This is a genomic window from Oceanobacillus sp. MO10714A, assembly GCF_037072045.1.
GTDB lineage: Bacteria > Bacillota > Bacilli > Bacillales > Amphibacillaceae > Oceanobacillus > Oceanobacillus indicireducens.
The window spans coordinates 1-48,681 of record NZ_JAXHDC010000026.1; the positions used below are offsets into that span (position 1 = coordinate 1).

The 48,681-nt window shown below is 39.2% G+C and carries 45 protein-coding genes and 1 pseudogene; 12 read left to right on the forward strand and 34 right to left on the reverse strand.

Going from position 1 to position 48,681, the window contains the following annotated elements:
• On the reverse strand, nt 1-345 hold a 345-nt coding region (locus SPD53_RS12790), incomplete at its 3' end, for an MsnO8 family LLM class oxidoreductase (protein ID WP_336252795.1).
• 28 nt (nt 346-373) lie between these two features.
• Nucleotides 374-1,168, reverse strand: coding sequence for an amino acid ABC transporter ATP-binding protein (locus SPD53_RS12795; RefSeq protein WP_336252796.1), 795 nt, complete (start codon nt 1,166-1,168; stop codon nt 374-376).
• Between the two features lie 171 nt (nt 1,169-1,339).
• Here SPD53_RS12795 and SPD53_RS12800 point away from each other — a divergent pair, with 171 nt between their 5' ends.
• Nucleotides 1,340-1,729, forward strand: coding sequence for a hypothetical protein (locus tag SPD53_RS12800; RefSeq protein ID WP_336252797.1), 390 nt, complete (start codon nt 1,340-1,342; stop codon nt 1,727-1,729).
• A gap of 146 nt (nt 1,730-1,875) precedes the next feature.
• Here SPD53_RS12800 and SPD53_RS12805 read toward each other — a convergent pair whose 3' ends face one another.
• The 5 genes from SPD53_RS12805 to mmgD all read right to left on the reverse strand — a co-directional run bounded on the left by SPD53_RS12805 (nt 1,876) and on the right by mmgD (nt 8,257).
• Complete coding sequence (locus SPD53_RS12805) at nt 1,876-2,535, reverse strand: 4Fe-4S cluster-binding domain-containing protein (protein ID WP_156856420.1); 660 nt, start codon at nt 2,533-2,535, stop codon at nt 1,876-1,878.
• 20 nt (nt 2,536-2,555) lie between these two features.
• The gene (gene nrdD / locus SPD53_RS12810) at nt 2,556-4,499 is read right to left on the reverse strand and encodes an anaerobic ribonucleoside-triphosphate reductase (protein ID WP_156856419.1); all 1,944 of its coding nucleotides are present in this window, start codon (nt 4,497-4,499) and stop codon (nt 2,556-2,558) included.
• Between the two features lie 233 nt (nt 4,500-4,732).
• Nucleotides 4,733-5,635 carry a methylisocitrate lyase gene (gene prpB, locus SPD53_RS12815; RefSeq protein WP_336252798.1) on the reverse strand — a complete coding sequence of 301 codons (903 nt, stop codon included), beginning with the start codon at nt 5,633-5,635 and terminating at the stop codon, nt 4,733-4,735.
• Between the two features lie 33 nt (nt 5,636-5,668).
• Nucleotides 5,669-7,108: a bifunctional 2-methylcitrate dehydratase/aconitate hydratase gene (locus SPD53_RS12820; RefSeq protein WP_156856433.1), complete on the reverse strand. Its 1,440-nt coding sequence runs from the start codon at nt 7,106-7,108 to the stop codon at nt 5,669-5,671.
• A gap of 39 nt (nt 7,109-7,147) precedes the next feature.
• Entirely contained in the window at nt 7,148-8,257 is a 1,110-nt protein-coding gene (gene mmgD / locus SPD53_RS12825) for a citrate synthase (protein WP_336252799.1), read from the reverse strand.
• 166 nt (nt 8,258-8,423) lie between these two features.
• On the opposite strand from mmgD, the gene SPD53_RS12830 reads away from it, so the two are divergent.
• From SPD53_RS12830 to SPD53_RS12845, 4 genes are all read left to right on the forward strand, one after another.
• A complete protein-coding gene (locus SPD53_RS12830; protein WP_336252800.1) occupies nt 8,424-9,302 on the forward strand; it encodes a LysR family transcriptional regulator in 879 nt (292 codons plus the stop codon).
• A gap of 601 nt (nt 9,303-9,903) precedes the next feature.
• Nucleotides 9,904-10,209 (forward strand): MGMT family protein, encoded by a 306-nt coding sequence (locus tag SPD53_RS12835; protein ID WP_156856415.1) that lies wholly within the window; start codon nt 9,904-9,906, stop codon nt 10,207-10,209.
• A 93-nt stretch (nt 10,210-10,302) separates the two neighbouring features.
• Complete coding sequence (locus SPD53_RS12840; protein ID WP_336252801.1) at nt 10,303-11,256, forward strand: bile acid:sodium symporter family protein; 954 nt, start codon at nt 10,303-10,305, stop codon at nt 11,254-11,256.
• 201 nt (nt 11,257-11,457) lie between these two features.
• The gene (locus SPD53_RS12845; RefSeq protein ID WP_156856413.1) at nt 11,458-11,808 is read left to right on the forward strand and encodes a hypothetical protein; all 351 of its coding nucleotides are present in this window, start codon (nt 11,458-11,460) and stop codon (nt 11,806-11,808) included.
• Nucleotides 11,809-12,161: 353 nt separating this feature from the next.
• Here the strand turns inward: SPD53_RS12845 and SPD53_RS12850 are convergent, their stop codons facing one another.
• The 23 genes and pseudogenes from SPD53_RS12850 to SPD53_RS12960 all read right to left on the reverse strand — a co-directional run bounded on the left by SPD53_RS12850 (nt 12,162) and on the right by SPD53_RS12960 (nt 34,601).
• The gene (locus SPD53_RS12850) at nt 12,162-12,968 is read right to left on the reverse strand and encodes an enoyl-CoA hydratase/isomerase family protein (protein ID WP_188856207.1); all 807 of its coding nucleotides are present in this window, start codon (nt 12,966-12,968) and stop codon (nt 12,162-12,164) included.
• 55 nt (nt 12,969-13,023) lie between these two features.
• Complete coding sequence (locus SPD53_RS12855; protein WP_188856097.1) at nt 13,024-13,446, reverse strand: acyl-CoA thioesterase; 423 nt, start codon at nt 13,444-13,446, stop codon at nt 13,024-13,026.
• A 54-nt stretch (nt 13,447-13,500) separates the two neighbouring features.
• Nucleotides 13,501-14,670 carry a thiolase family protein gene (locus SPD53_RS12860; RefSeq protein WP_188856098.1) on the reverse strand — a complete coding sequence of 390 codons (1,170 nt, stop codon included), beginning with the start codon at nt 14,668-14,670 and terminating at the stop codon, nt 13,501-13,503.
• Nucleotides 14,671-14,758: 88 nt separating this feature from the next.
• Complete coding sequence (locus SPD53_RS12865) at nt 14,759-15,163, reverse strand: MaoC/PaaZ C-terminal domain-containing protein (protein ID WP_188856099.1); 405 nt, start codon at nt 15,161-15,163, stop codon at nt 14,759-14,761.
• Entirely contained in the window at nt 15,160-15,609 is a 450-nt protein-coding gene (locus tag SPD53_RS12870; RefSeq protein WP_336252802.1) for a MaoC family dehydratase N-terminal domain-containing protein, read from the reverse strand. The genes SPD53_RS12865 and SPD53_RS12870 overlap by 4 nt, the downstream gene beginning before the upstream one ends.
• A gap of 32 nt (nt 15,610-15,641) precedes the next feature.
• The gene (gene fabG, locus SPD53_RS12875) at nt 15,642-16,406 is read right to left on the reverse strand and encodes a 3-oxoacyl-ACP reductase FabG (protein ID WP_188856101.1); all 765 of its coding nucleotides are present in this window, start codon (nt 16,404-16,406) and stop codon (nt 15,642-15,644) included.
• Nucleotides 16,407-16,426: 20 nt separating this feature from the next.
• A complete protein-coding gene (locus SPD53_RS12880; RefSeq protein WP_188856102.1) occupies nt 16,427-17,602 on the reverse strand; it encodes an acyl-CoA dehydrogenase family protein in 1,176 nt (391 codons plus the stop codon).
• Between the two features lie 149 nt (nt 17,603-17,751).
• Nucleotides 17,752-18,708, reverse strand: coding sequence for an ABC transporter substrate-binding protein (locus SPD53_RS12885; protein WP_229782549.1), 957 nt, complete (start codon nt 18,706-18,708; stop codon nt 17,752-17,754).
• Nucleotides 18,636-18,986 (reverse strand): hypothetical protein, encoded by a 351-nt coding sequence (locus tag SPD53_RS12890; RefSeq protein WP_336252803.1) that lies wholly within the window; start codon nt 18,984-18,986, stop codon nt 18,636-18,638. The genes SPD53_RS12885 and SPD53_RS12890 overlap by 73 nt, the downstream gene beginning before the upstream one ends.
• A 33-nt stretch (nt 18,987-19,019) precedes the next feature.
• Nucleotides 19,020-19,142, reverse strand: a pseudogene (locus SPD53_RS12895) (ABC transporter permease subunit); the annotation flags it as partial.
• A 113-nt stretch (nt 19,143-19,255) separates the two neighbouring features.
• Nucleotides 19,256-19,999: an SDR family NAD(P)-dependent oxidoreductase gene (locus SPD53_RS12900; protein WP_336252804.1), complete on the reverse strand. Its 744-nt coding sequence runs from the start codon at nt 19,997-19,999 to the stop codon at nt 19,256-19,258.
• Between the two features lie 54 nt (nt 20,000-20,053).
• On the reverse strand, nt 20,054-21,034 hold the full coding sequence (locus SPD53_RS12905) for an NADPH:quinone oxidoreductase family protein (protein ID WP_188856104.1): 981 nt from the start codon (nt 21,032-21,034) through the stop codon (nt 20,054-20,056).
• Between the two features lie 151 nt (nt 21,035-21,185).
• The gene (locus SPD53_RS12910; RefSeq protein WP_336252805.1) at nt 21,186-22,724 is read right to left on the reverse strand and encodes an acyl-CoA carboxylase subunit beta; all 1,539 of its coding nucleotides are present in this window, start codon (nt 22,722-22,724) and stop codon (nt 21,186-21,188) included.
• 33 nt (nt 22,725-22,757) lie between these two features.
• Complete coding sequence (locus tag SPD53_RS12915; RefSeq protein ID WP_188856106.1) at nt 22,758-24,416, reverse strand: AMP-binding protein; 1,659 nt, start codon at nt 24,414-24,416, stop codon at nt 22,758-22,760.
• A 196-nt stretch (nt 24,417-24,612) separates the two neighbouring features.
• Nucleotides 24,613-26,214: a long-chain-fatty-acid--CoA ligase gene (locus SPD53_RS12920; RefSeq protein WP_336252806.1), complete on the reverse strand. Its 1,602-nt coding sequence runs from the start codon at nt 26,212-26,214 to the stop codon at nt 24,613-24,615.
• Nucleotides 26,215-26,292: 78 nt separating this feature from the next.
• Nucleotides 26,293-27,255, reverse strand: coding sequence for a phosphotriesterase family protein (locus tag SPD53_RS12925; RefSeq protein WP_188856108.1), 963 nt, complete (start codon nt 27,253-27,255; stop codon nt 26,293-26,295).
• Between the two features lie 40 nt (nt 27,256-27,295).
• Nucleotides 27,296-28,945, reverse strand: coding sequence for a long-chain-fatty-acid--CoA ligase (locus tag SPD53_RS12930; RefSeq protein WP_188856109.1), 1,650 nt, complete (start codon nt 28,943-28,945; stop codon nt 27,296-27,298).
• A 43-nt stretch (nt 28,946-28,988) separates the two neighbouring features.
• Nucleotides 28,989-29,963, reverse strand: a complete 975-nt coding sequence (locus tag SPD53_RS12935) for a quinone oxidoreductase family protein (protein WP_188856208.1) — start codon at nt 29,961-29,963, stop codon at nt 28,989-28,991.
• Nucleotides 29,964-29,992: 29 nt separating this feature from the next.
• Complete coding sequence (locus tag SPD53_RS12940; protein WP_336252807.1) at nt 29,993-30,748, reverse strand: 2-phosphosulfolactate phosphatase; 756 nt, start codon at nt 30,746-30,748, stop codon at nt 29,993-29,995.
• A gap of 4 nt (nt 30,749-30,752) precedes the next feature.
• On the reverse strand, nt 30,753-31,796 hold the full coding sequence (locus SPD53_RS12945; RefSeq protein WP_188856209.1) for a phosphotransferase family protein: 1,044 nt from the start codon (nt 31,794-31,796) through the stop codon (nt 30,753-30,755).
• 171 nt (nt 31,797-31,967) lie between these two features.
• Nucleotides 31,968-32,531, reverse strand: a complete 564-nt coding sequence (locus SPD53_RS12950; RefSeq protein ID WP_188856111.1) for a TetR/AcrR family transcriptional regulator — start codon at nt 32,529-32,531, stop codon at nt 31,968-31,970.
• A 65-nt stretch (nt 32,532-32,596) separates the two neighbouring features.
• Nucleotides 32,597-33,373 (reverse strand): SDR family oxidoreductase, encoded by a 777-nt coding sequence (locus SPD53_RS12955; protein ID WP_188856112.1) that lies wholly within the window; start codon nt 33,371-33,373, stop codon nt 32,597-32,599.
• A 1-nt stretch (nt 33,374) separates the two neighbouring features.
• A complete protein-coding gene (locus tag SPD53_RS12960; RefSeq protein ID WP_336252808.1) occupies nt 33,375-34,601 on the reverse strand; it encodes an acyl-CoA dehydrogenase in 1,227 nt (408 codons plus the stop codon).
• 355 nt (nt 34,602-34,956) lie between these two features.
• Between SPD53_RS12960 and SPD53_RS12965 the strand changes: the two genes are divergently transcribed.
• The 7 genes from SPD53_RS12965 (at nt 34,957) to SPD53_RS12995 (ending at nt 45,539) form a co-directional block, all read left to right on the forward strand.
• Nucleotides 34,957-36,309 (forward strand): aminotransferase family protein, encoded by a 1,353-nt coding sequence (locus tag SPD53_RS12965; protein WP_336252809.1) that lies wholly within the window; start codon nt 34,957-34,959, stop codon nt 36,307-36,309.
• 40 nt (nt 36,310-36,349) lie between these two features.
• A complete protein-coding gene (locus SPD53_RS12970) occupies nt 36,350-38,392 on the forward strand; it encodes a hydantoinase/oxoprolinase family protein (RefSeq protein ID WP_336252810.1) in 2,043 nt (680 codons plus the stop codon).
• On the forward strand, nt 38,393-40,354 hold the full coding sequence (locus SPD53_RS12975) for a hydantoinase B/oxoprolinase family protein (RefSeq protein ID WP_336252811.1): 1,962 nt from the start codon (nt 38,393-38,395) through the stop codon (nt 40,352-40,354).
• Nucleotides 40,355-40,438: 84 nt separating this feature from the next.
• Entirely contained in the window at nt 40,439-41,845 is a 1,407-nt protein-coding gene (locus SPD53_RS12980; RefSeq protein ID WP_336252812.1) for an APC family permease, read from the forward strand.
• Nucleotides 41,846-42,079: 234 nt separating this feature from the next.
• Complete coding sequence (locus SPD53_RS12985) at nt 42,080-43,228, forward strand: CaiB/BaiF CoA transferase family protein (protein WP_336252813.1); 1,149 nt, start codon at nt 42,080-42,082, stop codon at nt 43,226-43,228.
• Nucleotides 43,229-43,245: 17 nt separating this feature from the next.
• The gene (locus SPD53_RS12990) at nt 43,246-44,457 is read left to right on the forward strand and encodes an acyl-CoA dehydrogenase family protein (protein ID WP_156856407.1); all 1,212 of its coding nucleotides are present in this window, start codon (nt 43,246-43,248) and stop codon (nt 44,455-44,457) included.
• Nucleotides 44,458-44,567: 110 nt separating this feature from the next.
• Nucleotides 44,568-45,539: an NAD-dependent succinate-semialdehyde dehydrogenase gene (locus tag SPD53_RS12995; RefSeq protein WP_336252814.1), complete on the forward strand. Its 972-nt coding sequence runs from the start codon at nt 44,568-44,570 to the stop codon at nt 45,537-45,539.
• Nucleotides 45,540-45,597: 58 nt separating this feature from the next.
• Here SPD53_RS12995 and SPD53_RS13000 read toward each other — a convergent pair whose 3' ends face one another.
• From SPD53_RS13000 to SPD53_RS13015, 4 genes are all read right to left on the reverse strand, one after another.
• Nucleotides 45,598-45,915 (reverse strand): DUF3870 domain-containing protein, encoded by a 318-nt coding sequence (locus tag SPD53_RS13000; RefSeq protein ID WP_156856405.1) that lies wholly within the window; start codon nt 45,913-45,915, stop codon nt 45,598-45,600.
• A 261-nt stretch (nt 45,916-46,176) separates the two neighbouring features.
• The gene (gene nagB / locus SPD53_RS13005) at nt 46,177-46,908 is read right to left on the reverse strand and encodes a glucosamine-6-phosphate deaminase (protein ID WP_336252815.1); all 732 of its coding nucleotides are present in this window, start codon (nt 46,906-46,908) and stop codon (nt 46,177-46,179) included.
• An 87-nt stretch (nt 46,909-46,995) separates the two neighbouring features.
• The gene (gene nagA / locus SPD53_RS13010) at nt 46,996-48,177 is read right to left on the reverse strand and encodes an N-acetylglucosamine-6-phosphate deacetylase (protein ID WP_336252816.1); all 1,182 of its coding nucleotides are present in this window, start codon (nt 48,175-48,177) and stop codon (nt 46,996-46,998) included.
• A 33-nt stretch (nt 48,178-48,210) separates the two neighbouring features.
• A partial coding sequence (locus SPD53_RS13015) for a PTS sugar transporter subunit IIA (RefSeq protein ID WP_336252817.1) occupies nt 48,211-48,681 on the reverse strand: 471 nt, incomplete at its 5' end.

A 48,681-nucleotide genomic window follows, 5' to 3' on the forward strand; every position in this document is an offset into this window, starting at 1 on the left:
TGAAAAACCGCCTGGCGCCTTCCCTATCCCGAGCTCAACTCTCCCAGGGGAGAGCAAGGATAATAGCTGGAAATCTTCTACTACCTTGAACGGACTATAATGCTGGAGCATCACTCCGCCTGAACCAACTTTAATCGAAGTTGTTTTTGCTAATAAATGAGAGACGAGCACTTCTGGGGAAGTCCCTGCAAGGTCAAGCGTCTGATGGTGTTCTGAAACCCAAAAGCGTTCGTAACCCCATTCTTCTGCTTTTTGCACCAATTCGACCGTCCGCCTCAACGCATCTCCCGCTGTTTTCCCCGGTGAAATCGGGCTTTGATCAAGTATTCCTAATTTATATGTCAAAGTATTCTCCCCCTCCTATACTTTACGATTACAAGGCTAGCTCCTTTACATGTTCAGTTGGATTAGCCGAGTCGTCAGCAGAGCCATGATTTCGATGGAAGTCCTTTAAAAACTTTTTCGTCCGCTCCTTCTTGGGATGATCGAATATCTCCTCTGGTGTCCCTTGCTCAACAATTGCTCCATCAGCCATGAAAATTACTTTATCCGCGATATCACGGGCAAAGTTCATTTCATGCGTGACGATAATCATCGTTTTATTATGATTCGCGATTTTAGAAATGACACGAAGCACTTCTCCTACCCACTCGGGATCAAGTGAAGAAGTCGGTTCATCGAAGAGAATCGCATATGGATTTACTGCAAGCGCCCGGGCTATTCCAACTCGCTGTTGTTGCCCGCCAGACAGTGCAATCGGATATTGATTCGCTTTATCCAAGATTCCTACTTGACTCAGTAAATCTCTTCCCATTTCTTTCGCAGCTTCTTTTTTCATTTTCTTCGCTACGACTAAAGCATGGGTGATATTTTCTAATGCTGTTTTATTTTTAAATAAATTGTAATGCTGAAACACCATAGAGGTTTGCATTCTTAATTTATTTATCGTTGTCCGTTTCGTTTGATTCACGTCTATCGCGACACCACCAATTTCAATTTGACCTGAATCCGGTCTTTCTAAAAAATTCATGCAACGCAGGAGTGTTGATTTCCCGGAACCAGACGGTCCAATAATTACGACAACTTCTCCCTCATCGACATCAAAACTAATGTCTTTCAAGACAACATGGTCTTTAAAGCTCTTCCGTATGTTCGATACTTTTATCATCAATATCCACCTTTCAAGTGCGCAAATTAATAAACTAGTATTCACACCATTTTACTAAGGATTGGAAATTGAATTGATTATAGCACCTAATTAGTCAACTGACAATAGGCAAAAGTCTAATATATTATTTTCCAAGATGAAAAAGGGGAATTAATGCTGAAAATAATCTTAATGTATAATAGTACATATACGATTCAATATTTAATTGTGATTTTTTTCACTAAAAAGGCACTTCAGTCCATTCTAAAAGAAATTTCAATCGAACTCGTATACCTCAGCATAGATAAAGACGCGTTGGATAAAAGAGAAGCAATTACTGCTTGGGACCACGGAAATATGCGATTACGGCAACTTCTTATTATCGTTAAAGAAATTATGAAATACCGGAAGATAAGCGGAATTGATATTTGCGGAGAATATCCGGTAAGTCCGATGACGGAATTTGAACGGGAGATCGTAACAGCAATAAAGAAAAACAGTTACGCAAACGAATTTTTAGTAAAACATATACTGCATTGGTTAAGAAAGACGGATCACGACCCAGAAGTTTTACACGCTTAATACAATGGGGTATAGACAATAACCTCTAACCCAATAGAATGAAGCAAATTTAAGTAAATAATGAACCCCTCTTGAGCCTAATCCAACTCAGGAGGGGTTCTGTCTTATTCCTTATCCAAATAGCTAAAGAAGCTAGACCTGTTCCACTAATTTTCCGGATAAATAAATTCATTCAGGTAATAAGGTACAATACTATCATAATAAGCTTTTCTCTCTTCAACAAAATGTCTTATCTCTGTAAAAAATGCATCATCCAGCAAAGGATAACGAACGGTCCGAACTTGATCCAACACCGAATTATGTTCAATAACCGCGTCAACACTAGCGATTAATTGGTCCACAAGTTTTTCACTCGGCGTGATTCCCATAATGTCATTATAAATTTGTGCATCTTTTTCAGTGTCCAATGCGTGATACGGCAACTTCATATCGATATGGATACCATCAACAAGCTGCTTGTCATATAAAGTCCGTAACTTATTATAATAAATACCGCTTGTCGTTACGATGATTTTCCCATCAAAAAGATTTCTTACTTGCCTCAATAAATCGCAAACCTTGTCCAATGGGTTAATGAGGAATTCCCCACCGCTGAACATAATTGCATCAAACAGAAAACCACTTTTCTTTAAATAGTCATAAAGATCATCTAGCGTTTTATATTCTTTCGGTGTGTTTGCAACGATTTCATCATAATTATGACACCCGAAACAATGGAGTGGACAACCAGATAAAGAATGAATCAATAAAGCCGTATGATCAGGCAAATCGGTAAATGTGCGAATAAAGGTATTATATAGTTTCATTATCATATGTTCACCGTGTATTAACGACGAACAACCTCCTTTAACGCATCTTCTTTCAATCTTTTTCTAATGGTCCAATCATGCCTTCTTGCTTTAGACCAGAAATTATATTTTCCTTCATAATAGCCCTTCTCATCGACGTGGATCCTGTTTCTTGAGATCATTTTCAAATACCCGATCACTCTGCTGAAGGTCGCAATATCTTCTGAATCGCAGACCGGACACTGATCTATATTTTTTGCATCTTCCGCAACGATTCTTTGGCCACACTCCATGCAAGAAGTAATCGTCGGTGTTAATGTAATATAATTGATCGGCTTCTCAAAGATTTTATCCAAATATTTCGCCAAACTTTCCGGTTTTACCTTCGCTTCCAAGAAGTGGTGTAAAACACTTCCAGAGGTTGCATATCCTTGAAATTCAGCGCTATTCTCCAACTGTTCCAGAAAATCCTCTTCCGAAAATGGCGTCATACAACCGCTCGTCAAATATGGATTCTCTCCTTCACCTTGTACAAACACTTCCCGCTCGTTTGCTTTTCCCCATTTCAGGTCATGGCGGGCTAATTTAATCGCTGCATTTTCAGCTGGTGCATATTCAATCCCGCAGGCAACTTTATCGCGTACAATGAATTCATTTACAATCTCGGTCATATATTGCATAATAGCATGAGCAACCATTTTGCCAGCTTTATCTTTCATCCCGTCTTGATATCCTAAGTTAATTAATCCTTCATTCATACCTGTAAGGGCAAACACGTTAAAATAGTTTTTTAAATCTTTATTATAAGCAAAGAAAGTAGGATATAATTCTTTGTTCGCTTCTATCCATTTTCTTTTTGCCATATGCGCTTCTTGCATGACTTCCATATATTCACGGATCTTCACTTTCACAAGTTCCATATCATGTCCGAATTCCAGAAGAACTCGGTTCATATTTAAATTCAGTACTTGGACAGCGCCTGTTGAACCGGTTGATGATCCGAACACGCCTCCTCCAGCTTTCGAGAGCGTTTCTAAATTAATTTGCAGTCTGCAGCAAAGACTTCTGCTCACTTCAGGATCTTTCGCCTGGATTAGCGGATTCAGAGTTTTATAATACGGATCTTCAAATGGCTTTGTTTTAAAGTTTTCGAAATAGACACCACCCCATTGATACATTTTATCCAATAGTTCGATAAACACGGGATTTTCATAATTGAAGTAATCATCAATTTGCACCGTTAATAATGGGAAGGTAAATGGAATGCCATTGCTTCCTGTTCCGTTCCTCATTACCTCAATAATTGCCCGGTTCATTCGGTCAAAGTAAACCTCTGGAATATCTTTATATTGTATATTCCTTCCTTCTCCGCCGATTACAACGTATTCATCCTTGATTTCCTCAGACGGCTTCCCAAACTCTAACGTAATATTTGAAAAACTACTCTGAGCTCCGGACCGAAGCGGCATATTAAGCTCCCAAATCAGACTTTGAAACAGTTCTGCTAATTCCTCATCAGTATACGTAGTGCCCCTGCTTTCTTCATCGAATAAATAAGAAGCTGTAATGGTAGAAAGCTGTGCCAACATCACCGCACCGGAAACCTGTTGGGATACTAATGTAACAACATTACTGAAATGCCTGAGTAAAGTAGGTATCCGCTTCGCTGGTTTAGAAGTAATCATGTTTTTAGCAAGCGTTGGAATTCCTTTTGTCGCGATATCCATACAACTGATGGATACACAATACGGGGCAAGCTGTTTGTCATGGACATAAACGACACCGTCATCATAAAGCTCTTTCATTCTTGGTGGTAGAATTTGTGTAAATAAAAATTCTTCCTCTGCATGATTCGTTAGATTGTGCCTTAAAAGTGGTAAGGAATAGACATAATTACTATTTTCATGTCTTAAATAATCTGTTTGCTTATTCTCTTGCTGTGATGTGAATTTCTGAACAATATCCATTGTACTTTGGAACATATTAATCCCTCTCCTTTAGACATTTTAATCCATAACTTGATGAACCACCTTCACCTTAACACAATATATTGTACCACTAAGTGACTTCCATCACTATATATAGATTGCGTCGAAAAGAGTACGACTATTTGACAGTTTTGTGAGGTTACTCACGGTCCCCTGCATTTTTAACTAATTTGAAAAAGATAGGTGCGGAGGCAAATTCCTCTTTGGCACCTATCTTTTTCAATAGACTAGTCTTCTAATACTGTCTTCGCAATCGTCTGATCTAATTCTTCAAAGTCATCATAAGAAATCGTTTCGTATAGTTCTTTTCTCGTCTGCATATTAAATACACCATCTGCTTGCGAGCCTTGCTCTTTGATTAGGGTAAAGATCCGTTCATATGCCTTTGCTGCTACTCTCAAAGAAGTTACCGGATAAATGACCATACGGAAGCCCATATTCTGAAATTCTTCTGCAGTAATAAATGGTGTCTTCCCAAACTCCGTCATATTCGCCAGCAACGGGGCATCCACTTTTTCAGCAAACAGACGGAATTCTTCATCCGTTTGTAAAGCTTCAGGGAAGATTGCATCGGCACCAGCTTCAACATAACTTGCTGCGCGCCGGATTGCTGCATCTAGTCCTTCCACCGCCCGTGCATCCGTTCTGGCGACGACAACTAAGGAAGGAGCAACTTCTTTAATTGCTTTAATCTTTTGTACCATTTCCTCTGTCGTAACGAGCTGTTTTCCATTTAAATGTCCACATTTCTTGGGAAGCTGCTGGTCTTCAATCTGAACGGCAGCTACATTTGCTTCCACCATTTCCCGCGCTGTGCGTGCCACGTTTAATACACCGCCAAACCCTGTATCAATATCAACGAGTACTGGTAAATTCGTTGCTCTGACAAGATCCCTTGCCCGTTCTGCTATCTCTGTTGCTGTAACGATACCAAGATCCGGCAGTCCTCTGCTCGCCGTATAAGCTCCGCCAGATAAATATAAAACGGAGAAACCTGCGTCCCTTGCAACTAAGGCAGCCATCGCATCATGTGCCCCCGGTATTTGTAAAATATCCTCCGCTTCCATTTCTTCTTTTAATTTTTCAGCTAATTCCTTCTGTGTTGACAGTTGATCCACAATCCACGCCATACCTGCGTCCTCCTTCTCCATCATTGACACGTATTAATTTATAAGAAATAACTCAACAAATTCATTCACATTCATGTTTGCTAACTTTTCATAATCATAGCTTATCGCTTCAATCTTCTTGCGTTGTTTATCTGTATAATGGGTTGCTAAGTTTTCCGTATACTTCTCCATTATTTTCGGAATGGCTTCCTCACGTCTGAAGCGGTGCCCTAATGGATACTCGCGTTCTACTTCTTCTGTCGATGACCCGTCTTTAAAATGAACTTGAACAGCATTCGCGATTGAACGTTTAGCAGGATCTAGATAGTCCTTTGTATATTCTTTATTTTCTACGACGATCATCTTATCACGCAGAATATCAATGATTGGATTTGCTGCAAAATCATCCTCATAATGTTCTGCCCGTATATCTCCTTCAAGCAGGGCGATAGCCGTTATATATTGTAAACAGTGATCCCGGTCTGCCGGATTATTCAAAGGTCCTTTTTTATCAATAATGCGAATAGCAGATTCATGAGTTGTAATCGTAATTTTATCTATTTCCTCTAAGCGACTAGCGACTTCTGGATGTAACTGTACGCCTGCTTCTGCTGCTGTTTGTGCATGAAATTCAGCTGGGAAGGAAACTTTGAACAACACATTTTCCATTACATAACTATCCAGCGGCTGACTAAGCAATAGTTCTTTCTTATTAAATAAAACATCTTGGAATCCCCAACCCGGAGCACTAAGTGCAGTTGGATAACCCATTTCACCTTGCATGGCCATCAACGCTAGGCGTACTGCTCTACTCGTTGCGTCACCAGCGGCCCAGGATTTTCGTGATCCAGTATTCGGGGCATGACGATACGTTCGTAAGCTTCCATTATCAATCCAAGCATTCGTAAGTGCATTCGTTATTTCTTCCCGTCCACCACCAAGCATTTTCGTGACAACAGCTGTTGATGCTATCTTAACAAAAAGGACATGATCAAGTCCTACCCGATTCAAACTATTCTCGAGCGCAAGCACCCCTTGGATTTCATGTGCTTTGATCATCATTTCCAGTACTTCTTCAACTTTAAGCGGTTCTTTCCCCTTCTGAATTCTTACTTGGCTAAGGTAATCAGCAACCGCGAGAATTCCGCCTAAGTTATCGGATGGATGGCCCCATTCCGCAGCAAGCCATGTATCATTATAGTCGAGCCAGCGAATCATCGCTCCAATATTGAACGCTGCTTGAATAGGGTCAAGTACATGAGAAGTTCCGGGAACTCGCGCCCCATTCGGAACAATTGTCCCTGGCACGACTGGTCCAAGCAATTTCGTACATTCAGGATAATCAAGCGCTAAAATACCACAGCCCAACGTATCGAGTAATACATATTGCGCTGTTTGAAAAGCTTCTTCACTCGTAATATCCTTATTTAATACATAATCCGTGATTTCTTCTATTAACATGTCTGTTTTTTGATAATCATCTGTTTGTAGCATCATTTGTCCTCTCCATTTCCATTTTTTATCCATGATTGACTAAGCGTAACGTGCACCGATATAGTTCACACGAGGTCTATAAAGCCGGTTATTACTGTGCTGCTCAATGACATGAGCAGCTAATCCAGCTGTCCGTGCACTGAAGAAAATAGGTGTATAAAGCGGAATCGGTATTCCCAGTTTCCAGTACACGGGCGCTGCGTAATAGTCTAAATTCGGATAAAGCCCTTTTTCCCTTTCCATTATTCTCTCGCCAGCTTCACACATCTCTAGCAGGGAATAATCGCCATCTCGCATGCAGAGCTGCCGGAGAGCTTCTTTCGTAATAAGGGCTCTCGGATCAATTTTCTTCATATAAACCCTGTGACCAAATCCCATCACTTTTTCCTTTTGTTGCAGCTTATTTAGAAGTAATTCCTCAAATTCTTCTACGGTTTGCACTTCATTTAGCATATACATCACCGCTTCATTCGCTCCGCCATGCAAATTCCCTTTTAACGAGGCAATTGCTCCGGTTAATGCGCCGTAGATATCCGAGTTCGTAGAGGCAATTACTCTTGCAGTAAAGGTGGAATTCGGCATTTCATGCTCGCTATATAAAAGGAGCAAACGATCAAAAATCGCTGCTTCTAAATCACTTGGTTTCTTTCCGGTAATCATGTTTAAAAAGTTTGCACTGTAGGATAAATCGGCTTGCGGATAAATTGGCTCCTCCCCGTGGAAAATTCGATAACTATTAACCGTAATCGTCGGTAGTTGCCCTAATAATTGATAGGCCCGTTTTTTATTTGCCGTAAGCGTTCGGTCTTCTATATCCTCATCGAAACCAGCAAGAATGGATAACCCAGTACGCATTCCATCCATTGGATGTGTCTGCTTTGGTAATAAACGAAGCACTTCGATTACAACTTCCGGAACATCATAATGCTGTTTCAGTGTTCCTTCTATGGAGACTTTTTCCGTCGCTGTGGGTAAGGTACCCTCCAATAATAAATGTACAATTTCCGCATACTCCTTGCTCTTAGATAGCTCAATCAGATCATGGCCTTGAATGATGATTTTCTCTTCATCTACATCTAGAAATGAGATTGATGTCTCTGCCGCAATGACTCCTTCTAACCCCGGAACAAACTTTTCCTTTGTTTCCATGAATACCATCCCTCGCTTTTTATTTTCTTACCCACCTGAGAGCGTTGACAAAGAAGTGATCTAGTGACTTTTTCTCATCTGCCATCATTATAATATTGATTGTAAGATTGGAAAAATATATAATATTGATAATTAGCCATAGATTTTTCCTATATCATAGAGGAGGATGTACTTCGTGAATTATCAGGATTGGGAAATGTTAGCCGCTCTCTATACCACCGAGAATATTACGAAAGCCGCAGAACAGTTATTTGTCTCACAGCCTACCCTAACCTCGCGTATTCAGAAATTGGAAGAACATTATGATGTACAACTCATTATCCGGAAACGAAGAGGAGTTACCTTCACACCAGAAGGAGAACAATTAGCGCAGCATGCACAGAATATGATTCGCGAACAACGCATGATTGAAGAAAAAATTAACAATATGAAAAATCAAGTCACCGGTACACTACGAGTCGGCGTATCCAATTTCTTTGCACTTAATAAAATGCCGAAGTTATTGCGATTATTTAAACAGGAATATCCTCATGTAGAATTCCAAATGGTTACCGGATGGAGCAGTGCCATGCACCGCCTCGTTTTAAACAACGAAGTGCATCTAAGTTTTATTAAAGGGGACTATCCATGGAAAGGAAAAAGGGAGCTTTTATATGAGGAAGAAATCTGTGTTGCCTCACCGTGGGATTTCACATGGGACGATCTCCCCAATATGCCCCGGATTGATTATCATACCGACGAAAATATGAAGAGTTTGGTGGATGAATGGTGGTACCATCAATATTCCAAGCGTCCAAATACGACAATCCAAGTCAATCAAGTGGAAACATGCAAAGAGATGATTGTAAATGGTCTTGGTTTTTCCATTCTTGCAAATTTAGTTGTCCGTCCCTATCCAGAGCTATTTGTAAAACCACTCTATAAACCATCAGGAGAGCCAATGATAAGGAAAACGTGGATGTATTATCATGAAGACTCATTACAATTAAACATTGTCCATGCCTTTATTCGTTTTATTAGAGGGGTGGATGTTAAAGCAATATAGTCATTTACTGTATCCTTTCATTCAGCGTAAGTGCAACCTTCTCCTGGAGGTCCGCAGTCCAGACACCTCTCGCTTTCCGCAGGCGGCTGGTGAGCCTCCTCGGGCTAAGCACTAAGGGGTCTCACCTATGCCTTTCGACGAACAGGAAGTTCTAATGCCGGCGTTGGTCACAGGACGTGACCGTTCTTAGACGGCCTCCTGCAGGAGTCTCGAGGTGTCTGGACTGCTCCGAGGGAAAGCCCAACTTGGTACACTATTTTTCATTTAGAAATAAATAGCTTATTACAATGCGATAGTTTCCATTAATAATAACGTTCTCTACCAGTTCAGTTGCCCGGCGGACGGTGACTCCTGCGGGAAAAGCACGTGTCCAGACCTGAGCAGGAAGCGATTTTCTTCCGAGAGCAGACTAAGAACGCTCTTATGTGGCAACGTCTGACATTAACGTCCTGTGAGTCGACGCTGAGGCCGTGCCTTAGGATGCGCATCCGTCCGCCGGGCAACTGAACGGTAATTAGAACGCCAATAGAATGAATGCACAAAATACTTACGCTGAATGAAAGTAATTGTCAGTTGATTTTGAGTGAGAGAGGAGATTTTGATGCTACCATTTACGGAAAAGGTCATTCAAATTATCAAAGATATCCCCGAGGGAAAAGTTATGACTTATGGACAAGTAGCAAAGCTCGCGGGGAATCCACGCGCAGCTCGGCAAGTTGCTCGGATTCTTCATACGATGAGCAGAAAACATCACCTGCCATGGCATCGGGTCATTAATGCTAAAGGACAGATCGCGATGAAAGACGAAGGAAAGTTCAATGAACAGCGCTTGTCTTTGGAAGCAGAGGGTATTGAAGTCAACAATGCTGGAAAAGTTGATTTAATGAAATATAGAGAAGAACCCTAGATTAATTGAGTTATTTATGCTATTATTTTCAATTATACACACAATTAGTATTCGCAATATTTATAGTTTTTATTTAGGGGGAGGTAATTCATTTTGGAAACATTAGGTAAAATAAGTAGATTTGCCACAAGTACATTTGCTTTATGGGTTATTATATTTGCAGCACTTAGTTTCTTTATCCCGCAAGGTTTTGCGCGGATTGCGCCTCACGTATCGCTATTATTAGGTATTATTATGTTCGGGATGGGACTTACCCTTACCGTTGATGATTTTAAAGGTGTGTTTCTTGCTCCAAAAAGTGTATTAATTGGTGTCGTTGCCCAATATACAATCATGCCTCTCACGGCTTTTGCACTGGCGTATGCTTTTAACTTACCTCCTGAAATTGCAGCGGGAGTAATCTTAGTAGGTTGTTGTCCTGGAGGCACATCCTCTAACGTCATGACGTTTATGGCAAAGGGAAATACCGCATTATCTGTAACAATCACTGCGGTTTCCACATTACTTGCACCAATCATGACACCAACACTCACTTATTTACTCGCAAGCCAATGGCTATCGGTTTCCTTCATGGACATGTTCTTATCGATCGTCCAAGTTGTGTTACTGCCAATTATTCTAGGTGTCGTTATTCGAATGCTGTTTAGTAAGCAAGTCAACAAAAGCATGGATGTCTTACCTCTCATTTCCGTCGTCGGGATAGTTGCGGTTGCTTCAGCTGTTGTAGCGGTCAATAAAGAATCGATCATGACGTCTGGACTATTAATTTTTGCAGTCGTCGTCCTCCATAATTGTATTGGATATTTACTCGGATACATCGCTGCAAAAGCACTTAAGCTGGATTTCAAAGATCAAAAAGCAATTTCCATTGAAGTTGGAATGCAGAACTCAGGGCTCGCAGCCTCTCTTGGTCTCGCTCACTTTACACCAATTGCTGCCGTACCTGGTGCTATCTTTAGTGTCTGGCATAATATTTCAGGTCCGCTCCTTGCAAACTGGTGGGCAAAAAGAAGCCAGGATGATTCAGACGATAAGAAAGCAGCATAATATCTTTTACCATTCCAAGACCTGTATGATAGGATTAACCTCCCTATTATGCAGGTTTTTTCCATGAATGAATCGATTCCTATGTATGATTTCACATCTTTTTGCGAATGGATAATAACATACACTCAAAGATGAGGAGGATGTTCTCTGAAATTTTCTATTCGTGGAGACGCTCATAAACTCTATCTTCGTTTAAAAGAAATGCCAACTGAAGAGATAAAAAAGAGTCGTTATTTACAAGAAACGAAAGCAATAAAAGAATTTTACCAAACGCTCGACAAGGAAACATTACAATTAATTTATTACCAAATAGCAAAAGAAAAGAACGGTACCGGGATCATCCCAATCTTTGCAACAGCGATTCCCTGGCTCCTCTTTCTCTTTGCTAATCCGTTGGAAAGTTTTCTTTTTCAAGATGGAAGTTCCTACTGGATAATTTTCGCATTCCTTTATTTAGTTCTTCTCAGCATCAGTTTAATCTTACATTTTAAAGAAAAAGCATGGGCTGTCGTGCATGTGAAAATTATTCAAGACATTTTGGCGGAGCGGTGATAGGTATATCTCAACTTTATCAAATAAAGCCGAAATGATTTACTTTGAAATTCCCCTTTACAAGCGGCTAAATTCATTAATCTAATAAAATACCCTGAGTTCTTCAGTTAATAAAATAAGAAACAGCCTTGAACCCATATGAATAATGAATTCTCGGCTGTTTCATTTGTTCACTAAAGTTTTTGTGTTTCTTATCCTTTTTTACTCTATTTTTAATTTCTCCCAAAGTTATTTACTGATCTGCACGAAACAGCCGAGAAGATAAATTAATGCATGATTAACATTTTCGCTCATTATGGCGTTACTAGCATAATCCTCTCTAAAAGGGGGGCAAAGACTTTTTTCTTAACGATTCAAGTTTGTGCTTTCTCTATTGTTTTACCAAAGTTAGGTTGGCGTTTTTCCTTGAATGCTTGAACACCTTCTTCATGATCTTCCGTAGTAATAAGAGATGCTTGGGCAATACGTTCTAGTTCAAGTATTTCATCTAGTGTAGAATTATAAGATTGATTAGTAATCTTTTTTATAAAGCCATATGCAATAGTAGGACCTAAAGCTAACTTGCCAGCAAATTCATTCACCTTATTTTGAAAGTCATCTAGTGGATAAATGTGATTAACAATACCCAATGCATGTGCTTTCTCAGCAGTAATCGGTTCTGCACTGAATAATAGTTCTTTAGCAAGATAGGGACCTAATAATCTTGGCAAGAAATATAATCCACCACCATCAGATATTAAGCCAACTCTTGAAAAACTTAAGGCAAATTTACTGTTATCTGCAGCTAGTATAAGATCACTTGCCAATGCTAAATTAAACCCAGCTCCAGCTGCAAAGCCATGTACTGCCGCAATAATTGGCTTTTCTAAGTCCCTCATCAATAGAATTAATTCATTCAATGTTCCAATATGATCATAGGCTTCTAACGGCGCTTTCTTTCCCATAGTCTTTACATCTCCACCAGAGCTAAATGATCGTCCTGAACCTGATAGGACAACAACTCGTATTGTTTTGTCGTTTTTAGCAAGCTTAAAAGCATTTATTAAGGCCTCCATCATTTCTGGGCTAAAGGCATTTAAACTTTCCGGTCGATTTAGTGTAAGATGCATTATCCCTGCGTTAATTGTTATAATTAAATCTTCACTTTGAGTGTTTTTCATTATTTTCATTCTCCTTTTAGTTCATTTATTAAAAGCAGACTTTTTAATGAGTGAATCACTTACTTACCCCACTAAAAACTTCTTCAAGTTTATTCCTAATTGAATCTGGAATGGGTTCAGTTTTTTGCTCTGCATAATTAAAACAAACTAATGTAGCTGTGGCACGAGCAACCACTTCTTCTTTACTATTTGTAATTTCATGATGTACCGTAAAGCTCTTTGTTCCAATATCTGTAACAATAGTAGAAACCTTTAATATTTTGCCTCCAAAAGCTTGTGATATATAATCACATTTAGTGGAAGCTAAAATAAAATTAATCATCAATGGATTTTTATTAGTCTTTCCAATTCCAATTTCATAGAAAAACTTTGTCCGTGCTTCTTCAAAATATAAAAAATAACTTGTGTTATTTATATGACCAGCTGCATCTGTTTCCGCAAATCGAACAAATACCTCTATATCAAATGATTTTGTCATGGTAACCTCCCTAAAATTAAATTAATGTTGAAAACCCAAAATCTATCAACCTAGCTATTCCGCCTCAATAATTGTTGCAATACCCTGGCCTCCACCGATACAGGCGGTGATAAGTGCGTATCTCCCATTTGCACGTCTTAATTCATAGACAGCTTTTGTTGCAAGAATTGCTCCTGTGGCTCCTAGTGGATGCCCATGAGAAATAGCACCGCCATTAACATTTAATTTTTCCGGATCTAAATGAAGTTCCCTATCACAGGCAATTACTTGTGCTGCGAAAGCTTCATTTAATTCAATAATATCCATCTCATTTAAATGAAGGCCCGACTTCTCCATAACCTTTCTAGTAGCTGGAACGGGACCTATCCCCATAATATTCGGATCGACGCCAGCAACTGCTGAAGCGCGGATCGTTGCCAATGGCTGAACACCTAATTCTTCTGCCTTTTCTCTTGACATAATCACAAGAGCCGATGCAGCATCGTTTAATCCTGAACTGCTCCCTGCTGTCACTGTTCCTCCTTTTAGAAAAGCCGGTTGTAATTTAGATAACCCTTCGATTGTCGTCTCCGGCCGAGGATGTTCATCCGTTTTAAAAACAATGGGTTCCCCTTTTCGAACTGGAACGCTAATTGGTACAATTTGTTCCTCAAAGCGTCCTTCTTCCATTGCTTTAGCCATTCTTTGTTGACTCCGTAATGAAAATTCATCCTGCTCTTCTCTACTAATTTCATATTTTCTCACCAAATTTTCTGCCGTTATGCCCATTGGTGGATCGCCTATTTCCTTTGGTGAAAGTTGAGAGCCGCGAAACTGTGGTGGTGCTGAACTATATGCCCCTTCAGCTCTGTCCATCAAATATGGTGCACGACTCATACTCTCTGTACCACCAGCAACATAAATATCACCATCTCCTGCTCGAATTGCTTGTGCAGCTAAATGAATAGCATTAATTCCTGAACCGCACTGGCGATCAATTGTAAGACCCGGTAATTCCATTGACAATTCCGTTTGCAAGGCTGTTAACCTAGCAATATTTCCTCCACCACTTAATACATTTCCAAGAATCACATCATCGATAGATTGCGGATCAATACCTGTACGCTTAATTGCTTCTTTAATAACTTCTGCTCCAAAGACATGCGCCGGAACAGTTGCCAAAGCACCACCCTGTCTTGCTATTGCTGTTCGAACAGCTGATACGATAACTGCATCTCTCTCCATTGGATACTCTCCTTATGATTTTACTTTTAATCCATATTTTATTGATATATCCAGACATTTAATAGAAGGAATTCGGTAGTATACGGGTTTAGACATATTTCTTGAATGTGATTGCTCCATTAATTACCTCTTTTCCATCTTGATTCACAGCCGCTACAGTAAAATCAAGTAATCCTTCACGTTCTTTTTGTAGTTTCCCTTTAAGTGTTATAACATCCTCTAGAAAAACCATCCCTGCAAAGCGAATTTTATAATCTTGAATAAATCCTTCTTCTAAATAAGGTGTAAATAATTTTGCTAGGTTCCCCATTGTCCACATGCCATGAGCAATGATGCCAGGTAATCCTGCCTTTGAAGCTTCGGCATCGATTGTATGAATTGGATTAAAATCACCAGATGCACCTGCATATTTTATTAAATCAATTCTTGAAACTGGATGAAGTGTAATCTCTTCCAATGAATCACCAATTTGTAAATCAAAGATGCTAGTCATCTTACCAACTCCTTTCTTACTGTTTTTGTTATAATTACAGATTGCCTTTCCGTATATATAATTTTTCCGTCTTTATCCTCACCACTGCCTTGTAATATTACAAAACTAAGAAGACCCATCTTTCCTGTTTTTTCATAGTAATCAAGAACTTCGGTATAACAATAAACCTCTTCCCCTACCAATAATGGCCTTTTATAATGATATATCTGCTCTCCATGAATAAGACCGACATTTGGTAAGTTAAAATCCTCTATTTCTCCATAGTCGAAAACTCGAGGAAAAGTTGGGGGTGCTATATTTTGCTCGTATCTTGATTGTTTGCCATATTCTTCATCCACATAAATCGGATGTACATCGCCAATAGCTTCTGCAAACTTCTTAACCGCTCCCCTTTCAACAGTGTTTTTTACCTTTTCAGATCTTTTTCCAATTATATCTTTAAACATTTACACAACTCCCCTTTCTCATGTTTATTGATTTAATCTTTTGGTCCACCAGCAACATAAATGACTTGACCATTAACAAATGAAGACTGTTCGTCTGCAAAAAATGCTACTGTATTCGCAATATCAGCAGGCTTTCCACTTCTAGCAACAGGAATAGAAGCTACACTGAATTTCACCATTTCTTCAAATGAAATACCGATTCGTTCAGCTGTTTCTCTTGTCATTTCCGTTTCAATGAATCCTGGAGCTACTGCATTTACTGTAATTCCATATTTTCCAAGTTCAATTGCAAGCGTTTTTGTGAATCCTTGTAATCCTGCTTTTGCTGTTGCATAATTTGCCTGTCCACGATTCCCTAATGCCGAGGTAGATGAAACGTTTATGATTCGGCCATATTTTTTATCCACCATATATTTTTGAGCTGCACGTGAAGCATAAAATGTTCCTTTTAGATGGACATCCATTACTTGTTCCCAGTCACTATCAGTCATCTTAAATAATAAATTATCACGAATAATTCCAGCATTATTTACCAGAATATCAAGTGAGCCGAATGATGTAACAAACTCCTTCATTGCAGCTTCTACTTCATCAGCATTAACGACATCCACGACTTTTGAAAAAACTTCATAACCTTGTTCTTCTAATTCTCTCATTGTTTCACTTAGAGCTGCTTCATTTATATCTATGATTCCTACCTTAGCTCCTTCCTCAGCAAACCTTTGTGCGATACCTTTACCTATCCCTCTACTTCCACCTGTTATAAAAGCAGTTCTTCCATCAAATCTACCCGTCATAAAAAATTCCTCCCTTATTTTTATATAAATTGGCCTACTTTAACATGGCCTTTTAAAAGATTTCTAGAAATAATTAATCGTTGTATTTCATCCGTGCCATCATAAATTCTCCATAATCTAGCTTCACGATACCAGCGTTCAATTGGCAGCTCGCGTGTATACCCCATGCCACCATGAATTTGCAGAACACGATCCACCACATTATTACCTATATTCGCTCCATAAAGCTTTGCTATTGAGGCTAAATGGCGGTTATCTTCTCCCTGATCAAGCGTAAAAGCAGCATTTAATACGAGCCATTTTGCGGCTTCAATTTCTACTGCCGAATCAGCGATTTGCCACTGGATTGCTTGCCTGTCAGCAATCGGCTTTCCAAATGTCTTCCTTTCTTTAGAATAATCAATCGCCATTTGAAGTAGCCTTTCGCTAGCTCCTACAGCAGTCGCACCAACAATCCATCTAGCAAAACCAATCCATTCTAAGCCGAGCTGATAACCACCATCGACTTCTCCTAGAATGTTCTCTTCTGGAACACGTACATTATCAAACACTAATCCTGCCGGTCCCCATTCTCCCATTGTATGAATATATTCTGATTTCCAACCCATTTCCCGATCAACAATAAAGCATGTAACCCCATCTGTGCCTGTACGTTGATGCTTTTCTTTATCTGTCACAGCCATAACCATTACAAAATCTGCTTCATTTCCTCCCGTAATAAATGTCTTTTCTCCATTTATTACCCATTCATTTCCATCCTTTACGGCGGTTGTTTTTAATCCTCTTGTATCCGATCCCGCTCCAGGCTCCGTCATAGCAAAGCATGACTTCTTCTCACCATTTATTGTTGGTATCAAATACTGTTCTTTTTGATCCTCATTTCCATAATAGAGAATGTTATCTGCAGTACCACCGAATTGAAACGGGACAAAAGACTTTGAAACTTCCATTTGTACAATTGCTAGCATCATTTGACCAATATCTGCTCCCCCATATTCAGCGGGTGTATTGATCCCCCAAAATCCAGCTTCCTTTGCTTTCAATTGCAATTCATTTTGTTTTTCTTTAGATAAACTGGGCTTACCTTCCATTTCATTACGAAGGACCTCATTTTCTAAAGGTATCAATTCCTTTTCGACAAACTTTCGGATTGTTTCTTGCACCATTTTTTGTTCATCTGTCAGGCGTAAATACATTTCATGCACTCCTCTTATTTATTAATCACTTCATACCAACTAGTTGGTATGTTTAGTGTAAAATATAAGGAAAAATTCCCCCTACCTTTATTATATATATTCAAGACTGGTTTAATTTTTCCTTTAATGATTAAAAATATTTTCATCCGTTATTCAAATGGAAATATTTCTACCTCTCCATCTTCAACAATGCCTGCATCAAATTTCCATTGAAGACTTCCTACTTCGTCAATTTCATGAAGTGGAAGAACCAAATTATCCTCTGGTATATTTTTTATCCCTTCATTTACAGCTTCCATAATTGCCTTTCTGTCTTCAACTGTACCAGCAACTTTCATTGCTTCTACCAAAACATACACACTCTGATAATTTAGTGCAGATTCAGAAGTTGCGTATGGTTCACCAAAATCCTTTTTATATGTCTCTACAAATCTGTCACTTTGATAAGTATCACTACTCTCAATAGGAAGAGGACCAATTGAACCGTTAAGCAGATCATAGCTTCCTAAGAAACCAGACATTTCCTCTAATTTTGCTTGGTCCATAATCATAAATCCACCCTCGAATCCCAATTCCTTGGCTTGTTTTATAACAAGCGCAGTAGGTTCTGAAGGTCCCCCAACAAAAAGCACATCCGGATCTTCATTTAATGCGTTGGTCATTATGGTAAAATAGTCGGTTTCCTTTGCAAAATCAATCTCAGTTTCATAGACGATTTCTCCCCCCATTTCTTCCCATACAGGAACAATTGATTCAGTCCAGTCCTTACCATATTGGGAGTTTGTAGGAAGGAGTGCCATTTTACTTCCAAATTTTTCGATTTGATATCGACTAAATGGTTCTGTCCAAACATTATATTGGGGTGGGATTCCTATCATTAACTCATTCCCTTGTTCATATTGTCTTGGTTCACTTGTATATGCCATAAGAATGAAATTATCCTCTTCATTAAATTTTTGAGTGGCAAAAACTCCTCCACTGTGAGGTACCCAAACTGCTACAGGATCATTTTCCGAAACCATTCGCTTCACATTTACGCCTGTCTCATTTGGTAAATATTGATCATCAAATGCAACGATTTCAAGTTTATACGTCGTTCCATCCACTTCAAAGCCATTTCATTAATTTCCTCAGCAGCCATCTCTAGTCCATTCATAACGTTAATTCCATATTGAGCAGCCGGGCCACTTAATGGTCCGCTGTAACCTATCTCAACAATCTCCTCTCCTTCACTTAATGTTGGATTTTCTAGAGTTTCTGGCGCTTCTTCCGTTTCACTACTATTTTTATCCCCAGAGTCACTTGATGACATATCTAGACAGGCTGCTAATCCGAATACAAATAGCAATAGGATTCCAAAACAAGAAATGCTTTTAAACCTCATTAATCTGCTTAATAATTTCAAACATCTTTTTTACGCACCATGAGCAAAGTTAGGAACGTGAAGAATTCCGAATACCATTGTCAAACCTAGCGCCACCAAACTGTAAACACTGCCATTAGAAAGCCCGTTTAATAATTGCTGGAGAAATAAATCCATCATTTTCCCTCCTCTTTTTTTCTATTTACTGTTGGGGTAATAATTTTTGAATGTAATTTTCTAATTTATAACAAGTGCTTACTCACGAATAACATCTCTAATGTTTGTAGTCGCTAAATATTAAGCGTACCACCATCAATTACAAGTGTTTCTCCTGTAATAAAGGAAGCTTCATCTGAAGCAAGGAATAATACAGCATTCGCTATTTCTTCCGGTTGTCCGATTCTTTTTAAAGCGTTAGCTGTAGATAAAACTGGCCATTTATCCGTCTTTCTCCAGTCATCAACCATACTTGTTTCAATTATTCCTGGTGCAATGGCATTGATTCGTATATTCTTCCTCCCAAATTCAGTTGCTGTCGATTTAGTAAGTGCAATAACACTGCTTTTTGATGCCGAATATGCCGCAACTAACTTTTGCCCTTTTATGCCTGCAATACTTGCTGTATTTATAATTGAACCTCCCGACTTCATATGCGGAATGGCATATTTCATACCAAGAAATACACCTGTTATATTTATATCCATAACTTTCTTCCATTCCTCAAATGAAACATCGGGCAATTTTTTCTCTACACTATTTACTCCAGCATTATTAAACATAATATCGAGCCGTTCATACTTAGCAATCGTTTCTTGAACCATATTTTGTACTGCATGATCATTAGTTACGTCAGTCTTTATACAATTAGCTTCTCCATTTTCCTTTCTTATTAGATTTACGGTTTCACATGCAGTCTTTTCATTTAAATCAACGACGACCACCCTTGCTCCTTCCCTTGCAAATCGAATCGCTGTTGCCTTACCGATATCTCCACCGCCACCGGTAATGATTGCAACTTTGTTTTTTAAGCGCATAGACTTCCCCCCTTAATATCTGGATTGTTAAACCTATTTATTAAATAAGTGGCCTCATGGCTTAACAATCAATTTCCCATACGTCTTCCTATCGGCTAAAATTTCTAATGCGTCTGGAACTTCTCTAAAATCATACGCTTGATATATTAATGGGCGAATTGATTTTTCATCGTAAAGTCGCATTAAGTCTGCATGGATTTCCCTTACTTTACTAGGGTGTAACCGTGCAAATAATCCCCAATGCACACCAACAATTGAATAGTTTTTAATGAGTGCATGGTTTACAGGTGCTTCAGGTATGCGTCCACCAGCAAAACCGATTACTAACAAACGTCCATCAAATGCAATACATTTACGTGATCTATCAAACACGTCTGCTCCTACTGGGTCATAGATAACATCTGCTCCACGCCCGTTAGTCTCGCTTTTCACAATCTCTACAAAATCATCCATTATATAATCAATAGCTATGTCCGCTCCAAGATTTTTACATATCTGGACTTTATCAGGACCACCGGCAGTTGCTATTACTTTTGCCCCCCTTGCCTTACCAAGTTGGATAGCTGCTGATCCTACTCCACCCGCACCGGCATGCACCAAAAGTACCTCCCCTTTTTGGAGATTACCTCGGTAATATAACCCATAATAAGAAGTTTGATAGGTTATGAACATTGCAGCAGCATCCGTTGCAGCCATTGAATCTACAATAGGATAAACAGATTCCTCTGGAACACTCACCCATTCAGATAACCCTCCATCCGGTAATGGAGGAGTTGCGATCACACGTTGCCCCACTTTTAACTGAGTGTTTTTTCCAATTTCACGAATTACTCCTGAAATCTCCGCTCCTGGCGTAAATGGGATTGGGGGCTTTTCCTGATACTTTCCCTGACAAAGTAATATATCAAAAAAATTAAGTGAAGAGGCTTCTACTTCAATCAGTATTTCACCTTCCTGAATAGACGGTCGTGAATGGTCTTGCAATTCTAATACTTCTCGTGGATTACCTAATTTCGTTACCTTCCAACTACGCATTAAAATTCCTCCTTCTTCGCTCTTCATCCTATATTTCGAATTTAAAAAAGTCGTTTTCCAAAATAATTATACTAAACGTATAGTATGCTTATAAAATGCATTTATAGACGGTATATTCAGCCTATTCACTTTGGATTTTATCTCTCAATACTTAAAACCCTGTCTGCCAATTAGCAAGTCTACGTTCACTCATGGATCCATTTTTCATGCAGGCATATTCTAATGTTTGAGAAAGAAACTTTCTTGTGTCTCTTGGATCGATGATATCGTCAATAAGATGTTTCCCTGCTGCTTTATATGGGGAACTGTCGAAACTCCATGATTCTAATAATTTTAATCGTTCCTCTTTCGCATTTTGCGATTGTTGAAGGTCACGGCCATAAACAACATTTATACCAACTTCAGGGCCAGTAAAATTTATCTCGGCTGTTGGCCAAGCAACTACAAAATCAGCCCCCATTGTTGGGCCGCACATATTCCCATAAGCGGCACCAATACTCTTTCGAATAACAATTGAAATTTTAGGTACTGTTGACTGCGCAAGAGCTTGATTCCACATCATAATCTTTGTAGGCATCTTTAATTTTTCAGCTTCACCGGATACTCTAAACCCCGGAATATCATGTAAGAAAACAAGTGGAATATGGTAAGAATCACAAAGACAAATAAATTCAGTCGCCTTTTCACATTCCTTAGGGCCTGCTGCGCCCGCGTATTTCAATGGTTGATTTGCGATAATACCTACTACTTTTCCATTAATACGAGCCAAAACAGTTATAAGCGCAGTTCCATATAAAGATTTTAATTCGAAGTAATTCCCATCATCAACAATTTGACGAATAACCTTTTTCATATCATAGGCACGTTGTCGTCTAGTCGGTACGAGATTAACAATCTCATCAAGTCTTCTATATGGATCATCTTTTGTCTCTTTAACCGGCGGCTCTTCACTTGAATGTAGTGGCATATAACTTAAATATTCCTTCATTTCCTGTATAGAGTCTTCCTCACTCGTAACAAAGCGATCTACTTGCCCAGTATAATTTGCATGAATTTCCCAACCACCGAGGGCTTCATTTGAAATCTTTTCACCTGTAGCGACTTCCAACATACGTGGTCCCGCTACTGCCATCGCGCTTCCTTTTACTTGTGTTACAAAATCTGATGTTACAGCTGTCCATGTTGGGCCGCCAAAGCTATCTCCTAAAATTGCAGTTATTAATGGAACTTTACGATTGTGGAGCAAAAGTTCTTGCGGAAACAACATCTGGCTTATCCCGTCAGACCCCATACCATCAGGCATCCTTAAGCCTCCACCTTCCATTAAATTCAATAACGGAAATCCGCGCTTAACGGCAAATTGATGTGCTGCCTTTGATTTACGAAAATAAACCATTCCTTCCGTTCCAGCAAGAACTGTTTTATCAGCTGCCTGCAATACAACTGGCCTTCCTTCTACTTTACCTAAACCCGTAATTATTCCATCACCAGCACTTTTCTCTTCAAAACCTAATTGGTCCGAATGGGCAAGTAATCCTAATTCTAAAAATGTATCCGGATCGACAAGCTTTTCTATTCGCTCTCTAGCAGTTAAATGACCATGTTTATGCAATCTTTCAAGCTTTTCTTTTCCACCTCCATACTTTGCTTGCTCTTTTCGCTCCCATAATTCCTCTATCATCCCGTCCATATAATTTCTCCTTCTTCGTTATAGTCCATTTATTTATCTATCCTCTTTTAAAAGTCTGCGTAGAACTTTACCAGAACTTGTTGCTGGTAAGCTATCAAGGAATTCTACATCACGCGGGTACTTATATGCTGCCATTTTTTCCTTTGACCATTTAATGATATCCCTTTCACTAACTTTTCCTTTATAAGCAGGATTCAATACAATATAAGCTTTTACACTCTCTCCTCTATTTTTATCTGGCACACCGATAGCCGCTACTTGTAAAATTGCCTCATGATCATTCAATAAAGCTTCAACATCTTCAGGAAAGACACTATACCCTGATGATTTAATCATTTCTTTTACCCGACCATTAAAATATAGAAATCCTTCCTCATCAAGCATCCCAATATCACCTGTAAACACCCAACCACCTTTTAGTGTTTCCTTTGTTGCGTCTGGTCGATTTAAATAACCTTTAAATACTCCAGGATTTTTTATAACAATTTCTCCTTGAACTCCTGGTGGTAAGTCTTCACCTGTTTCTATATCTACAATACGTATTTCTGTATCATACGTAGCAATACCACAAGTTCCAAATTTAATATTTTCAATCGGCATAAATGTATCACATGTATGTGTTTCACTTAATCCGTAAGAAGCTTCTAAAAGTACACAGCCTCCAGTGACTTTCTCCCAAGCTTCGGCTAGGTTTTGATCCACTTTCGTTCCAAAACTTGTTGCGAAGTTTAGTTCAAGTGATGTTAAATTCCTCTGTTCAATCTCTGGGAAATTAAGAATAGCAGCATTCATTGTAGCGACCGTATATAATTTATTTACTTTATAATCTTCAATTGCCTTTACAGCTGTTTCTACATCGAAACGCGTCAGCAAAATACATGATAAAGAATTATAAACAGGAAGATTAACTCCCATCACCATGCCAGCAATATGACAAAGGGGTGCAACTGCCAATGTAATATCTGATTGTTTCATTTGATATCCTTGAGCTGTTGCGGCTGTTTTAAACAGAGCATTCCCATATGTGAGCATCGCTGCTTTTGGCCTTCCCGTTGTTCCAGAGGTAAAAACCATCAAGCCAACATCTTCCCATATATCAATCTGTTCAGTCTCTGAAATTGGATTATTTGATTGTATTTCTTCTAGTAAATCGAAATTACTATTAAGTTTCTTTTTTTCAATTTTTAATTCGTCTGGTAATGGTAATGTTTTCGCCTCAGGAAGGAAATCTGTATAATGAGTAGTTATGATAAATTGGAGCGAGGTCGTCTGCTGTTTTACTGCTTCTACTTGTTCATACAATTCCTGAGCCGAAATGATAGCCTTAATTTCAGCTTCATTAATAAAATAGAGGAGCTCTGCTTCCTTGTACATTGGGCTCAATGGCACGACTATTGCACCAAGCATTTGAATTGCATAATGACAGATCAGATATTGGGGACAGTTCTGCATATATAATGCAATTCGATCGCCCTTTGAAACACCCTCCCCTTTAAGAAACTGTGCAAATCGGCGGGAATTATCACTTAGTTGTTGCCAAGTAATATTGTTTCCGTAATAAGTATAGGCAGTTTGTTGTGGATGGTTAATCGCGTTTTGTAGCAAATATTCATGTAATGGTTTCTCACCTAGACGATAGTGCAATGTTTCCTGCATATCACTTGGCCAGCTTTTCTTTAAAATGGATTTCATTTGCTCTACCTCCTGGTATAAGAGTCCTGTCTGAAAGTAACCCCTTCTTCAATCCCACGGTAGCATCCCAGTAAGCTATAACGATTCATTGTTCATTACATCCTATTTTTTCTAATACTGATTTGTAGATAATAAAATTTCATTCACAAAATTATTGATATTAAATCCCTCCACATTTGCATTTCATATCATCGTTTCAAACCGTCTCTTCTCTAATTTGCCGTCTTAAAATCTTGCCAACAGCTGTTTTAGGTAATTCCTTTCTAAACTCAATAATCCGCGGTACTTTATAAGCTGACAAATTCTTTTTACAGAAAGCAATTAATTCTTCCTCATCACATTTCATCCCATCTTTCAAGACGATTACAGCTTTCACTGTTTCTCCTCGGTAAGAATCAGGGACCCCTATAGCGACAGCTTCTTGGACTGCGGGATGTTGATAAATAACTTCTTCCACATCGCGAGGGTACACATTATACCCGCTTGCGATAATTAAGTCCTTTTTACGATCAACAATAAACAGATAGCCTTCTTCATCCATATAAGCAATATCTCCTGTGTAGAGCCAACCATCGCAAAGTGCATTCTCTGTCTCTTCAGGCATATTCCAGTACCCTTTCATGACTTGTGGTCCTTTAATAATAACCTCGCCAATTTCACCGGGTGGAAGCTCTTTCGAACCCTCTTCTAAATCAACAATTTTATAATCCGTAGAAGGTACTCCAATACCAACACTCCCAGGTTTTCTATTACCGAAAGACGGATTACAATGTGTTGTTGGTGAGGTTTCTGTGAGACCATATCCTTCTAATATTTTCGCACCGGTTTTTTCTTGGAATTTCTTTAATAACTCTACCGGCATTGGTGCACTACCACTATTACAAGTACGAATACTATCCAGACCATATGCTTCTACATCTGGATGGTTGATTAATGCAATATACATAGTAGGTACTCCAGGAAATGATGTTGGTTTGGTCTCCTTTATTGTTTGTAGGACTTCCTGAATTTCAAATTTAGGCAATAATATGCTTTTTGCACCTATAAAGATTGAAAGATTCATCGCTGAAGTCATTCCATACACATGGAAAAGTGGTATTGCAGTTAGAGTCCGCTCTTTTCCTAGTTCCATAGTATCTCGAAAGTACTCGTATGTTTGTAATACATTTGCAAATAAATTTCGATGGGTCAACATTGCCCCTTTTGAACGTCCCGTAGTTCCGCCTGTATATTGTAAAACTGCTATATCCTCAGATGGATTGAAGGCAACTTCGACTGGTAATTGCTTTGCTCTTTTCAAAAAGCTGTTAAATTCAATTGCTACACTGTCCCTCGTATCTTTACCTTCAAAATTAACTGTAATTATTCGTTTAACAGATGTATTTTCAATAATAGACCTCAAAACCGGTAGTAAATGTTCATAAATTATAATCGTTTCAGCATCTGAATCATTTAAAATGTATTCCAACTCTTTTTCTACAAGCATTGGGTTCAGCTGTGTTACGATATCACCAGCTTGTAATATTCCATAATAACTAATGACATATTGTGGACAATTCGGGAGCATAATTGCTACCCTTTCTCCTTGCTCAAACGCTTCTTGTTGAAGTGCGGCAGTAAAAGAATCTACCAACTCCCCTAACCTTTTATAGGTCATCTCATTTCCATAGAAATATAGGGCCGGGTTGTCACCATAATGGGTGATGGACTTCTTTAGGATTTCGGTTATTGGTTCGTCAGGTATACTAATTTCCTTTCTTATATAATCCGGATAATGTTTTAGCCATACTTTATCCATGAACAAATACCCCCTAAAAATTATTAAGTAAGCGCTTACTATAGAACATCTAGTACTAGTCATTCCGCCTCTATCATCCTATGTTTCTAAATAAAACATTTGCTTAATAATTTCTTCTGAGATACCCCGTGATTTTAAATCTGGTATAATATTTTCAAAAATGTGAGTCGGATACCAATCTTTTACTAATGTTGCAGTGTCGTCGTTCATTTCCAATGGACGCCCTAGCCAGTAATTAATGGAATCATGGGAGAGCATGATTTGTTTTTCATACCCCTCTTCAAGTAACTTTATAAGCGTATTTATACGCTCTTCATCCATTGGAGCTCCAACCAGTTTTTGAATTCCAAATCGATCAAAACCAATTTTTACTCCAGTTTTTAAAGTATCTCTTTGATAATCAATATTTGTATTGCCACACATATGACCGATAATAATTTTAGATGGTTCTACTCCTAATTCAATAAGCAATCTAGCCTGCTCAGGTCCCATTGTCCCCATCTGCGTATGCGTAATAATTCGAATACCTGTTTCTTTATGCACCTCTGCTGCTATATCGAAAAACATTTTTTCATACGGGGTGATTTCATCCTTACTTGAAGCAAGCTTAATTATTCCTGGTTTAATATCAGTCCCTGCTATACCTTCGTTGATCTCCGTCATGAACATTTCATAAATATCCTTTTCCGCCGTTCCTAACGAATCGCGAAACTTAAAATAGGTTGTAGCCCCTTCTCCTTCATAATAATAGCCAGTAGAACAAACTATCTGAATCCCTGTAGCCTCAGATATTTGTTTTAATAGTTCAGGATTTCTACCACATTCATTGGGGGTTGGATCTACAACTGTTTTAATTCCATACTTCTTAACAGCATTTGCAGCCTTTGTTCCCGCACTTAACGCTTCGTCTGCATTAAAGGGACCATTCGTTACATCACCACTGTATCCTGGATAGCCAAATATAAAATGTTCATGGATTAATGTCTTTCCCATATCTTCGACAGGAATCTTACCTGTGACCGTTTCAATCCATTCGCCCAAACCTATCAACTCCTTAAAGGATTTAAAATAATAGATTCTGTTAGCTTTTCTCTTGTAATTCTCTCCATAATATTTTTCCACTTGAAGTTGTTGGAAAGCTTTCGACAAACTCAATAATACGTGGATATTTATACGCTGCCATTTGACTTTTCGACCATTCTATAATTTCATCTTCCTTTATTTTACCGATAAAATCAGTCTTCAATATGATAAAGGCTTTTACAGTTTCTCCACGCTTTTTATCTGGAGCACTTACTACACATGCCTGTTCAACGGCTGGATGCTTATATAAGATAGCTTCCACTTCTGTCGGCCATACTTTAAATCCTGAAGCATTTATCATTCGCTTTAATCGATCCACAATAAAAAAGTACCCTTCTTCATCCATTTTCACAATATCACCTGTTCGAAAAAACTGTTTTCCATCTATCTCTATATGTGATACCTTATTCTCATCCTCTCGATTGTAATAGCCGGAAAAGACTTGGGGCCCATTGACCACAAGCTCTCCTAGTTCATGAGGTCCAACCTCACTTCCCGTAGCTAGGTCTATTACTCTAGCATCCACATCAAATGAAGGGATTCCCAAGCATTGTAATTTAGGACGATTTGGTGGATTGAAGTGCGTATGTGATATGGTCTCTGTCAGACCGTATCCCTCATAATAACGAAGACCTGTTCTCTCATACAATTGTTCTCCTACTGCTTCCGGAAGCGGTGCTCCTCCACCTCCTATTACTTGTAAGGAAGATAAGCTATAACTATTCATATTTGGATTTGATAAAAAGTCTATTAACATCGTGCTTATATTAATCCAATGTGTACAACCATGTCTCTCCATTTCCTTCGCTGCATAATCACGATCCCAACGGGTCATCATCACGATCGTACTACCTGATTGAATAGGGGCAAGTGCACTGTGAATTAACCCTGTTACATGAAATAATGGTAGAGTTAACAATGGAATCGCATCAGCTGTCATATTCATCCATAGGCTTGCTCCTACAGTATTTGCCTGAATTGTTCTATTGGGGTGAATACATCCTTTCGGCATCCCTGTTGTTCCAGACGTATAGGGAATCATTGCTACATCATCTTCTAAGCCATCATATTCATCTATTTGATAGGTTTCACTTAAAGCATCTTTCCAAAAAATAACATTAGATAGCTTTTGATTATTATTCGCAAGATTAGGTTTGAAATCATTATTCTCGTTATACTCACCTGAGTATTCGGAATACGAAGTTACTATGATATTATTCAAGGAAGTTTCTTTTATTAATGGGACTATATTGTCATACAATTCCTCCCCAATAATTGCATATTTAATATCGCAATCCTTCACATAAAACGCTAAGTCCTGCGTCGTGCTCATCGGATTAATTGGAACAACTACAGCCCGTAGGCGCAAAATAGCAAAGAAGCTTATGAGGTATTGTGGAGAATTCTGCATGAACAACAATACTTTCTCTTGCTTTTCTACCCCTAATTTCTTTTTTAAATACCCAGCAAGTATCTCGACTTCCTCAAGTAGCTCTGTATACGTAATACTTCTTCCATAATAATGTATGGCAATTTTATCAGGATATTTTTTTGTTGAAATGACTAGGTTATCATATATGGTTGTCTTCGGTATTGTTAAACTTTTAGATAAACGAGGCGGCCAAAACTTAAAATGATTTTTATTCATGTATAGACTCCTCCTCTTTAGCTATTGCATGAAATTATCTTTACTACGGAAGTAACACAAGCTTTCCTTTTGTTTCTCTTCCCTGCAACTTCCTATGAACTTTGGCAGCGTCGCTTAATGGATAAGTTCCGCCAATTGTGAGTACTAATTCACCGTTATTCATATACTCTAGTAGTTCCTGTAAGCTCTTTTGATACAAAGCAGGCTTATTCATTATCTGTGGTAGGAAAAATCCAATAATTGATTGATTACGTCGCATTAAAATTCTTGGATCAAATTCTGACTGTTCACCGCTCGCTGCGCCATAAATGACGAGCCTACCAAAAGCGGCCAAGCATTTCACTGTTTTATTAAAAACCTCTCCCCCTACCATTTCTAGAGCTAAATCAACACCTTTACCATCTGTTAATTCACGGATTTCCTTCTCCCATCCTTCCTCTGAATAATTAACAGTGTAGTTCGCTCCCATCTCCTTTGCAAAAGCTAATTTCTCCTTCGTACTTGCCGTTGCGATCACTTTTTTTGCTCCTATTTTTTTGGCAAGCTGTACTGCAATAGAGCCGACTCCTCCCGCAGCTGCGTGAACAAGCACTGTTTCTCCTTCTTCCAATCTCCCCATTGTTTTCAAAATATGATAAGCACTTAACCCTTGTAGTGGTAATGCAACAGCTCTTTCGAAAGACACATCTTTAGGAATCGGAATTAGCTGACTCGCATGCACAACAGCATATTCCGCATACCCTCCTGAACCGATTAACGTTACAACTCGCATTCCTTCCTTTATATCTTGGACATTTTTTCCAACCTTCTTTACTACCCCTGCGATTTCTGCGCCTGGAACAAATGGTAACGGTGTCGGTACAACATAATTACCTTCCCTCCTGGCGGTATCAGCATAATTCACACCAATAGCTTTTACTTCAATTAATACTTCATCTTGACTAAATGCTGGTATTTCCATCTCGATGAGTTCCAACACATCGGGACCACCAAATTCTTTAAATTGAATTCCTTTCATCATTCCACTTTCCTCCCGATTCTCACTCATTATTTTCCCTTACAAGTTTCCATTTTTTCCAAACAAATTATTTTCTTTTCCAATAGTATGGGTATAATCGATAATTCACCTTGTTTGCTAACAAATGCTAGATCTTGTTGGAGGTCGTGGGAGTGTAGCATTTGGCCAACTCTTGATTCACTTAGAACATTATAGGCTTCATGGGATAAATTTTGATAGAATATTTTAGATGCTGATGCGCTATCCGTTAATTCAATATTATTTAAACCATACTCTTTTACCAATTGCTCAATAAAATAACCAGCCCCATAAAAATCTTCAAGACAAAATTGATTCGATGATCCAGAGCAAACGACAATTATTGTCTCATTATCATAGGTCTTTATAATCTGTTTACTTACAGCCTCTCCATTTAACAAGGAAGCAATATAAACCTCTTTCGCTGGAGCTGATTGCCGTATCGCAACGGTTCCATTCGTAGTAGATAGTAAGACTGTTTTATTCTTTACATGTTCTTCTAATCTTGATGGGGCTGGGCTTAAAAACCCATCAATTGTAATACCGTCATATTCCCCAACGAGGGCAACATCCTCTGTTTTATAACCCTTAGCCATAAGAATTGCTTCTTCCCCATTCATTACAGGGATTACTTCTTTTGCACCAAATTGCAAACATGAAATGATTGTGGAGGTTGCCAGTAATACATCAAACACAACTGCAATTTTATCGTCACTCATTTGTACCGTATCTATTTCTTCCTTTTTGAGAAGCAAATGAACTTTCAACGAATCACAGCCCCCTCGCAGAATCCAATGCATATTGAATTAAAGTTTCTGTATATTGATCTAGCTGAGCAAATCTTGGATCACTCGTCTGTCCCTTAAAGTACCGATAATAAATTTGTTGACATATTACCGCTAGTTTAAAGTAAGCAAAAGTAAGGTAAAAATTAATCATTGATACGTCACGACCACTCCTATTTGCGTAATGTTCCAAAAATTCTTCTCGAGTAAAAAATCCCCCCCATGTTGTTACAGATGCTTTTCCTAACCCTGTTTTCAATTGTTCAGGATCATCTGGCTGTGTCCAATACGATAAAGCAACACCTAAATCTGCAAGGGGATCACCGACAGTTGTCATCTCCCAATCAAACAAACCAATCATTTCACTAAAGTCCTCAGAAAACATTGCATTATTTAGTTTATAATCATAATGAATAATTGTTGGTTTAGGTGAAGATGGAATACTTTTCCGCATCCAATTTGTTAATTCTTTGAGTCCAGAAATCTCACTTGTCTTTGCGTTATCATAACGCTTAATCCAACCAGCTACTTGACGCTCCATGAATCCATCTGGTTTTGTGATATGCTCTAATTCTGTTTTTTTATAATCAATACGATGTAATTCAACTAATCTTTCAACCATTAATTTTGAAATTTTCTTTCCTAATTGCTCGTCATAAGTTACCCCTTCAGGAAAAGTTGAATCAAGAACTATGCCTTTTCTGCGTTCCATGATAAAAAAAGGGCTTCCCACAACTTCCTCATTTTTCGAAAAGTGATAAGGTTTTGGTGCTGTTGGGTATAATGGATATAAACTAGATAATATCTTGTATTCCCTTTCCATATCATGAGCTTTTGGAGCAACCGGTCCAAGGGGAGGTCGTCGTAATACTGCCTCCCACGCTCCTATTCGCAATAGATAGGTAAGGTTAGATGCTCCTGCACCGAATTGTTCAATTTCTAATTCTCCACTTGGAACTTCAGGCATCTTTTCCCGAATATAATGATAAAGTGTTTTCCTATCCAGCTCTTCACCTTTTCTAACAGGCATTGTGTCTCTATATAAAGATTTCACCTATCTATCTCCTCTCACGACACTGCTCATTATGCAGCTTATTAGCAATATATCGGGACTTTCGTTTGCATACTATCCGGTCAGCATGCAAAGCATATTCTATTAGTAAATAGTAAAAATGAAATTTGTAGAGCCAAAGTTACAATACTACTTTTCTATACCAGTTAGTATCATTTTAGAATAAATGGATACCAATTGTTCTGGCGTTACTTCACCTTCTGTTTTATACCAATTATAACTCCAGTTTGTTATCCCAACTATTCCAAATGAAATCATATCTGGACGTAAATCATCTCTAATTTCCCCATGTTTAATTCCTTCCTCAACAATACTTTCAATATTTAAGCGGAATTGTTTACGCTTCTCTTTGATTATTTTAATGTGCTTTTCGGATAAATGTCGCATCTCACGGAAAAAGACACGAGCACTTGAACCATTTTCAACAATGTCTGTAATTATTAAACGAATAATTTCAATTAATTGGTCTTTATATGATGTGTAACTTCTGTTTATAATTTCATACTGAGCTTCTAATAATTTTGTTATATATTCCTCATGAATATCCATTAATAATTGCTCTTTACTAGAATAGTAGTAATAAAATGTACCTTTTGTAACATCTAGTTCATCCACTATATCTTGAATGGAAGTGGTACTAAAGCCCTTTTTTTCAAATAATAAAATACTTTGTTTTACAATTTCACTTTTCATTTGTCTGACCTCGCAAGTTTATAATTTTGTTACTCTTAACTTACCACAAGGTCTGTAATATTTCACTAAGCAAAAGCGTGAGATCCGCCATCAACAGTTAAAATATCACCTGTTACAAAGTCCGATGCTTTTGACGCGAGAAATAATGCAGCTCCTTTCAAATCTTGGTCATTCCCAAATCGATTCAAGGGTGTTCCTTGTAAAATTTCGTCTCCCCCTTTTTCTAATAATCCCCGTGCCATTTTTGTTGGAAAAAAACCTGGGGCGATCGCATTTACATTTATATTATGTTTTCCCCATTTTACTGCCAAATCTTTTGTAAACGTTATAACAGCACCTTTGCTCGTATTATATCCTATCGTATCCATCACTTCAGGGTTTGTACCGCCAAAACCAGCGATCGAAGCGATATTGATAATTTTCCCTTTATTTTGGTCTATCATTACCTTTCCAACTTCTAAACTCATGAGATAAGTTCCAGTAATATTCACATCTATCACCTTATGCCATGCCTCTATTGGCATATCAACAACTGATGCACCCCATGTAGCTCCGCTGTTATTCACTAAAATATCAATGGACCCGAAATGTTCTACCGTTTCTTTAACAACCCTCTTTATATCGTCATGGTTCGTTACATCACAACTAAATGCTAACGAATCGACTCCTAGCTTCTTTAGTTCCTCGCTTGTTTCTTTACAGGACTCCAATTTCCGGGAACAAACAACAACATTTGCTCCTGCTTCTGCAAAAGCTTGTGCCATTTGTGCCCCCAATCCACGTCCACCACCAGTAATAATTGCTGTTTTTCCTTCTAATCGAAACAAATCGAATACAGTCACTTTAATATACCTCCTGAGCTAGCTTATGCTTTTTAAGTTCTAATCTAGCAAGTTGGCGACGGTGTACCTCATCTGGTCCATCCGCAAGTCTTAGTGTTCGCGAATTTGCCCAATGGTTTGCTAAGGTGAAATCTTCACTAACTCCCGCACCACCATGTGCTTGAATGGCTCGATCAATGACTCTAAGTGCCATACTTGGTGCAACAACTTTAATCATCGCAATTTCAGCTTTTGCTTCTTTATTTCCTACCGTATCCATCATATATGCGGCTTTTAGAGTTAGTAAACGTGCTTGCTCAATTTCAATACGGGAATCTGCAATCCATTCCTGAACAACACCTTGCTCAGCAATTTTCTTACCAAAAGCTTCCCTATATTGAGCGCGCTTACATAGATCTTCAAGTGCACGTTCCGCAGCTCCAATTAAACGCATGCAATGATGAATTCTTCCAGGGCCTAAACGTCCTTGAGCGATAGCAAACCCCTTGCCTTCGTCCCAAAGCATATTCTCTGCTGGAACTCTTACGTTATCATAAACAATTTCTGCATGACCATGGGGCGCATCATCATAACCAAAAACTGGAAGCATGCGCTCAATTTTGACGCCTTTTGTATCTAACGGAACAAGAATCATAGATTGTTGTTCATACTTCTCTGCCTTTGGATCATTTTTTCCCATGACGATTGAAATTTTACAACGAGGATCTCCAGCACCGGACGTCCACCATTTACGTCCATTAATAACATATTCGTCACCATCCCTTATAATACTCGTTTCGATATTCGTTGCATCACTCGAAGCAACATCGGGCTCTGTCATCGAGAAGCATGAACGAATTTCACCTTCAAGAAGGGGCTCAAGCCATTGCTTTTTTTGTTGTTCTGAACCATAACGTACTAACACTTCCATATTACCGGTATCAGGTGCACTGCAATTAAATACTTCAGGACCTATCATGGATCTTCCCATTATTTCACAAAGCGGAGCATACTCGAGATTTGTTAATCCTGCACCATACTCACTTTCCGGTAAAAACAAATTCCATAATCCTTCTGCCTTCGCTTTCTCTTTCAATTCTTCCATAATTGGAGGTACAGTGGACCATCTAGTTTCCTGTTGATTTAACTGCTCCTTATAAACCTTCTCGTTGGGATAGACATACTTCTCCATGAAGTCATTAAGCTTTTTCTGCAATTTAACTACTTTTTCTGTGTAGGTAAATTCCATTTTTTATTCCTCCTCATATTTTATTCTAACAACTAACCTACCGGATAGTATTTTTTGAATCTTTTGTATTATTATAACAAACAATTATTAGAAAGCAATGTTTTTTTAGATTATCATCCAAAAATGAAGCACTTATATTAAAATAACTTTTTCTTGACAAGCAATTCAATATTCGTTAAATTGAAAATAATAGAATATTATAAGCTGCTTAGTCTAATTGACTCTATTGCAGAAATAGAGCAATCCATTAGATAAAACCAGTTATATTGTGCAGATGTATGGAAATATTCTTCCCTATGCCTCTGCCAGTATTGCTGGTTTTTTATATTTTCCATCATTTTAAGGAGGCGTAAATATGGAACAAGAAAAATTAATTGAATTGGACAAGAAGCATTTCATTCATCCTACTTCATCGATTCAGCAACAGCAAAAAGACGGAGCGAAAATGATTGTTGAGAAAGGCGATGGAATTTATTTAACGGATAGAAATGATAACGTTTACATTGATGCGATGTCATCTCTATGGAATGTGAATGTTGGTCACGGAAGAGAGGAACTCGCTGAAGCGGCCGCCGAACAAATGAAAAAGTTAGCTTTTAGTTCGACTTTTTCTACTTTCAGCCATGAGCCAGCGATATTACTTGCTGAAAAAATAAGCTCTCTTGCTCCCGAGGGATTAAACGCAGTCTTCTTTACATCCGGTGGCTCCGAATCAAATGATACAGCAATCAAACTCGCAAGACACTATTGGAGGGTTCAGGATAAACCGGAGAAACGGAAAATTATTGGAATCAACCGAGCTTATCATGGTGTTGCTGCTGCCTCAACAAGCGCTACAGGCATTCCTGAATTTTGGAATATGGCAGGTAAAATGATGACAGATATTTATCACGCTGATAATCCATATGGCATCGGCAAGGATAAAGCTCTTTCCTCACTCCGGTCCGTTATTGAAACAGAAGGTCCAGAAACAGTTGCCGCCTTTATTGCAGAACCGATTCAGGGAGCTGGCGGTGTACTCGTTCCACCAGAAAATTACTTGCAAGAGGTACGAAATCTTTGCGACGAGTACGGAATTTTGTATATTGCGGATGAAGTGATTACTGGCTTTGGGCGCACTGGAAAATGGTTTGGTGTTGAAAATTACGGTGTTATTCCAGACATTATTTCTTTTGCGAAAGGCGTTACAAGCGGGTATATCCAGCTTGGTGGAGTTATTGTCTCTGATCAGATCCATGACGTTTTAAAAGAAAAGTCTGCCGGTACCCTTTTCCATGGTTACACGTATAGTGGCCACCCTACCGCAACTGCTGTTGGACTCAAAAATATTGAAATCATGGAAAATGAAGGACTGCTAGAGAATGCACAGAAAATGGGAGAGGTCATGCTCAAAAGCTTTAAAAAGCTTAAAGAAGAACTCGATATTGTTGGGGATGTTCGTGCTGTTGGCTTACTTGGTGCCGTAGAGCTTGTGGAAGATCCTGCCACAAATAAGCGATTTGCAAGTGACTTACAAGTAGCTCCAAAAGTAATCGAAGCGCTGCATCAGCGTGGTGTAATTTGTCGTGCTGTTACCTACGAAGGAACAGACATTATCTGCTTCTGCCCACCGCTTATTATTAATGAACAACAAATTGAAACAATGATAGAGAGACTTCATGATGCGATTAAAGAAGTGAGAAAAGGGCTTACTACTGTTTTGAAATAATAGACACGCCGAAATTTGAATTAAAAACGGGAGGAATATCATGGGTAAATATCGAGTAGCAGTAGATGTTGGGGGCACATTTACAGATGTATTTGTTTTTGATGAGAAGTCCAAAGATATCTTTATTGCAAAGACCACATCAATCCCTACAAATCCAGAAATTGGAGTCATAAATGGAATTGAAGCCGCTAATATTTCTGGTGACGACATATCAGTCTTTTCTCACGGTACAACGGCTGGAACAAATGCTTTAATCGAAAGAAAACTCCCAAAGACGGCTCTAGTGACTACAAAAGGATTTCGGGATGTAACAGAAATCCGAAGAGGAACGAAATTAGACTTATGGGACGCTTATAAAGACGTCGCACCTCCTTATATAAGAAGACGAGACCGTTTTGAAATAAATGAACGTGTGGACTATTCGGGGAATATCCTTGTTTCAGTTGATGAACAAGAAGTAATCGAACTTGCAAGAATCCTAAAAAGGAGAAAAGTGGAGTCCATCGCGATCAGCTTTATGAATGCCTATGTTAATGGTGATAATGAACGGAGCGTAAAAGAAATTTTACAGAGAGAACTACCTGGCGTGTATATTTCGACATCCAGTGAAGTTTTACCCGAGATTTTTGAGCATGAACGGACAAGTACTACTATTATTAATTCAGTCTTAGGGCCAAAAGTAACTAAATATATTGACGTGCTCCAAAATCAGATTAAAGCAAAAGGCTATGATGGAGAAATTTTGGTTCTTCATTCCGGCGGTGGAGTTATGACTTCTGAAAACGTCCAGAAGTATGCAGGGCGCCTCGCCAGCTCAGGGATAGCAGCAGGAGCAATCGCCAGTAAATATATCGCGGAACTATGTGGATTTAAAAATGCAATTGGACTGGATATGGGTGGTACGAGTACAGACATTTCTTTAGTGTATGATGGCGAATTAAAAACAACAAAAGAATGGTATATCGAATATGGTTATCCAATTGGTTTTCCGAGTATCGAAATTATGACTATAGGAGCAGGCGGAGGAAGTATTGCCAGGATAGATAAAGGTGGATCATTACGGAACGGACCTGAAAGTGCGGGTTCCGAACCTGGTCCTGCCTGTTATGATCTTGGCGGGACAGAACCGACAAATACAGATGCCAATTTAATATTAGGACGACTCAATGAATCTTTATTAGGCGGAGAGATGACTCTAAATAAAGATGCTTCACAAAAAGCACTGGAACCAATTTGCGAAATGTATGGCTATAACGAATTTGAAGCAGCTGATGCAATATTAAAAGTTGCGAATGCGAATATGTCTGATGCTCTTCGGCTCATTTCTGTTCGTAAGGGATACGACCCACGTGACTTTGCATTAGTTGCTTTTGGAGGCGCAGGTGCTCTGCACAGTGCCTATCTTGCAAAAGAGTTAAGTATTCCAAAAGTCATCGTTCCAGCACATCCTGGTGTTGCTGCTGCTTTAGGTTGTTTGCTTGTTGATTTTCGCCACGACATAACCAAAACATATGTAGCGAATACAGAAGATATAGAGACAGACACCATTGAACAGGAATTTATAAAAATGGAACAAGAAGCTATAAAACTATTGAAAAATGAAGGTATAGACAAGGAATCTATGAATTTAATCCGACATCTGGAAATGCGGTATGTCGGCCAGTGGCGCTCTTTAGAAGTCACTGTAGGTAGGAATTTAACATCTCTGGATGCTGCACTGGAAAACTTTCACAAGGAACATGAGCGAGCCTATGCGTTTTCCAATCCTGACCAAAGTGTAGAAGTCTACGGTTTCCGTATAGAAGCTGTCGGCATTGTACCAAAACCCGAACTACCGAAAGAAGAATCTGTAGGAACATTGATTGAAGCCTTAAGAGAATACCGAAATGTATATTTTGAAGAAGCTGGCGGCTTCATAAATACTCCAATCTATCATCGTCTATCTGTACCAGTGGGCTCTATTATAAGTGGACCAGCAGTAGTCGAGCAATTGGATTCTACCGTCGTTATACCTCCAGATTTTGTTGCTGAAGTGGATAACTATAAAAACATAATTATTTCATTAAAAGGTGTGGTGGAATAAATGGAGAATATATTTAAGACAAAATTAGATCCTGTTACCTTTGAAGTTTTGAAAAATGGTTTTGTTAATTTGGTAGACCAAATGTCCGAACAAATTCTTCGTACCTGCTATTCCTTTGTTATTTATAATCGTGACTTCAGTTCATCATTATGTGATGCTGAAGGAAATACAGTCATGCAAGGAACCCAGGATATTGCAGTCCACGTTGGCACTCTTCACTTAACTGCCAAAGCAGTTATTGAAGATTTTGGGAATGACATTCACCCGGGGGACGTTTTCTTAGTAAACGATCCCTACCGCGGAGGTACACATTTTAATGATGTACGAGTCATTCGTCCTGTTTTTCATAAAGGTAAACTAATTGCTTTTATGCAATCAAATGGACACTGGGCAGATATGGGTGGATCGGTTCCAGGATCATTTGATGTAAGTTCAAGAGATCATTACGGTGAAGGAGTCCGGATACCGCCAGTTCGCGTATGGAATGAGGGTAAGTATTTGGAAGATGTTGCGAACTTACTCATTTCTAATATGAGGGTTCCAGAAGAAAGACTTGGTGATTTACGTTCGCAAGCCGAAGCGACCAAAGTCGGAGAAAAAGAGCTCCTTCGATTGGTTGCTAAATATGGTGTCGATACGGTATTAACAGCTTTTGATGAAGTACAGGACTATGTCGAGCGACTGACTAGAGCAAACATCAAGGAGCTTCCAAACGGAACTTGGGAAACTGTTGACTATATAGACATGGATCCAGAACTCGGTGATGGATTAATTCCTATTAAAGTAAAAATGACAATCAATGATGACGAGATTTTCTATGACTTGGATGGAACCCATGCTTCTATCAGCTGTTTTCTGAACTCATCTTTTGGGGCTTCCCTATCAGGCTTGTACGCAGGAACGAAAACGTTTTTTCCCGATATTCCTTTAAACTCAGGATTTTATCGTGTTGTACATGCCAATCTTCCCGAGAATTCTGTTGTTAATGCACCTTGGCCAGTTGCTGTTACCGGTTTCTGTTCAGGACCCTATGAAAAAATTATGAACGCATGCTTTGAGTTATGGTCTTATGTGATACCCGAACGAGCACTTGCCTGTTCTTTTAACCTTGAGTATCTATTAATCGGTGGATGGGATCAACGTGATCGCTACGATAACTTCTTCATGTGGTACGACTGGATGGCTGGTGGTCATGGTGGTAGAAGCGACAGAGATGGTGCAAATGCAATGTCACCTGTATTTGGAGCCGGATTGAGTGTGCAGCCATGTGAAGGTCAAGAACGCTTAACGCCAGTCGTTACTTCCTACCATCAAATTATTATAGATTCGGGTGGACCTGGTGAATTCAGAGGTGGGTGTGGTGTAGAAAAAGGTGGTACATTAACTAATATTACCGATACGGTTATGTCCGTTTGTTGTGACCGCTCTCGTTCTGTAACATGGGGTATTTATGGTGGCCTCCCTTCTAATCCACATGGAAATTGGTTGAACCCTGGAACAGATAAAGAACAATTTCTCGGTGCTTTCTTTTCTAATATAAAGGTAGAAGAAGGTGATAGCTTTTCTAGACCTTCAGCAGGTGGCGGAGGACTTGGCGATCCTTTGAATCGACTTTCAGAAGCAGTTTTAGAAGATGTTATTGATGGATACGTATCAATCGAACGAGCAAAAAAAGATTACGGCGTTATCATTAAAGAGATTGATTCTGAATTAGATTTATATGAAGTGTTAGATAATGAAACAGCTAAGGAAAGAGAATATATCCGAAGAAACCGAAAAGATTGGTTACTAGAAGATGTAAATGTGGTTCATGAATTATATAAAAAGGGTGAGATTGACGAATTAGATTTAATTCGTCAATACGGAGTGCTAATTGATTTTGCAACTGGCGAGGTACTATATAAATCAACAGAACAATTCAGAGAAATGCTCCAAAAACGTTCTGTATCATACTGGGATTAAGAACTATATAGAATAAATGCACAGGTGGGATTCCTTCCTAAAACGAATCCCACCTCATACTACATTCCAGTAAGGAGGGCTTACATGGATTCAGACCAAAAACTTCTAAAACTGTTAGGAAATAAGGACGTACTAGCACTTGCCTTTGGCGCTATGATTGGCTGGGGCTGGGTTGTCACGACAGGTATTTGGATTAATGAAGCGGGATCTTTAGGGGCTATTTTAGCTTTTGTTATTGGCGGGATTATGGTAGTCTTCGTAGGTCTTACTTACGCGGAGCTCGCTGCTGCGATGCCGCTCGTTGGTGGAGAATTTGTCTATACGTATAAAGCGATGGGCAGGGTACTGTCCTTTATCACAACATGGGCCATCATCTTCGGTTATGTATCTGTTGTCGCTTTTGAAGCGGTTGCCTTACCGACAGTGTTCGAATATTTAATTCCCAATTTCAGCCAAGGCTATTTGTACACAATCCAAGGCTGGGATGTAACGCTTACTTGGGCAGGTACTGGAATGGTTGGCTCGATTCTTATTGCATGGGTGAACTATCGCGGTATCAAACTAACTTCTTTCATCAATATCGTACTGACATTATTAATAATTATCGCAGGTATTTTACTTATTACAGGCAGTAGTGTTTCCGGCACAACTGCAACAATGGAACCATTCTTTCAAAAAGGATTTTCCGGATTACTGACCGTTATCGTCATGACTCCATTCATGTTTGTTGGCTTTGATGTGATCCCTCAAGCTGCAGAAGAAATAAATCTACCGAAAAAACGAATTGGTCAACTACTTATTTTTTCTGTTATTTTGGCGGTTATCTGGTATGTTTCTATTATTTTTGGTGTTTCACGGGTCATGACACCTTCAGAACTTGCAGCAACAAACTTAGCAACTGCGGATGCGATGAGTAACGCTTATGGCGGAAGTCAATTAATGGCTAATATTCTTGTCCTTGGCGGAATCGGCGGGATTTTGACAAGCTGGTTAGGTTTTTACGTTGGTGGTAGTAGAGCAATTTATGCCCTCGCAAAAGCTGGCATGTTACCAAAATTCCTAGGCGAGTTACACCCTAAATACCGGACTCCACATAAGGCAATCATTCTTATCGCAGTTATGTCCACGATGGCACCACTGCTCGGCCGCCCTGCTCTTGTCTGGTTTGTCGATGCTGGTGGAATCGGGCTTGTGATTGGTTGGTCCATGGTCGCACTTTCCTTTGTCATCCTCAGAAAAAAAGCACCGGAAATGGAGCGGCCATTCAAACTTCGCGGCGGATCGGTACTTGGCTGGATTGCAACCATCCTCGCATTTGGAATCGCCACTTTATATTTACCAGGCATGCCATCCGCTTTAGGTATTCCAGAATGGATCATTATCGGATTCTGGTTCTTAATTGGAGCAGCTTTTTATAATTATTCTATGCGTAAATATGGAAAAGAAAACGTAGAAGAACATATGAAAAAAGAAATTGACCGCATCGCTTAATATTGTTTACAAAAATTTTAGAATATACTATAATAAAACTAATGAATCGTGTTAAGGCGCATCCACGCCCATGTCACATGATCAATGTAGCAATTTAAATAGTAAACTGCCTAATCTGTTTACAGTCCCTACCAGGATTGTTCCAACAGTCAAAAGCCAGTTCAAATTGATTTACAGGATACTGTATATCGTTTGAGCTGGCTTTTTTTAATACATATGAAAGGAGGTTCATTTATGGCTTCAGCTCTTTCTAATTTTAAAATTCTTGACCTGTCCCGGGTACTCGCCGGTCCTTATTGCACGATGATTCTAGGTGACCTCGGTGCAGAAGTGATTAAAGTCGAAGCACCTGGCGGGAGTGACGATACCCGAAAATGGGGTCCCCCCTTTCAAAAAGGTGTGAGTGCTTATTACCTGAGTGCGAACCGCAACAAAAAAAGTATTACGGTCGATTTAAAGACGGAAGAAGGAATTACCGTCATTAAGAAATTAGTAAAAGAAAGTGATGTCATTATCAACAACTTCAAAACTGGCACAATGGAAAGACTCGGGCTTGGGTTTGAGGAGGTTGCGGACATCAATCCTGGAATTGTCTTCTGCTCCATCACTGGTTTTGGCGAAACAGGTCCAAATAAAGCGATGCCCGGCTATGATTTTATCGTGCAAGCAATGAGTGGCTTCATGAGTATCACAGGAGATAAAAATTCCGGACCGCAAAAACTTGGTGTCGCTATTACAGATGTTTTAACCGGGCTATATGCCTGTATCGGTATCCAGGCTGCACTGCTTGAAAGAAACTTCTCTGGCAAAGGACAGAAACTTGATATTTCACTATATGACAGTGCTGTCAGTTCACTCGTTAATATTGGCAGTAATTATTTAATGTCAGGGAAAATCCCTGAAGCACTCGGTAATCATCATGCCAATATCGTGCCTTACCAAACATTTAAAACATTAGATGGAGAAATTGTTATTGCGGTTGGCAATGATAACCAATATAAAGCATTATGTACCGTTCTCGGAAAACCAGAATTAAGTACAGATGTTAGATTTTTAACGAACCCAGATCGCGTACAGCACCGAGAACAATTAGTTCCATTGTTAGAAGAAGTATTTGCAACGAAACCCACCAACTATTGGCAAAAGCGTTGTAATGAAAATAATATTCCATGCGGACCGATACAAAATTTAGAAGAGGTAACGAAAGACCCGCAGCTCCTTGCTCGAGAAATGTTTATCAGTACCGAACATCCGACTGCCGGACATATTAAAATGATTGGCAGTCCACTCAAATTATCGAGAACTCCCGTAACATACCGTCACCACCCGCCTAACGTTGGGGAGCATAATGAGGAATTCATGAATCAAAAAACAAAAAACTAAATTTGGGAGATGATCAGATGAACTTTGAATTCACGGAAGAACAAAATATGCTACGTAAAACAGTTAGAGATTTTACCGATAAAGAAATCATGCCGTATATTGCCGATTGGGACCGCACAGGACAATTTGATCCACGTATAATTGACAAAATTTCCGAACTCGGTCTCATGGGGGTATGTATCCCAGAGGAATATGGCGGTAGCGGCATGGATTACAATTCCCTTGCGATTGTCTGTGAAGAGCTTGAACGCGGCGATACGGCATTCCGTACTGCCGTTTCCGTCCATACCGGATTAAATAGCATGACGTTGCTGCAATGGGGGACAGAAGAACAAAAGCAGAAATATCTCGTTCCACAAGCAAAGGGGGAAAAAATCGGCGCATTCGGTCTTACGGAACCAGCTGCCGGATCGGATGTTGCAGCTTTAGAAACGAGCGCTGTTAAAGATGGAGACCATTATATTTTAAACGGTCAAAAGACATGGATTTCCCTTTGTGATCTCGCAGACAACTTTTTAGTGTTTGCCTATACTGGTGATAGGTCAGAAAAACATAAAGGAATTTCCGCTTTTATCGTGGAGCGGGAGTGGGATGGTTTTTCCTCTAAAGCAATTAAAGGGAAACATGGTATCCGTTCTGGGAATACTGGGGAAATCTTTTTCGATAACGTGAAGGTACCGAAAGAAAACCTGCTTGGTGAAGAAGGAGAAGGCTTTAAGATTGCCATGTCAGCCCTTGACAATGGACGCTTTACCGTTGCAGCCGGTGCCGTTGGGCAAATTATGGCTTGTCTCGAGGCTAGTGTGAAATACTGTCAGGAACGGGAAACTTTCGGGAAAGAAATTGGGAAGCATCAACTTGTACAACAGATGATTGCCAAAATGGAAGCTGGTTTTCAAATGAGCAGACTGCTCGTTTATCGTGCGGGGGCGTTAAAAAATCAAGGCAAACGGAACACGAGAGAAACATCCCTTGCCAAATGGCAGGCTTGTGATTTTGCCAACCGGGCTGCGGATGACGCCGTCCAAATCCACGGGGCATACGGCTACTCTGATGAATACCCGGTAGAAAGATATTTACGTAACTCAAAAGCCCCTGTTATTTATGAAGGGACGAGGGAAATTCATACGATCATGCAAGCAGAATATGTTCTTGGCTACCGTCAGGATAAAACGCTTAATCGAATGCTGCCAGCTTGGGAAGAATCATCAACCGTTCCTGGTCTCTAATTATTAGTGAAGGAGGGTGTTTAAATGCAGATTGAGACGATGACAAAAAGCTTATTCATTAATGGTTCCTGGAGAGATGTTGACGGAAAAACAGAAACAGTCTATAATCTATGATCACTCGAAAAATTGCTCCTGCTTTAGCAGCAGGATGTACCGTCGTCTTGAAACCAGCACCAGAAACACCGCTTTCTGCTATCGAGATTATGAAAGTTTTTGAGGAAGCTGGTATGCCTAATGGAGTTGTCAACTTAATTACTGGTGATTCCAAAGCAATTGGCGAGGCTCTGCTTGAAAGTAAAGAAGTACGCCATATTACATTTACCGGATCAACCGCAGTTGGAAAATATTTAATGCAAGAAAGTGCCAACCATGTGAAAAAGCTGTCACTTGAACTTGGTGGCCATGCACCAAGTATTGTTTTTGAGGATGCTGATCTTGAGAAAGCAGCAACACTCGTGCTAGGAAGTAAATTCAGAAATAACGGTCAGACGTGTATCTGTACGAACCGTCTATATGTCCACGAATCCATTGCCGAACAATTTACTGCAAAATTAACAGCAAAAGTAGCACAATTAAAGATTGGTTCAGGCTTAGAGAAAGGTACGGAGATTGGACCTTTAATCAATAAGAAAGCTTTAGATAAAGTCCATTACCATTTGGAAGATGCTGTAAATAAAGGAGCAAAAGTTCTGAATGGAGGCGCTTCATGGGATGGTACTTTAAAAGGGCATTTCTATCAGCCTACGATTCTGTCTGAAGTGACAAACGATATGGTTATTATGAATGAAGAAACCTTTGGACCGATCATTCCGATTCAAACATTTAACGATGAAAGCGACGTAATTAATAAGGCAAATGATACAGACTATGGATTAGCCTCTTTTATCTTCACAGAGAATACGAGTCGGGCAATCCGAGTTACGGAAAAGTTGGACTACGGTATTGTCGGTGTCAATGATGTCTTTCCTGCCAGTCCAGAAGCTCCTTTCGGTGGTATCAAACAATCTGGAAACGGTAAAGAAGGCGGACATCACGGGATGGATGAATTCCTTGAACAGCAATTTGTTTCGATTGGGATTTAGTAAATAATTATGGTGAGTCCTCTGGCATGCCAGAGAGGACTCACCATTTTTCATTCTGTTATTTAGGTGTTTTTACCACATTCTCGTACTGTTTATATAAATCCTTCATTGCTGAAGCAAGCGCATTACCTGCTTTTCCTAAATAATGCTCTTTAATTGCTTGCACAGGCTTATCAATTCCATCTTGCAAACTATGCCCCTTTAGTAAATATTGAACAAAATCTCTACCATGCTCTGTTGCGAGTGTACAACTTGCCGTCACGATTACCCCATACTTCTTATCGATTTCCGCAGTAATGGTCAGTGTTTCATAGATATTTTTTGCTGCCATCCCTGATGGTAGTCTCGAATGTCCTGCGATAAAGACTGTGTTCATCTCTCCATCTCCTCTAATTTTGAATTCTCTATATTATTAATATACCATGATTTGTATATCTTTTTATAATTTCTTTAGTATTACAAAAGATACTAAGATTATGGGAAGAGTCAAGGCAAAAAAACTACTATGATAAATTACGTGCAGCGGACAAATCGAGCAGCAACCTTTCTAAGTACCCCAAAGATCGCAATCAAGAGAGTGTGGGAGCTAGCAAATAATAAAAGCGCCCAGACTTCGGACGCTTGTCAAAATAATTATTTACCCTCTACACCACTCAAGCGCGGCTTGATCAACAATAACAGTAACATTTTCATGCTTTTTCAAAATTGATGCTGGGAAGTCCTCTGATATATCGCCATGTAGCAATTTTGCTGTTGCATCTGCTTTGGCTTCCCCGGAAACGAGTAAAAGAATTTCTTTACTGTTCATGATTGTCTCAATGCCCATCGAAATTGCTTGTGTTGGCACTTCCTCAATGGAATGGAAGAATCGTGCATTTGCTTGAATGGTGGACTCATCTAAATCAACAATATGAGTCTTACTATCGAAAGACGTTCCCGGTTCATTGAAACCAATATGTCCATTTCCGCCAATCCCTAGTACTTGAACATCAATTCCGCCTGCCTGTTCAATTGCACGTTCATGTTCCATGCATTCCTTTTCCAAATCTGCAGCAACCCCGTTTGGGATGTGAACACGGTCTGCGGCAATATCTACATGGCTAAATAGTTTTTCATTCATAAAATTATAATAGCTATTTGAATCATTTTGTTCTAATCCGACATATTCATCCAAATTGAAAGTAGTTACATTTTTAAACGATACCTCGTCTTGCTGGTGCTTTTCAATAATTCGTTGATAGAGCCCTTCTGGTGTGGAACCAGTTGCTAAACCAAGAACCGGGTTTTCCAACGAATTGATACGATCAACCATAAATTCGGTTGCTTTTTCGCTCATCTCATCATAGTCTTTTACTTTGATAACGTTCACTATACAATTTCCTCCCCCGGGCTGGTACATGTCAAATTAACTACGTGCTTTATTTTACCCACGTTTAATTTCCCATGTCGTTATTTTTTAATCCTGATGTTGGTATGCTAATGCGCCGCGGCATATCGTATATTTAATGTTTAGATCATCATCGACCAATAGGATGTCGGCGTCCTTCCCTAGTGTAATACTACCTTTTTGATCGTAAATACCAATTTGTTTCGCCGGATTAACAGAAGCCATCTCAACAATATTACGTAGCGTAACACCTTCTAGCTTAAGCATTTGTTTTGCGCCTTCATGCATTTTCAAAATACTGCCCGCTAATGTTCCATCTTCTAAAACAGCTCTATCATTTTTTACTTTAACTGGCTGACCACCAAGCTCATAGTCTCCATCTGGCAGCCCTTTAGCCCGCATCGCATCCGTAATTAAAATAATCCGCTCACTGCCCATGTTATTATAAATTAATTGCAGCATTTCTGGGATAACATGAATTCCATCCGTAATCAGCTCTGCTCGTAAGTCTTCCAATTGAAATGCAGCGCCAACTGCACCAATATCACGGTGATGGATTCCGTTCATTGCATTGCAAAGGTGGGTAAGTTGGCTAACTCCTTGTGATACTGCCGTTTTTATTCCAGCAAACCCAACATCTGTATGTCCTGCTGATACATTTACACCAGACTGTGCGAGATGTTTTATAAAAAGACCTTCTTCATCATGCTCTGGAGCCATCGTAATTGTTTTTATATTGCTGCCTGATTGTGCCTGCCATTTCTTAAATTGTTCTAAATCCGGTTTAACAATATACTCCTTTGGCTGTGCCCCTGCTCTTGACTTTTCTACAAAGGGACCTTCTAAATGGACACCAACCATTTCCGCCTGACCCGGTTTATTTAGATAACGCGCAGCATTTTCTAAGGCTTTCGAAATGTTATCGGGTGACTGCGTAATCGTTGTTGCGAGAAAGCTTGTCGTGCCTTCCATTGGTAAAATCGATGCAATTTTGTCTAGCGCTTCTTCCGTTGCATCCATCGTATCTGCCCCATTTGCACCGTGGATGTGACCATCGATAAATCCAGGGATGGCGTTTAACCCGGTCGCATCAATAATGTGAGCGTCCTCAGGAAGAGTCTGTGTGAAGGACTCTCCCTCCAAAAGGCTTTGAATCTGTTCATTTTCAATGTAAATCCCACCATTTGGGATAACTTTATCTTCCAGATAGATTTTAGCATTTTTTATAAGAATGGACTTATTGGTTTCCATTGTTCGCGCCCTCTCCCCAAATTTCTGCTAATGCTATTTGTCTTCAGCTGTTATAATAACCGTTTCTCCTGCTTTAGCTGTCTTTTCAGATGTAAAGTGATAATTTTTCTTTCCTTCTGCACTATTGGTAATGACAATTGGCGTAATTGTATTTGATGCATGTTCACCAATGTATTCCAAATCTGCTTCCATCAAAAGCTGACCAGCTTTTACTTCATCATCAACATTTATCTTTGCTATAAATCCTTTACCTTTAAGTCCAACTGTCTCCAGTCCAATATGGATTAGAATTTCTACGCCACCTTCTGTAACTAGTCCGATCGCATGCTTCGTTTCAGCAACTTGAATTACCTTTCCGTCTACAGGCGAATAGATCTTTCCATCTTCCGGAATAATGGCAATCCCTTCACCCATCATTTTTTCGCTAAATACTGGATCCGGAACTTCTTCCAAAGGTACAATCTTTCCATTTACTGGTGCAACTATATTTTCTTCCTTTTTTTG

Coding starts and splice junctions, on each gene's coding strand:
- SPD53_RS12795 (WP_336252796.1), bottom strand. CDS start 1,168: ATGATAAAAGTATCGAACATACGGAAGAGCTTTAAAGACCATGTTGTC.
- SPD53_RS12800 (WP_336252797.1), top strand. CDS start 1,340: ATGTATAATAGTACATATACGATTCAATATTTAATTGTGATTTTTTTC.
- SPD53_RS12805 (WP_156856420.1), bottom strand. CDS start 2,535: ATGAAACTATATAATACCTTTATTCGCACATTTACCGATTTGCCTGAT.
- nrdD (WP_156856419.1), bottom strand. CDS start 4,499: ATGTTCCAAAGTACAATGGATATTGTTCAGAAATTCACATCACAGCAA.
- prpB (WP_336252798.1), bottom strand. CDS start 5,635: ATGGCGTGGATTGTGGATCAACTGTCAACACAGAAGGAATTAGCTGAA.
- SPD53_RS12820 (WP_156856433.1), bottom strand. CDS start 7,108: ATGCTACAAACAGATGATTATCAAAAAACAGACATGTTAATAGAAGAA.
- mmgD (WP_336252799.1), bottom strand. CDS start 8,257: ATGGAAACAAAGGAAAAGTTTGTTCCGGGGTTAGAAGGAGTCATTGCG.
- SPD53_RS12830 (WP_336252800.1), top strand. CDS start 8,424: ATGTACTTCGTGAATTATCAGGATTGGGAAATGTTAGCCGCTCTCTAT.
- SPD53_RS12835 (WP_156856415.1), top strand. CDS start 9,904: ATGCTACCATTTACGGAAAAGGTCATTCAAATTATCAAAGATATCCCC.
- SPD53_RS12845 (WP_156856413.1), top strand. CDS start 11,458: ATGCCAACTGAAGAGATAAAAAAGAGTCGTTATTTACAAGAAACGAAA.
- SPD53_RS12850 (WP_188856207.1), bottom strand. CDS start 12,968: ATGAAAAACACTCAAAGTGAAGATTTAATTATAACAATTAACGCAGGG.
- SPD53_RS12855 (WP_188856097.1), bottom strand. CDS start 13,446: ATGACAAAATCATTTGATATAGAGGTATTTGTTCGATTTGCGGAAACA.
- SPD53_RS12860 (WP_188856098.1), bottom strand. CDS start 14,670: ATGGAGAGAGATGCAGTTATCGTATCAGCTGTTCGAACAGCAATAGCA.
- SPD53_RS12865 (WP_188856099.1), bottom strand. CDS start 15,163: ATGACTAGCATCTTTGATTTACAAATTGGTGATTCATTGGAAGAGATT.
- SPD53_RS12870 (WP_336252802.1), bottom strand. CDS start 15,609: ATGTTTAAAGATATAATTGGAAAAAGATCTGAAAAGGTAAAAAACACT.
- fabG (WP_188856101.1), bottom strand. CDS start 16,406: ATGACGGGTAGATTTGATGGAAGAACTGCTTTTATAACAGGTGGAAGT.
- SPD53_RS12880 (WP_188856102.1), bottom strand. CDS start 17,602: ATGTATTTACGCCTGACAGATGAACAAAAAATGGTGCAAGAAACAATC.
- SPD53_RS12890 (WP_336252803.1), bottom strand. CDS start 18,986: ATGAGGTTTAAAAGCATTTCTTGTTTTGGAATCCTATTGCTATTTGTA.
- SPD53_RS12900 (WP_336252804.1), bottom strand. CDS start 19,999: ATGCGCTTAAAAAACAAAGTTGCAATCATTACCGGTGGCGGTGGAGAT.
- SPD53_RS12905 (WP_188856104.1), bottom strand. CDS start 21,034: ATGCGTAGTTGGAAGGTAACGAAATTAGGTAATCCACGAGAAGTATTA.
- SPD53_RS12910 (WP_336252805.1), bottom strand. CDS start 22,724: ATGGACGGGATGATAGAGGAATTATGGGAGCGAAAAGAGCAAGCAAAG.
- SPD53_RS12915 (WP_188856106.1), bottom strand. CDS start 24,416: ATGAAATCCATTTTAAAGAAAAGCTGGCCAAGTGATATGCAGGAAACA.
- SPD53_RS12920 (WP_336252806.1), bottom strand. CDS start 26,214: ATGGATAAAGTATGGCTAAAACATTATCCGGATTATATAAGAAAGGAA.
- SPD53_RS12930 (WP_188856109.1), bottom strand. CDS start 28,945: ATGAATAAAAATCATTTTAAGTTTTGGCCGCCTCGTTTATCTAAAAGT.
- SPD53_RS12935 (WP_188856208.1), bottom strand. CDS start 29,963: ATGAAAGGAATTCAATTTAAAGAATTTGGTGGTCCCGATGTGTTGGAA.
- SPD53_RS12945 (WP_188856209.1), bottom strand. CDS start 31,796: ATGCCTGTTAGAAAAGGTGAAGAGCTGGATAGGAAAACACTTTATCAT.
- SPD53_RS12950 (WP_188856111.1), bottom strand. CDS start 32,531: ATGAAAAGTGAAATTGTAAAACAAAGTATTTTATTATTTGAAAAAAAG.
- SPD53_RS12960 (WP_336252808.1), bottom strand. CDS start 34,601: ATGGAATTTACCTACACAGAAAAAGTAGTTAAATTGCAGAAAAAGCTT.
- SPD53_RS12965 (WP_336252809.1), top strand. CDS start 34,957: ATGGAACAAGAAAAATTAATTGAATTGGACAAGAAGCATTTCATTCAT.
- SPD53_RS12970 (WP_336252810.1), top strand. CDS start 36,350: ATGGGTAAATATCGAGTAGCAGTAGATGTTGGGGGCACATTTACAGAT.
- SPD53_RS12975 (WP_336252811.1), top strand. CDS start 38,393: ATGGAGAATATATTTAAGACAAAATTAGATCCTGTTACCTTTGAAGTT.
- SPD53_RS12980 (WP_336252812.1), top strand. CDS start 40,439: ATGGATTCAGACCAAAAACTTCTAAAACTGTTAGGAAATAAGGACGTA.
- SPD53_RS12985 (WP_336252813.1), top strand. CDS start 42,080: ATGGCTTCAGCTCTTTCTAATTTTAAAATTCTTGACCTGTCCCGGGTA.
- SPD53_RS12990 (WP_156856407.1), top strand. CDS start 43,246: ATGAACTTTGAATTCACGGAAGAACAAAATATGCTACGTAAAACAGTT.
- SPD53_RS12995 (WP_336252814.1), top strand. CDS start 44,568: ATGATCACTCGAAAAATTGCTCCTGCTTTAGCAGCAGGATGTACCGTC.
- SPD53_RS13000 (WP_156856405.1), bottom strand. CDS start 45,915: ATGAACACAGTCTTTATCGCAGGACATTCGAGACTACCATCAGGGATG.
- nagA (WP_336252816.1), bottom strand. CDS start 48,177: ATGGAAACCAATAAGTCCATTCTTATAAAAAATGCTAAAATCTATCTG.